Here is a 55,363-nt window from a genome sequence, read left to right on the forward strand (position 1 = left end):
ATCTGCGCGCTCGCAGGCGCGCTCCTGCCCTTGTTGCCGGTCACGTCTTCCCGAGCCCAGGAAAAAAGCCCGGAGGCGGAAACGGAACTGGTGGTTGTCACCGAACCTGCCGTCATCGACATCACGACACGCGAAAAGACACTCTTTGGCATCATCGACGCCGGGCCGCCCGACCTTGACGACACGACCGAGGTCACGGCTGACATGGCCTATTCCGCCTTTCAACGTGGCTGGTTCCTGACCGCGCTCGGGCTGGCAACACCGCTTGCCGAGCAGGGCGACAAGGCGGCCCAGGCGCTTCTCGGCGTGCTGCACGAAAAGGGGCTGGGCATCCGGCTGGACAAGTCCAAGGCAGCCGACTGGTATGCGCTGGCCGCCGCTGCCGGGGACAATGGCTCGGCCTTGCAGCTGGCGCAGTTCTACCTCCTCGGAACAGGCGTGGAGGCAGACAAGGCAAAGGCGGCGGATCTGTTCGAACAGGCGGCCGATGCCGGAAACGCCTCGGCGCTCTACAACCTGGCCGTCCTCTACCAGGAAGGTGAAGGACGGCCGTTCAACGAGGAAAAGGCCCGTGAACTTCTGGAAGAGGCAGCCCGCAAGAACGATCCGGAAGCTCAATATTCGCTTGGCCTGTCCTACCTGGAATCGCAGACCGGCCTGAATGACCCGGGCCAGGGCGCATTCTGGCTGGGACGTGCCGCCCGCCGCGGGCACACGTCCGCGCAGGTCTACTACGGAATCCTGAGGCATCAGGGCAAGGGTGTCGATCCGAACGAAGCCGAGGCTGCCGACTGGTTCGAGAGAGCTGCAATCGCCGGCAATCCGGTCGCCATGAACCGTCTGGCAAGGATCTACGCTTACGGCCGCGGGCGGGAACAGGATTTCACGGCAGCCGCAGGCTGGCATCTGGCGGCGCGCTCGAACGGCGTGCCCGACTTCAATCTGGACCGGATCGTCGAAACGCTCGATGAAAAGACGATGGCGGATGCGCGCACACTGGCCGAACAGCACACAACGACGCTGCTCGCGCCGAGCGAAGATCCGGCAGCGGAATCCCCGTAAATCGTCCCAGAGTGGGTCAAACCTAGGAGAAATTGCCTTTTTCCCTTGAATCCCGCCCGCTTTTGTGGTGGACAGTCGCGAGCAATTTCTGGCCCTTCGGCGATCCGCCGGAGACCGCACTGCTCCAGATCCTAACAATTCATAAAATCGGTCGTTCCATGAAAATCAACGGTAACGAAATCAAGCCCGGCAATGTGCTTCAGCATCAGGACACCCTTTGGGCGGTCGTCAAGGTCCAGCATGTGAAACCCGGCAAGGGCGGAGCCTTCGCACAGGTCGAGATGAAGAACCTGATCGACGGCCGCAAACTCAACGAGCGCTTCCGCTCGGAAGACAAGGTCGAACGCGTCCGCCTGGAACAAAAGGACTTTCAGTACCTTTACACCCAGGACGACATGCTGATCTTCATGGACACCGAAACCTACGAACAGCTCGAGCTGCAAGCGGAGTTTGTCGGCGATCGCGCCGCCTTTCTTCAGGACGGCATGATGGTCACCGTGGAACTGCATGAGGAACGCCCCATCGGCATCACGCTGCCGCAGCACGTGACGCTCGAAATCAGCGAAGCGGACGCGGTCGTCAAAGGTCAGACCCAGTCTTCTTCCTACAAGCCGGCCCTGATGGAAAACGGCGTCCGTGTCATGGTTCCCCCCTTCATCACAGCCGGGGAAAAGATCATCGTCGACACGGGAACGCTGGAATACGTTCGCCGCGCTGAATAGGCGCGTGACGAGCACCTTTTTTGTGAACACCAATTCTGGCGCGCCCGGCTTCCTCGGGCGCGGCCCAACAACAAGTGACAATCCATGGCCCGCACAGCAATCCTCAACGTGATGGTACAAGCCGCAATCAAGGCCGGACGCAGTCTGGTTCGCGACTTCGGCGAAGTTGAAAACCTGCAGGTGTCCCGCAAGGGACCCGGGGATTTCGTTTCCGCCGCCGACCGCCGCGCCGAGGAAATCCTGAGTGGCGAACTGACCAAGGCACGCCCGACTTACGGTCTCGTCATGGAGGAGAGCGGCGTCGTGGAAGGCACCGACGGCCAGCATCGCTGGCACATCGACCCTCTCGACGGCACCACGAATTTTCTCCACGGCATTCCGATCTTTTCGGTTTCCATTGCGCTCGAACGGGCGGGGGAAATCGTCGCGGGCGTCATCTTCAATCCGGTCATGGACGAACTCTACACCGCCGAGCGCGGACGCGGTGCCTTTCTCAATGACCGGCGCCTGAGGGTCGCCGGACGCACCGAACTTCCGGAAATGCTGATCGGCATGGGTCTTCCCTTCATCGGCAAGGGCGATCATGGCCGCGCCCTGCGCGAACTGCGCCATGTCATGCCGGAAGTGTCCGGTGTCCGCCGCGCCGGTGCCGCATCGCTCGATCTCGCCTGGACCGCATCCGGACGGCTCGATGCCTACTGGGAACACAATCTGAATTCGTGGGATATTGCCGCTGGTATCCTGATGGTGCGCGAAGCCGGGGGGTTCGTGAGCGACCTGCAGGGCAAGAACAAGATGCTGGAAACCGGCGACGTTCTCGTCGGCAACGAATATGCCCACCGGCTTCTTCTGCGTTTGCTGAAGCAGGCAGAAACCGCAGCCTGACTTTCGTTCGCGAATTGGACAGCTAAGCTTGAACCGCTCTAAATCGCACGCGCTTTCATGAGCGCGGCAAGACCCGGTTAGCGGAAATTTGGGATTGAAGACGAGGCGCCGCCTGAATGGTCGGCGCCTTTCGATCCTCAGCCCCCTGGCTATTTGGTCTGCATACCTGCGACCATTTTCAGGACCTGCCTTCGCGGCATGAGCGGCGTCATCCAGTTCAGCATGAAGGACAGGCGCTGTTCGTTTATGGCGATCAACTCACCCTTCATCATTGCATCATAGCCGCACTTGGCAACGGAAGCCGGCGTCGCGCCCTTCTGCCTTGCCAGCCCAGTGCCGCCCAGATCCGCCGTTGCCACGAACTCCGTTTCGACGAGACCCGGACACAGGGCCGTGGACGTGATCCCGTCCTTGCGCATTTCCTGGTCAATCGCCTGGCTGAACGACGTCACGAATGCTTTCGTTGCGAAATAGACCGCCTGATAGGGTCCCGGAATAAAGCTGGCCGTTGAAGAAACATGCAGCATCCGGCCGCCGTTCCGGCGCTTCATGTCATTGCCGAAGTGATGGCTGAGTGTCACCAGCGCCGATATGTTCAGATCGATCATGGCCTGGTCCTTGGCAAGGTCACGATCGAGAAAGGCACCGTGCCCCCCGAACCCGGCATTGTTGATCAGGATGTCAACGTCGATGCCCTGCGCCTTGACCGTTTCGTAGAGCGCTGTCGCCTGCGCCGGTGATCCGACATCCTGTGCGACAACCGTGACTGTCACGCCGTGGGCGCTTTCAAGTTCGCTCTTCAGGGCCTCCAGCGGTTCCTGCCGCCGCGCCACAATGACAAGATCTCCGCCGCGTCTGGCGTGGTAGCGCGCGAATTCCATCCCGATGCCGGAAGACGCTCCGGTAATCAGTGCAGTGTGCGACATGACGTGCTCCTTTGAAAGTCAACAACTGTTGACGAAGCAGATAGGGTGAGGAAAACGAAAAGTCAACGCTTGTTGACAAAAATGTTCCCGGCGTCTAGTTGGGACCCATGAGCAAATCCAGTTCCACCAAGGAAAAACTTGTTGCCGCGGCCCGGGAGTTGTTCTGGACACGCGGCTACTCGAACGTCTCGGTCCGTGACATCACGGGTAAAGCGGGCGTGGATGCCGCGCTCGTGTCCCGCTATTTCGGCGGCAAGCAGGGGCTCTTCGAGGCAACCCTGGCCGAGATTCCGCCGTGGGAGGCGCTGACTGCCGAACCGGACGCGGTTCTGAAGAAGGCAGCCGAAAGCTTCGCGCACCCGTTTGATCCCGTGACGGATGCCACGAATGTGTTCACGATGCTCCTGGCCAATGTCATCGATCCGGAAATGGGCGGCATGATCCGCGGGCTGGTGCAGACGAAACTGGCCGACCCGCTGACAGAGAGGATCAACGGGCCGGAAGCGCGAGAGCGCGCGGCCCTGCTGCTCGCCGTCCTGTTCGGCATTGCGCTGATGCGCAAGAACTTCCAGCTTGAGGGTCTGGCCGACAAGTCACCCGAACAGCTTCAGGCGGAGATCATCCGGCTCGGCCGTGTCGCACTGGAGGTTACTGGGCAGGCGTGAACCCGGCGACAGGTTTGTCGGTTTCACGCCGCCTCTTTGGCAAGCGCCAGCAGCTTCCTGGAGAACTTCGCAGTCTTGCCGCCGCCCGGCAAGGACGCTAGACAGGTGAGCGTTTCCGGCCGCTCCGGGACGGTGCCCGCATCCACGTGAAGCTCGTAGTAGAGTTCCAGCATGCCTCCGATGTCCCGCGGACATTGTTCGGGTGGAAAATCAAGGATCAGACCTATCGCCTCGCGCACGTGTCCCGCAGCACCCCTCCCGGCCATCACGGCAAGTCCCTTTGTCCAGCGCGCCGTCGGCAAGGCACCTGACACGAGGAAAGCCCTGACAGCCGCGGCAAAGTCACGGGTCGCAAGACGCCCGCCCAACAGGGTCTCCACCGCAGCTTCAGCCGCGAGCGAGGTGACCGACTTGTCCTCCACCGCCATGTAGTAGGCCAAGATACCTGCGCCCAGCGGACGGATGTCCGGACCCGGACGGAAAAAGGGTTCGAGATAGGCGCGCGTATGATTGTCGCTCAGCTTCTGCCAGACATCCTGGTCGAGGAGCCCTTGCCGGAAAAACAGATCGGGCGCATTCGGCCGGACGAGCGACGCCCAGGCGACGTCGGCAAAGGATCTGCCGCTATGGCGAAGCATGTAAGGCGTCTGTGCTTCCCGTCGGGGCATGATCGACCGCCAGCCTCCGCCCTCTCCTTCGATCGCCGGCATGATCGGAACCGCCACGTCCACCCAGAAATAGGCGCCGCACTTGCTGTCCTTGCGAACAACATCAAGCGCCACCTCCGCCGGGACACCGCATTCCGGAAAGGATTTTCCGAACAGCCCGGCAACGCGTTTGTCTTCCCGGACCGGCCGGCGCGCGCACCACGCAGCGGCCCACAGGTCCGGCGTCGGTCCGACCTCGACATCCTGGCCCAGGGCATAGGCGAATGCGCGCCCCGGCTCGGAGTTCAGGTCGTGATTTTTGATCGGAACCGGCGTTTGCGTCTCAAGGCGCAGGAGCGCAAGCGTCAGGTCGGCAGGCCCCGGCGAGACACCCGCGGCTGAATAGTGCTGCAGTCTCTGTGACAGGTCTGCTGCTGAAATCATGCCGCTGCTGCCGCCCGGCAGCGAAAGCAGCGGGACGGACACACCGCTCAGAACCCGGTCGAGCATTTCGCCGTTCCGGTCAAGGTGGAGGGACTGCAACCCGGTATCCTCGACAAGAGACGCGCTTTCACGCCCGCCCTCGTCGCCTGTCAGGGAACCAATCGGCCGGCCTTCGCAAAGTCCGCGCCCGGTCAGCGCAAGCACCACCCGCACGCCAACACCGCCCGGCTTCGCCCAGATCTGTTTTGCCCGTTTCTTCAGCGGCGACAGGAGCGTCTCGCTCCCGCGCAATTCGGCACCGAACCGTGAGATCCCGTCAATGGCGCGCTCGACATCAAGAGGGTCGCGCGGCGTTTCAAGCACCGAAAGGTAAAGCGACAGCGCTTCAGCGGGGGTTCCGACCGGAGTAATTGCGACGGCCTGCGCTGGCGCGCAATGGACTGGCGCCGCGCCGTCACCCGGCCGAGCCGTACTCCCGGCCATGTCGGCAATCCGGCTCCGAAGGGACGGCACCATCAGATCCACATAGTCAGCGAGAAGTGCCTGCAGGTGTGCTTCATCGCCCTTACCCAGTTTCCCGACAAGATCAAGAGCAGCGGTCTGAACCCCGGCGTCTTCCGACACCAGCGCCAGCGCCGCTGCCTCCAGAGCCGCGGAGCGGACACCTTCGTCACGCGCGGCCGCCCGTTCAACAAGCTTCAGGGCGGCCAGAACAGACCCCTTGGAGCGCGCCTGCAGCGCAGGTGCCAGGCCTGCGAGCAGTGTCCCGGCGTCCAGAGGTGACGACGTGTCCGCCACCTTGACGAATTTCAGCGCGAAAGACACCGTCGGCGGAACGGAAGAGGACAGAAGCCCGAGATAGCGCCCGGACCGCGCGGCGATCTCCTCCTTCGTTGGTGCCAGCGCCGTATGGAAGCGCGAGTACCAGCCCGCGCGATATTGGCCGAAGTCCCGCTCAAGGGCGTCAAGCGAGGCATCAAGCAGCCTCTGGCGGTCAAGCCGGCCGGCTTCCGCGTAACCGATCAGCCGGTCGGACCATGTCGGCGTGCCCTGTTTTGCGAACTTGTCATGATTGGCAAGACTGAACTCGCCCCCACCCTCGACTTCGAAGAAGCGCCAGACGTCCCTGGAAAGCAGAACCTCTTCATCGGCTCCCCAACGCTCGTGCCATATGCCGTAATAGCCGAGGATGATGCCGTCGCTTTCCGGTCTGTTTGCAAGGCCCGCCTGCCAGAGCGGGGCCGCATTGCCGATGGCATGCGGATTTTGTTCGACGAGATGGTCGACGAGGCCCTGCGCGAAATCCAGTTCCAGAACCCTGAAAACATCCTGGATCGGCACCGATGCCGGAACGGGAACGAAGCCCAGTTTCTTCAGTTCCGAAAGGGTCGCCGTCGCGAAGAGGCCAATGATGACCGCATCACGGTCACGCGGTTTTGTGCCCTTGTCCCCGCGCTGCTCGAACCCGAACAGCACATGGTCCGAATAGAGCTTCGCGACCGCCTTTGCATGCGGTCGCCTGTCGGCCTGCGGGATCGCGGCCAGGCTCTCAAGCGCGGTACGCGCCTTTTTCGTCGTAAGGATCGAAATCAGTTCGTCTTCACGCATGCCGACCTCTCAAGCTGCATTTCAACCGCCAGCACATGCTTGCAGGGCCCTCTTTGACGGCCATGTTTGGCAAACCAGGCACAGGTGCAGCGCCAGCCATCTCCGTCCCGCTCGACTGTGTGGACAACGTCACGGCTCATGACGCTCGCCGCAGATTGACCCAGTGTGACCGCACCGGTGTCACAAAGCGCTTGCGCTGCCTTAAGCCGCGGATTGAGCTCGTCCAGCGGCGCGAGATCAAACGGCAGAACCCGGTGGAAATAGCCGCCCTGGCCGAGATCGAAACCGACGAGGCCTCTGGCTGCGAGCTCGGCAAGCGCGCTCTCGACGGTGTCCGCGTCAAGTCCGGTCGCGGATGCCAGTGTTGCGATATCGATCCTGTCCTGCCAGTTGAGCTGGGCACGGACCGCTGCAACCGCGTTGACCGAGGACGCTGCCAGGCCCGACAGGGTGCCGCCGTCACCGGAAAATCCGCGCCAGGGTTCCGCGTTCAGGACCAGCCAGAAGCGCTGGCTTCCGAAATCGAGCGACCATGCGCTTGCCCCTGTCGCCGGCGCGCTGAAAACCTCCAGGCCATTGGAGCGGCTGATCATTGTTTCCAGGATCCGCAGCCGGTGACCGCCACGCAGCATGACCGCACCTTCGACCAGGCGGGACGACAGTCTGGCGACACCTCCGCTCGCGCTCACCCACTGGACGCTGTCGTCCTTGCCGCGCGGCAAGGCACGAAGGAAACGCTGTGCGGCAACGCGCGGCAGATGAAAGAAAGGCCGCATCTGCGCCTGGACAACCTGGACTTCGGAAAATCCCCTGATCCAGCGCAACGGCAGCGGCACTTTGCGCTCGACAATGGTCTTGGCGTCACGCGTGATACCGACGCCGTCCACCTCGATGTCGAGGTGGAATTCTGCCTCCCGGCCGACATTCGCCAGCGCGCCCCGCAAATCGGCCCCGAAATCGACATTCGTTGTCCCGTTGCTGGCGTGGCTGACATCCAGTGCACCCGGCATCAGATCCATCCTGGCATAGACGCTGCAGCAAGCCGAAAAACCTTCGAAGCGCACCGCTCCAGGACTGACGGTTGCCACGGGATCGGCCTCACGCAGGATCCTTGTGAGCATGGCGGGCGGAACATAATAGCGTGCGGCCACCGTTTCGGAGACGGCGCGCAGCCCCTTGGCGGTGACATCGGGGTAAAGCACGCGAGCACTCAGGAACCGTCCGGAGGTCGACGGCGAAACACCGCAATCGGATGCCAGGGACAACCGGGCTTCTTCCGCATTCGCCAGGAACCCGGAAGCTGCCGAATATCGGTAGGTTTTGTCGGTCGCGGGCAATGGAGGGGACCCCGTCAAACAAAAATGCAAGTCGCAGTCTTGTGACGCATTTCAATTAAAACGGGATAAAAATAAATCCTAACAATTGTCATAAGTTCCAAGGGGTCGCGCGCCGGCGAACCTGTTCGAACGGCAGCCGTTGCCGTTCATGAGCCCATGTTTCAACGAAGACGCGGACCACACCCCGGACGGACCGCCGTGCGTACAGCGACGCTGGCCGAGATTTCTCTTAACTTTCAGATGGCTTACGCTAAGCTTGTCCAAACAGCGTCTTTGCTGCAGCGCGCGAAAAGGCCGTCACGGCGGTTATCGTCGAACCGCCGGGTCTTCAGACACGGCAGGCCCGGCCGCGCACGCGGCAACATTTGCGGGGATGAGTGCAATGGGTTGGCTTCGCTCTCTGGTGACGGGTCTGTCTGTTCCCTGTCTCATGCTCGGGCTCCTGTTCTTCGCCGCTTCACTGACCCCTTCCCTTATTCCGCGTGGCCCGCTGGTCCAGGGCATCCTTGGCGGCATCGTCATCGCGCTCGGCTACCTGTTGGGCAAGATCGTCGACCTGGTCTGGCGGGCTGCGGACCTGCCGCGTCTGCGCGGCAAGGCCGCCTTGAGCGCCAATCTCGTGCTCGCCGCGGCCACGCTCCTGTTCATTCTCTGGACCGCAACATCCAGTCTGAAATGGCAGAACGAACTGCGGGTCAAGATGGGTCTCGAACCCGCGGAAGCTCAACATCTCGTGACGATACTGGTCAGTGCAACGCTCACCTTTGTCGTCGCCTACCTGATCGGTGCGCTCGTTGTTGCCCTGTTCCGCTGGATCCGGTCGCGCTTCTACCGCTTCATGCCGGCGCGCCGGGCCAATGTTCTCGGTGTTGTCGCGGTGATCCTGATCCTGTTCGTGGTGACGCGCGACGGCATTCTCGATCGTGTCGTGACCGGTCTTGACGAAAGCTACGAGACGGCGCAACAGCTCTTTGACGCGGCCCCGCCGCCACCGGATGATCCGCGCCAGACGGGATCCTCCGCCTCGCGGGTCGATTGGGCCGCCATGGGCAAGCCCGGGCGTGATTTCGTGCTGTCCGGACCGGACAGGGAAGCGATCTCCGCCTTCACCGGCAAACCGGCCATGGATCCGATCCGGGTCTATGTCGGCCGCGCGAACGCAGAGACGCCGGAAGACCGGGCAAAGCTCGCGCTTGAGGAACTCAAGCGGCTCAACGCCTTCGAGCGTGAGGTCCTGATCGTCACCAGTCCGACCGGGACCGGATGGATGGATCCGGGGTCCCATGATCCGCTCGAATACATGCACAACGGCAACATCGCGACGGTCAGCGCCCAGTACTCCTACCTGCAGTCGCCCCTTGCGCTGATCCTGGAAACGCGGACAGGTCTGGACCAGGCGACCGCCCTTCTGGAAGTCGTGCACGACCATTGGAAGACCTTGCCGAAGGACAGCCGCCCGAGGCTCTACGCCCATGGCCTCAGTCTGGGAGCCTGGTCCTCCATGTACGGCACCAACCTGTTCCGCATGGTCGGTGATCCGATTGACGGCGCGTTCTGGGCCGGCCCGCCATTTCCCTCCGATCTCTGGAATTACGTGCAGAACGCGCGCAATCCGGGCACGCCATGGGTGTTGCCGGAGATCGGAGACGGCTCGCTCGTGCGCTACGCTTCCCATTACGCCGACGCGTCGGAAGCGCCCGCCGGCTGGGGCGGCATGCGCATCGTTTTCCTGCAGTATTCAAGCGATCCGATCGTCTTCTACGATCCTTTCTCGCTCTGGCGCGCACCGCCCTGGATGAACGATCCGCCGGCCCCGGACGCATCAGAGCATCTCACCTTCATTCCGGTCGTCACCCAGTTCCAGCTCGCGCTCGACATGGCGCTGGCTTTCGGAGCGCCGCCCGGACACGGCCATGCCTACTATGCACAGGACTATATCGAGCCCTGGGTCCAGGTGACCGCGCCCGAAGGCTGGACGGATGCGGACACGCAACGCCTGAAGGCCCATTGCGACCTCGGGTTCCAGAACGGCTGTTCCAACTGATCTTAGGTCGATGCCCATCCACGGGCACCGAATCGGGTGTCCGCCGCGCGCGGAGGCACGCAGCGGGGCTTCGCGCCGAATGCGAGGGAATCCAAGCTTTCCAGACATTATTGAGCCCCGACGGCGATAAGAGGTTTCCAAGGTGTTAAAAATCACGCTATCAAGGGGTTACCTCTGAAACAGGCGATTGATTGCGCAATATGGCCCGTGAATTTGACCCTTACAGTCTGTCCAGCCCGAGGGCGTATCTGACCTTCATGATCATCTTCCTGGTGATCGTCGCCTTCATCGCCTTCATCCTGTTTCCGCAGATTTCCGTCGCCTTCATGAGCAATCCCGGCCTGAACGGGCTCATCGTGCTGGTGGGCGTGTTCGGCGTGCTTTTGCTGTTCGGCAGGGTCATCCGGCTGTTTCCGGAAATTTCCTGGGTGAACAGTTTCCGGATGGGCGATCCGGCGCTCGACACCCGTTCGCCCGTTCTGCTTGCACCGATGGCGGCCCTGCTCGGCAACAAGGCCGGAGACATGGCGCTGACGCCGACGACGGCGCGCTCCATTCTCGATTCCATCGGCATGCGCCTGGAGGAATCCCGCGAGATGTCGCGCTACCTCACCGGCCTGCTCGTCTTCCTCGGTCTGCTCGGCACCTTCTGGGGCCTGCTCCAGACCGTGAGTTCGGTCGGCGCGACCATCCAGTCGCTCGACGTCGGTTCGGGTGATGCCAACGTGATCTTCGAGGATCTCAAGGCCGGTCTGGAAGCCCCCCTTTCCGGCATGGGCACCGCGTTTTCATCCTCACTCTTCGGCCTCACCGGATCCCTTGTCCTGGGCTTTCTCGACCTGCAGGCGGGCCAGGCCCAGAACCGGTTCTACAACGAACTTGAGGACTGGCTTTCGACCGTCACCGACATCGATCCCGAAGACGGTCTCTTCAATGCACCCGATGCGCCGGGTGTCGAACAGATACAGGCCTCGATCCAGACACTTCAGAAAAGCGTCGAGGACGGCGGCGGCAAGAACGCGGCGCAGGCCATGGCCAATCTCGCCGAAGGCATCCAAGGGCTGGTCAAGCATGTCCGCTCCGAACAGCAGATGATGCGGGACTGGGCGGAAGCACAGGGCGAACAGCAGAAACGCATCGAAGGGCTGCTGACGTCGATCTCAGCCGCGTTCGATCGCGCGAAGGAGTAAGATCCGATGGCCGCAGGATTGCGCGCCCGGCGCCGCGCCCAGACAACGGATTACTGGCCCGGCTTCGTCGATGCGATGGCAACCCTCCTGCTTGTCATCATCTTCCTCCTGTCGATTTTCATGATCGCGCAGTTCTTCCTGTCGCAGCAGCTGTCCGGGCGCGATACGGTGCTCAACAGGCTGAATGCCCAGATCAGCGAACTGACGGAACTTCTTGCGCTGGAACGCGCAGCCTCCGGCGAACTGGAAGACACGATCCTCGGCCTGCAGGCGAGCCTTTCCGATGCCGAAACGGAACAGAGCCGATTGCTGGGGCTTCTGGAAAGCAGTTCGGGCGCCGCCGACGCCGCCGGCGGGAGGGCCGCACAGCTGGAAAACCTTCTGGACGACGAGCGCCAGGTCAGCCAGGAGGCCCTTGCCCAGGTCGAACTGCTGAACCAGCAGATCGCCGCGCTCCGGCGGCAGATCGCGGCGGCCAACGCCGCTCTCGAAGCCTCCGAGGCCAAGGAAGCGGACAGCCAGGCCAAGATTGCAAGTCTCGGCCGCCGGCTGAACGCGGCCCTCGTCCAGCGCGTTCAGGAACTGTCGCGCTACCGGTCCGACTTCTTCGGACGTCTGCGGGAAATCCTGTCGCAACGGTCCGACATCTCCGTGGTCGGTGACCGCTTCGTGTTCCAGTCCGAGGTCCTGTTTGATTCCGGCTCCGAGGACATCAACCCGGCCGGTGAACAGGAACTCGAAAAGCTGGCGGAAGCCATTCAGGAACTCAGCGCACAGATCCCCGACGAGATCAACTGGGTCCTCCGGGTCGACGGGCACACGGACGCCCGCCCCCTGTCCGGCACCGGACGCCTACGCAACAACTGGGAGCTGTCGGCGGCCCGTGCGATTTCCGTCGTGCGCTATCTGATCGAAAAAGGCGTTGACCCAAAACGTCTGGTCGCCGCCGGTTTCGGTGAATTCCAGCCTCTGGAAGAGGGAGAGGAGCCCGAGGTCCTCGCAAGGAACCGCCGCATCGAACTGAAGCTCACGGAGCGCTGACCGCCGCCCTCACCGATGCGTCGGCATCCATTTGTCCAGTGCTTCGAGCATCTTTTCCTGTTCGCCCTCACGCATGCCGATATTGGTCTGGCTGTAGGGAAAGTTCTGGCCCCTGACCTCGGCGTGGAATTTTCCGAGCGCGGCCACGCGCTCTTCGTGGATCTGCCTGTGCAGGCGCCCGACATTGCCAAAGGCGTAGGCGTGTTTCGGCGGTGTTTCTTCCTCGCTTGCCTCGCCGCAAATATCCGCAACGAAGGAGAAGATGGCATCGCCCGCTTTTCCCGACCCCAGCGAAAAGGTCACGATGGAGGTCTTGTCGTTGATCGCGGCCAGAACCTCCTCCGCAATGCATTCCGCTTCCACGGCAAACACCCCGGCATCTTCCATGCGCTTGAGCGTCTCGAAGATCTTCATGGCCTCATCGGCAGTCCGGCCCCAGGCGCGCAGGCCGCCGCAGTGATGGCTGAAGGTCGGGATCAGGCCGATATGGCTTTGAACCGGGATGCCGTCGCGCGCCATCCGCTCCATCACGTCGAAGGACCGCAGCGTGTAATACATGTCCGCGCCGTTGCGCATGGTCTCGTAGGCATGGGCGATGATCTCGTCATCCGAGCCGAACTGCGCCCAGGTCGATCCCGCGCCGGTGAAGTGATGCGGCGCGATCCGCCGGACATCCTCCATCTGGTCGGCGCCGACAACAAACAGATCGATGCCCGCCTCGACGCAGGCTTTCAATTCATCATTGTCGGCCGGATTGGCCATCGACAGCGTGCGTCCCGATCCCTTCAGCGCGCGCAGGTCGGCCACGGTGTAGTTGCGCTTCGCCGGGTTCCGGCTGAAGTCGTAGATCCGCTTCATGGGGTCGGTTCCTTTTCCGGGCCGGTCAGGCTTGTGCGAGCAGTTCCGGAAGTCCGGTGATTTCATTCTCGCGGATCACGGCCGGATCATAGGCCTTGCGGGCAAACACTTCACGCACCATGGGCTCGAAAGTTTCCAGCGGTTCGCTCACATAGTCCGGATCGAAGCTGGACTGGTCCCAGTGCTCGCAGAATGCGGCGCATGTGTCGAACAGCGGGTGGTCCCGATATCGGTCACGCGCGTTGCGGTCCCAGCCATAGTGATGACCGAAATAGAGCGTCTGGAAGATGCCGTGATGCTCGACCGTCCAGGCGACTTCCCACCTCACGAAGGGACGGATCACTTCCGCCGACATCTTGTCGTGGTTCTGCGGCGCAAGCCCGTCGCCGACATCGTGCAGCAGGGCCCCGACGACCCAGTCGATGTCCGCGCCGTCCCGGAGCGCCCGGGTTCCGGACTGAAGGCCATGTTCGAGACGGGTGATCTTGTAGCCCTCGAGCGTTGCTTCTCCCGCCCGGCGCAGCTCGTCGAGCACACGGTCCGCGGTCAGGGCCAGGAACGGTTTTTCCAGCTTTTCCAGAAGGTCGTAGTCTTCCTTCGTGCCGTCCTTCATTGCGGTGAAACTGACGGTCTGGCTCATGAGGCATCTCCCTGCGCATACATTCCTACGGTCTGTTCGGCGCCAGCGGAAAGTGTTTCGGCCTGGCCGGCCAGTATCCGATCATAGAGCGCAAGATCGGCCGGATGAAAGAGCCCGCGTGGTCCGGCGATGCAGTCCCAGCCGCCACGGGGGGTTTCTCCCCGGACCGGCATGGCCCAGTCACGCCCGGGCGCATGATCGCGCACGGCGGGGGTGACGTAGCGAATGGCGAGCCCGATCCGGCGGTCCTGGCTGTTGTTGGCGCCGGACGCGTGAAAGCAGCGTCCGTGATGCAGCGACATCTCGCCGGGCTTCAAAGGTCCGTGCACGGCAGCGGTCTCATCGACGCCCGCAATCGATTGCCCGCGCGACAGGAGATTGTCCGCGTCAAACGTGTCTTCATGTTCGGCGATCCGGCCCTTGTGGCTGCCCGGGATGAAACGCATGCAGCCCGCCTCGACGGAGACGTCCGACAAGGCCACCCAGGCCGTCACCTCGTCATCGGTCTCCCCCATCCCCCAAAAGGTGATGTCCTGGTGCCAGGAAACGGTCTTCCTGCTGCCCGGTTCCTTGATGAAGAGCTCCACCGACCAGGCAAGCAGATCCGGTCCGAGCACGCTCTCGACCGCGTCGAGAATGGCGGGTGTCCGGGCGGCCTCGGCGAGCATCGGAATGACCACGTGTCCGTTGACCCGGAAGAACTGGGCAAGGTCGTATCCGCCGGCGCCGTCACCATGTTCGGCCTCAAGCGCTTCGATCTCCCGGCGCAGCTGCGCGGCTTCGCTTGCGGAAAAAACCGGAAGGCCGGCAAAAAACCCGTTCTGGCGATAGTCGTTGAGATGGCTTGGTGTGAAATCAAGCATCAGGGTCTCCTCCATTTCGCCTGAAGCTACAGGGTGAAACCACGATGAGAAGACAGATCTCTTGCCCATCAGGATAAGCTGAGCTTATGCTGAATTCATGAGCAAACGCATTCCCTCTTTGAACTGGCTGCGGGTGTTCGAGGCCGCCGCGCGCTCCGGCAGTTTCGCGCGGGCTGCCGAGAACCTTGCCATGTCGCCTCCGGCCGTGAGCCAGCAGATCCGTGCCCTGGAGGCGCATCTGGGCCGCCCCCTTTTTGAGCGGGCGGCAGCGGGCGTTTCGCTGACCGAAGCCGGCCGCGGCCTGTTGGGTGTTGTCGGCGATGCGCTCGGGCGGATGGAAATGGCTGCCGCCTCTCTGGCCGCTCCCGGTGGACCGCCGCTGGTGATCGGCGTTTCAATGGCGTTTTCCGTCGGCTGGCTGATCCCGCGGCTTCCCGGCTTCACATCGGCACACCCGAACGTGACGCTCGAACTCCATTCCCTGCTCGGCCGGCCGGAAACGCCGCCCAGAACCGCGACGCTCTGGATCGCATTCGGGCCGCCCCCGCCGGGGACAGAGGGAGAAGCCCTCTTTGGCGAACGGCTCGAACCGGTCGCCCATCCAGAGATTGCCGCGCAGGTCCGCACGCTCGACGATGCCCTCGCGCATCCCCTGATCGAAGTTGCCGATCACCGGCGCAACTGGGTCCAGATCTTTGGCGGCGAGGTGCTCCCCGGCGGCGCGCGCGTGACCTATGTCGACACGACGCTCAGTGCACTTTCACTTGCCGGCGCCCATGGCGGCATTGCACTCGCCCGCCCGCCGGCAAGCAACGATCTGGTCGCAAGATATGGGCTTGTGCCGTGCCTTCCGGGCTTCGGCATGCGCGGGGTCGAGGAGTATCACGTCCTTCATGCGGCGGGTGCCCTGCTCGATCCCCACGCGAAGGCGTTCCTTTCGTGGATTTGCAGCGAAGCCGAGAAAACGCGCCGGACACTGGATCCATAGAAACCCTCCCCCACATCCCATGTGGCTGTGCGGCTGATGGCGAAAAAAGCTAAGATCACGGCCAGAAAAGTTTGTTGCCCTGACACCTCAGCAGGCAAGCTAAAAGGAGCCTTTGGGAGGGAAACGGCGTGTCCGAGACAACAGAAATCGCATCCGGTTACGACCCCGATCCGTCGCGTTCCAGTTCACTTCAGGCGGCGGCCTATGTGGAACCGGACTGGTTCAGATCCGACGTGAACGCGATCCTCGCACGGACGTGGCAATGGGTGTGCCATGCCGAAAAGACACGCGAACCGGGATCCTACGTGACCGTCGAGATCGCAGGCCATCCGATTGCGGTGGTGCGTGCGAAGGACGGCGTTCTGCGCGCCTTCTACAATGTCTGCAAGCACCGGGCGCATGAACTCCTGTCCGGCGAAGGCTCGACCACGCGAATCATGTGTCCCTACCATGCCTGGGTTTACCGCCTGGACGGACAGCTCGTCCGGGCACCGCACACGGAATCGCTCCAGGATTTCGACACCGCGGACATCTGTCTCGACGAAGTCCGGGTCGAGGAGTTTTGCGGCTTCGTCTTCGTCAACCTGGACCGTCACGCACGACCCCTGTCGGAACAGTCGGGAGACCTGGAAACCGAGATCAGGCACTGGGCCCCGGACATCGATCAGCTGACTTTCGGCCATCGCCTGACCTACGACATCAAGTCCAACTGGAAGAACGTCGTCGACAATTTCCTCGAGTGCTACCATTGCCCGACGGCACACAAGGATTTCTGCGATCTGGTCGACATGGAGACCTACAAGGTGACGACACACGGCATCTATTCCAGCCACATGGCGGATGCGGGCAACGCTGCCAACAGCGCGTATGATGTCTCCAATGCCAGTGTCCGGACCCATGCGGTCTGGTGGCTGTGGCCGACCACCTGCCTGATGCGCTACCCGGGCCGCTCCAGCATGATCGTGCTCAACATCATCCCGGTCGGACCGGACCGTACGCTGGAGACCTATGACTTCTTCCTGGAAACGCCGGAACCGAACGACATGGAACGCGATGCGATCCGCTATCTCGACGAGGTGCTGCAGGTCGAGGATATCGGTCTTGTCGAAAGCGTCCAGCGCGGCATGAAAACCCCGGCCTTCACGCAGGGACGCATCGTTCACGACCCGGACGGCTCGGGAAAATCGGAACATGCGGTCCACCATTTTCACGGCCTGGTGCTGGATGCCTATGCAAGGGGCGCCGCGTGACGGCGCCCAACATCGTCGTGGTGATGGCCGACCAGCTGGCACCGCACTTTACCGGCGCTTACGGGCATCCCCTGGTCAAGACACCGCATCTCGATGCGCTGGCCGCGCGCGGCATGCGTTTCGATGCCGCTTATTGCAATTCACCGCTCTGCGCGCCCTCGCGCTTTGCCTTCATGTCCGGGCAGTTGATCAGCCGAATTGCCGCTTATGACAACGCATCGGAATTCAGGGCCTCCATCCCGACCTTCGCCCATTACCTGAAGGCGCTCGGCTACCGGACCTGCCTTTCCGGCAAGATGCACTTTGTCGGACCAGACCAGATGCACGGTTTCCAGGACCGGGTGACGACGGACATCTATCCGTCCGATTTTGCCTGGACGCCGGACTGGGAAGCCGCGGATGAGCGGATCGACAAGTGGTATCACAACATGCAGACCGTGAAGGAAAGCGGTATTGCCCATGCCACCTTCCAGATCGACTACGACGACGAGGTCGGTTTCGCGGCCCGCCGCTGGCTGTTCGACCGGGCGCGCGACAGGACGGTGGGGGAAAGGGCGCCCTTCGCGCTGGTGGCAAGCTTCATTCATCCCCACGATCCCTATGTTGCGCGGCCGGAATGGTGGAACCTCTACGAGGATGTGGACATTCCGCTTCCCGCCGATGTTCCGCGCCTTGAAGACCAGGACCCGTTTTCACGCCGGCTCATGGACGGGATCGAAGCGTCCTACGTCCCGCTGAGCGAGGAGGAAGTCCGCCGGGCGCGCCAGGCCTATTTTGCCAACGTCAGCTATTTCGACAGCAAGATCGGGGAGATCGTCGACACCCTCGATGAGATCAACGAGCTGGACAACACGATCGTGATCGTGACGGCGGATCACGGCGACATGCTCGGTGAGCGCGGCCTCTGGTACAAGATGAATTTCTTTGAGTACTCCGCGCGCGTGCCGCTTGTCATGGCAGGCCCCGGCATCGCAAACGGCGATACGCCGAACGCATGCTCCCTGGTCGATTTGCTGCCGACCTTCCTGGAGATTGCGGGCGGCACGCCGGACATGCTCGGAGAGCCGATCGATGGCCGCAGCCTGCTTCCGCTCGCGCGCGGTGAACAGGACCCCGTCGACGAGGCCATCGGCGAATACTGCGCGGAAATGACGGCCCACCCGGTGATCATGATCCGCCGCGGTTCGATGAAATACATTCATTGCGACAGCGACCCGCCGCAGCTTTACGATCTGAAACGCGATCCCCAAGAAAGAACCAACCTCGCCGCGGACCCGCAATATGCTGACATTACCGCCCGCTTTGCCGATGAAGTCGCCCGGCGCTGGAACGGGGCGGAACTGCGCCGCAAGGTCATGGCCACTCAAAAGTCACGCCGTGCGCTGCACGCGGCCATGGAAGCGGGCGCCGGCGAAGCCTGGGACTACAATCCGCCGTCCGATGCCAGCCAGCAATATGTCCGCAACCACATGGACTGGACGGTTGCCGCCAATCGCTACCGTTACCCTCCGCTGAAGGAGAAAAAGAATGATGCTTGATGGCAAGGTCGCGCTCGTTACGGGCGCAAGGGGAGGGATTGGCCGCGCGATCGTCGCGCGTTTTGTGAAGGAAGGCGCGAAGGTCCATGCCGCCGACCTCAGCCCCGAGGGTTCTCTTGACATTGCTGAAGATGATGGCAGCCGGTTCCTCAAACTGGACGTGACCAGCGAGGCCGATGCGATCAATGCGATGGAACAGATCCGGGAGGAAGACGGCAAGCTCGATATACTCGTCAACGCCGCCGGAATCGAGATCGAGAAGACCATCGAGGACACGTCCCTTGAAGAGTGGAACCGCTCGTTCGCGGTCAACGTGACCGGGACCTTCCTGACATCGAAATATGCGCTCCCGCTTTTGCGCCGGGCAGCCCAATCGGGGCCAAGCGCCAGCCTGATCAATTTCGGCTCCTATGACGGTTTCATCGCCGATCCGGGGCTTGCCGCCTATTGCGCCACCAAGGGTGCCGTGCATGCGCTCACCCGGGCCATGGCCTGTGATCACGGTCCGGACGGTATACGAGTAAATGCGATCTGCCCCGGCTATATAGACACGCCCATGCTGCAGAGCTTCTTCGACGGAGATGGCTCGGGCGGCGGTGGCGGCAACATCGAAACCCTGCAGCAGGCCGTCCGGGACGTGCACCCGATGCGCACCTATGGAACGCCGGAAGACATTGCCAATCTGGTCAACTGGCTGGCCTCGGACGAAGCGCGCTATGCCTCCGGACAGCTTTGGGTCCTCGATGGCGGCCTGTCGGCCCAAGTTCAGCAGATGAGGCTGTGATGCCCAGATCCGTTATCATCACCTGTGCCCCGACCGGCGGCATTCATACACCGTCCATGTCGCCCCACCTGCCGGTCACCCCGGCGGAGATCGCAACGGCCAGCATCGAGGCGGCCGAGGCCGGAGCCTCCATCATCCACCTGCACGCGCGTGACCCGGAAACCGGCAAGCCCGATCCGAGGCCGGAAACATTCAACCAGTTCCTGCCGGTGATCAAGCAGTCCACCGATGCGGTCATCAACGTCTCGACCGGCGGCGGTCTCGGAATGACGATGGATGAGCGGCTTCTGGCCGCGACCACCGCCAGCCCGGAAATGGCGTCCCTCAACATGGGCTCGATGAATTTCGGCATCTTTCCGATGCTGCAGAAATACACCGAGTTCGAGCATGACTGGGAGCGGCCGTTCCTGGAGATGACCGAGGACTTCATTTTCCCCAACACTTTCCGCACGATCCGCTACGCGATCGAGAAACTGGGCGGCGACCACGGAACAAAATTCGAGTTCGAGTGCTACGACCTCGGCCATCTCTACAACGTCAAATGGTTTGTCGATCAGGGTCTGATCAGGCCGCCGTTCTTCATCCAGCTGGTGTTCGGCATCCTCGGCGGAATGGGTGCGGACGCGGACAACCTCCTGCATCTGCACAAGAAGGCGGACGAGCTCTTCGGTCCGGAGAACTATGAGTGGTCGGTGCTTGCCGCCGGGCGCCACCAGATGCCGTTTGCAACCCAAAGCGCGATGCTGGGCGGCAACCTGCGTGTCGGTCTGGAGGACAGCCTCTTCATCGGCAAAGGTGAGCTTGCGACCTCCAACGCACAGCAGGTCAGGCGCATTCGCGGCATTCTGGAAAGTCTTGGCCTTTCCATCGCCACACCGGCGGAGGCGCGCGAACGGCTGGCGCTCAAGGGTGGTGACAAGGTCGGCTTCTAGGGAGGATTGGATATGCAGACACGCATGTTGATAGACGGGGAGCTGGTAGAGGGAACCGGTGAGGGCCTGGCGGTCCTGAACCCTGCCAGCGAAGCGGCGGTGGAAACCGTGAAGGAAGCCGGCGAAGACCAAATCGATGCGGCGGTGAACGCCGCTGCCGAGGCCTTCGAAACGTTCTCCGCAACAACACCTGCGGAACGCTCGGCGCTGCTTCTGCAGATCGCGGACGTGATTGAACGAAACAGCCTGGAACTGGCGGAGCTGGAAAGCCTTGATGTCGGCAAGCCCTGGCCGTCCGCCCACGACGACGAGATGCCGCTGACGATCGACGTATTCCGCTTTTTTGCTGGCGCGGCCCGCACGATGACCGGCTCGGCAGCAGGCGAATACATCGCCGGGCACACCTCCATGATCCGGCGTGATCCGGTCGGCCCGGTCGCCGCGATTGCCCCGTGGAACTATCCTTTGATGATGGCGAGCTGGAAACTGGCGGCCCCGATCGCGGCCGGGTGTTCCGTTGTTCTGAAGCCGTCCGAACTCACGCCCCTGTCAACCCTGAAGCTTGGCGAACTGCTGCAGGACGTGGTGCCCAGGGGCGTTGTCAACATCATCCACGGGCGCGGCCCGACAGTTGGCAGCGCGCTGATGAACAGCCCGAAGATGGAAGCGATCAGCGTCACGGGGTCACCTGCAACGGGCATGGCCGCCATGCGGGCAGCATCCAGCCAGATTCGGCACGTCCATCTGGAACTCGGCGGCAAGGCCCCGGTCATCGTCTTTGACGATGCTGATCTGGATGCGGTCGCGGAAACCATCCGCTATGGCAGTTATTTCAATGCCGGTCAGGATTGCGCCCAGCCCTGCCGCGTGCTGGTCGCCGACAGTGCCTATGACCGCCTTGTCACCGCCATTGCCGACCAGGTCGGCCAGATCAGGACCGGAGCGCCGAAGGAAGAGGGAACCGAGATGGGACCCCTCGTCTCGGCGGCACAAAGGGACAGGGTGGCGGGCTTCGTCGAGCGTGCCGGGGCAAGCGCAGAGATCGTGCTGGGAGGGAGCTCTGGCAGCGGGCCAGGGTTTTTCTTTGATCCCACCGTGATTGCCGATGTCGACAATGCGTCGGAAATCGCCTGCGACGAGGTCTTCGGGCCGGTCATCACGGTTTCGCGCTTTTCCGATGCCGATGAGGCCCTGAAGATCGCCAATGCCGGATCCTATGGTCTTGCGTCCTCGGTCTGGACCCGCGATATCGGCCTCGCCATGCGCATGACGTCCAGACTGCGCTACGGCTTCACCTGGGTGAACACCCACGGCATGGCGACGCCGGAAATGCCTTGGGCCGCGATGAAGGGGTCCGGCACCGGGTGCGACATGTCCGTCTATGCGCTCGACGCCTATACATCGATCCGCCACGTCATGGTTGCCCACTGATGCGTCTGGCCCGAAAGAAAGCCTTTGTGACTGGTGGCAGGCAGGGGATCGGCAAAGGCATAGTCGATGCCTTTCTGGCCGAGGGCGCGCATGTCACCGCCTGCGGCCGCGGCGAGAAACCTGCCGGGTATCCGGCGGACTGGCTGACCCTGGATGTCGCTGATCCCGGGGCTGTCACGGCTGCGGCGGCGTCCTTCGAAGCGCTCGACATCCTGGTCAACAATGCCGGCGTCCAGGTGGAAAAGACCGTTGTCGACAGCACGGACGCGGACTGGGACCACGTGATGAACACGAATGCACGTGGCGTGTTCAACACCTGCCGCGCCTTCATTCCATTGATGCGCGCGGGTGGATCGATCATCAATATCGGCTCGATATCGGGCAATGTCGCCGACCCGTCCATGGCGCTCTACAATGCATCGAAGGCCTTCGTCCACGGATTGACACGATCCATCGCGGTCGATCACGGTCCAACGGTCCGCTGCAACGCGATTTGTCCTGGCTGGATCGAGACCGGCATGCTCGACGCCGGGTTCGACCTTGCAAACGATCCGGAAAGAGCCAGGTCTGATGCACTTCAGCGTCACGCGGTGCGGCGCTTCGGCCAGCCCCGCGACATTGCCGCCATGGCGGTCTGGCTTGCCTCGGACGAGGCCGGCTTCGCCACCGGTCAACTCTTCACGGTCGACGGCGGCATGACCGCTGCCTCTCCGCTCAATCCGGGACTGTTCTGATGAACCAGATTTCAAATGTTGCGGTTCTGGGTGCCGGTGTCATCGGCGCAAGCTGGACCGCCTTGTTTCTCGCCTCCGGTCGTGACGTCACCGTCTATGATCCGGCCCCGGATGCCGAGACGAAAGTGAAGACCTACATCGAAACCGCCTGGCCGTCCCTGGAGGCCCTCGGTCTTGCATCCGGAGCAACAGCCGGACGGGTCTCGTTCTCGAAAACCGCCGCCGATGCGTCCGCGGGCGCGGGTTTCATCCAGGAAAACGTTCCGGAGCGGCTGCCGCTCAAACACGCGATCTACGCTGAAATCGAGCCGGTTCTTTCAAGGACCGCGATCGTGTCCAGTTCCACGTCGGGCCTGACGCTGGAAGCCCTGCAGGAGGGATGGAAAGATCCGGCGAACTTCGTTCTGGGCCATCCTTTCAACCCGCCGCATCTCATTCCTCTCGTTGAGTTGACGGCCAACGAAAGGACCGATCCGGCGGCGCTCGATACGACGGAAGCCTTCTACGAGGCGATCGGCAAGGTCACGATCCGCATCAGGAAAGGCATGCCCGGTCATGTGGCCAACCGCCTGCAGGCGGCTGTCTGGCGCGAGGCCGTTTACATGGCCGTCGAAGGTGTTGCCAGCGTGGAAGACATCGACAAGGCGATGTGGGCCGGACCCGGCCTCAGGTGGGCCGCGATGGGACCGACGATGCTGTTTCACCTGGGCGCAGGCGACGGCGGCCTTGAGGCCTTCTGCGATCATTTCAGGGAGACGTTCAACGGCTGGTGGGAGGGTCTCGGAGACCCGCGCCTGGACGAGGACGTGATCGAGAAACTGGTTGCCGGGATGAACGAGCAGTCACGGGGACGCAGTCCCCGGGAGCTTTCCGAAGAGCGGGACAGGATGCTGGTCGCGCTCCAGGCCGCAACCCGGTCGCTCAGGGACCGGGCTTCGGATTGATGTACGCCAGGTGGTTTGCCGCATGTTCGCGATCTGCAACCGGCGCTGCCTGGTTAAAAAACCTGCGGATAGGCAGCCGCCACAATCATTCCCGCGATCATGGCCCAGATGACATTCCGGGAAAACGCAGAGACGATGATCGCACTGACAGTCGCCGCAAGTGCCTTCAGGTCCATCCCGGCAAGAGATGAGGCCACGAGAGCCGCGATGACCGAAACCGACACTCCCCCGAGGAACTTCTCGATGCGAGGCGTCATTGTTATCCGGGCCATGAGTACGGCGCCGGACAGCCGTGTCCCGAGCGCGACCAGCGCAAGAACCGCGACGGCAACGAAATAGGAACCGTCACTCAGCATGACGCATCGCGGCGACACCGCCGCCAAGAAGTGCGGCCAGAATGATGTTCCAGCCATTGGGAAGATAGGGCAGCGTCGTCACCGATGCACCGGTTGCGACGAAAACCGGCAACAGGAGGGATGGCGTCGAGCGCACCATTCCGAATGCCGTTGCAGCGAAGAAACACAGCATCACGACGCCAAAGCCGAAAGCGTCCGTGTCGCCGAGCAGGTTTCCCCCGAAAGCCCCGGCGGCGGTGCTGCCGGCCCAGGTGATCCAGAGCATCAGTCCGCCTCCGAGAAGCGGCCCGAGGTCTGTTTCCCCGCGCTGCAGGAGCGATTGCGTATCGGCAAAGTTTGCATCGCTCAAAAACATCAGTGTCAGGAAACGCTTGCCTGCCGGCAGCCGGTTGACCCATTGGGCCAGAGCGGCACCCATGATCAGGTGCCGGCCGCTCAGCGCCAGCGCAACCAGCCCGAGGGAAAAGAACGCCACAGGCTCCTGAAGGAAGTCGAGTGCAGCGAATTGCGCCGTTGCCGTGAACACGAAGATGCTCATCAGCGTGGCCTTGACCGGACCGATTCCGCTGTCTGTCGCAGCAATGCCAAACGCGATGCCGAAGGGAATGACAAACAGGCAAATCGGCAACAGCCGCATCATGCCGCGCAAGACGCCGGACATCGACAGCGTTACGTTTCGAGAATTTCTAACCATAATAAAGGTTAGACATCCTTGCAGCTTGCCTGTCAACCTGTATAGGGGTTAGAAAATGCCATGAGCTATTCCGAAGGACATCCCGTTCGCCCCGTCGGCGGACGTCTTGCGCTTGATTTTGTCAACACCGCCGATTGGACGGCGAACGCCGATGTGGCACACGAGAAACTGAACAGCCTGGCTGATCTGGACGTTTGGTTGCGAGCGCTGCAGATTGAGGCGCGCTGTGGCTGCACACTGGATCAGCTGAAATCGCTCAGATCCGATCTTCGGGCGATGTTTCTGGAAGCGAAGAGCTCCGAAACCTTGAACGCTGTCAGGGAGTTGGACTTTGGCACCCCGGCGGAGACGCCACTTCTGCTGGAAGGCCTCCTGGCGGCATCTGCGATCTCCATACTAACCGATCCCAGGGAGCACGGCCGCCTCAAGATGTGTCCGGGTGACAACTGCGGCTGGCTGTTCATCGATGAGACCAGGAACAGCAGGCGGACCTGGTGCAGCATGGAGAGTTGCGGCAACAGGGCAAAGGCCGCAAGGCATTATCAGCGCACCAGGAAAAGCACCGTTTCCCGTTAGTCACGCACCGGACGTAAAGTCCGGCAGCGCTGTGCATCGCCCACCGCCTCACACCTGACCGGTGACCGGCTGATGACCGCCTAATCCGGTCCCTGCGTATCCGGCACGGGACTGTGCATCGGCCAGGCGCGGAACTCGAAGGGAACGCGGCCTTCGATCCGGTCGCTCCCCGGCGACAATCCGAAGCGCTGCTTGTAAGACCGGCTGAAATGCACCTGGCTGTTGAAACCGGACGCAGCAGCGATTTCGCTAAGCTTCATCTCTGTTTGCGTCACCAGCCCGCGCGCCCGGTCAAGCCGGATGTCGCGGTAGTATTCGACCGGTGACCGGCGCACATACTGTCTGAACAGGCGGCTGAGCTGTCGCTGGGACACATGAAGACGTGCACAGATGTCCGGGATGGAAAGCGGGTCTTCGAGGTTCTGCTCCATCAGATCGATCGCACGTCTCACGGCGCCCGGCGTTGCGTGACCCGTCGGTTCGGTTCCCTTCGGATTCTGCGAATGTCCCTCACACCGGATGTGATGATGAAACAGGTACCGGGACGCAGCGTTCGCAATGCTGACGCCGGCATGACGTCGCAGGAAATGAAGCGCCAGGTCGGTTGACGCCGAACCGCCGCAGCAGGTGAAGACCCGCTCGTCGATGACGAAGAGGTCCTCGCTGACGGCCGTATCCGGAGCGACTTCGATCAAGGCGTCGATATGTTCGTAGTGCACTGTGGCCGTTCTGCCGGCCAGAAGTCCGGCCTTCGCGAGCACGAATGCCCCGGTATCGAGCCCGCCGACGACCACGCCTTCGCGCGCCCATTTCTTCAGCGGCCCGAGCACCCGATCCGTGTAATGACGTTCCGGGGTCCAGCTCGTGCTGACGAGAACCAGGTCGGGTTTTGCCGCGTTCAGATCGGCAATCGCCCTGGTGGCGACACTAAGCCCGCTGCTCGACGGTACAAGCCCGCCCCGGTCGGACACGACCGTCCAGGAAAACCGGGCCGTTCCATTCAGATAGTTGGCGACCCGAAACGGATCGATAAACGAGGTTGTCGCCGACACGTTGAAATGCGGCGTGACGAGAATGACGATCCTGACGGGGTCGGCCTGATCAACGGACATGGCCAATTTTGTATATAGACGGCCGGAAAAATCAAATCGGCCTGCCGCAAGCCTGCGCGCGTGACATCAATCGGTTCGACCCTGCTAAGATACGGAAACTCAAAAAACCGGAAAGTTCGACAGCCGGACCCGCTTCCCATCGCCAGAACAGGAGAAATCATGCCAGGTTCCGATGCTGAAATCCCCGGTCCGAAAGTCTCGACCGAACAATGGGAACGGACCATCGAGCGCGATACCGTCCTGTTGCGCCGGGGGCTGGATCTTCACGAAAAATTCTGCGAGGCAGCGGACGCGCAGGAGGCCGAGCGCGAGCAGGCCGAAAAGGAAGCCGCCGCCCGCGGCGAAAAACATCCCTTTGTCGAAACGCAAGAGGAAAAGGCCTGGGACGCCTATCACGATCGCGCCCTCACCGGCATTGCGATCGACAACCGGCATGTGCTGGAACAGCTTGGCCTCGATCCCCGCAAGTCCGCTCTTTACGATACCTTTCCCGAGCTCCTGACGCAGGCCTGCAACCCGCAGACCCCGATCCTCTACGATCCGTCGATCCGGCGCTTCGGCCTCAAGGAGACCTGGGGTCCCGCGCTGCGCACCATCAGCCATTGCCCGTGGAGCGGCCGGAAACTGCCGGAGGATCTCGCGGACCGGTGGTTTGACCTGATCGAGGATCTGATGGGCACCGACGACTGGTCGACAGATGAGGCACGCGAAAAGCTGAGCGGCGACTATTTCAACGAGACCTGGTGGATCGAACGCGGGCTCTAACCGCCCTTCGGGTGCTCAGAAGAAGCTGTTGGATCTCGCGAAACCGGTACTCTTGACTTCCACCCTGCCCCCGGTCCAATCAGACCCATGCAGCTTCTCAAGGGCCACTGGCAACTCATCGCGATCACGCTTGTCCTGTTCCTCTTGTGGAACACGCCGGCAGTCATCCCGCTGAAGATCCTGATCGTGTTCCTGCACGAACTCGCTCATGCCATTGCCACCGTGCTGACCGGGGGGTCGGTGGTCGATCTTTCGGTGTCTCCCAACCAGGGGGGACACGTGATTTCAAGAGGCGGCAACCGCTTCATCACCCTGTCGGCAGGCTATCTCGGATCGCTCGTGATCGGAATCGTGCTGCTGGTCATCGCCCTACGAACACATGCCGACCGCGCCGTTCTGGCAATCTTCGGCTGCCTGACCCTTCTCGTTACCGTTCTTTACGTCCGGGACTGGTTTGCGCTTCTGTTCTGCGGGGTCACCGGCCTTGGCATGCTGGCGATCGCGCGCTACCTGAGCCGGCCCGTCAATGACATGGTGCTGCGCGTGATCGGTCTGTCGAGCATCATCTACGTGCCCTATGACATTTTCGACGACACGATCCGCCGGTCCGGTGCCCGCTCCGACGCCTACATGCTGGCCGACGAATTCGGCGGAACGACCCTGTTCTGGGGTGGTCTCTGGCTCCTCTTGAGCCTCGCCGCGATTTTCTGCTGCATCCGGTACGGGCTCGGCGCCGACAGTAACCTCTCGTTCCGCGAAAAGACCCGGGAGTAAGCCCGGCTTTTCCGAACGGTGGCCGGTCCCGGAGATTGCCCGCTGAAGGGCCTGCTAGGTGATGGACTCAAAAATGAGGCCGAAATGGTTTGAGGCGGATTGCTTCTCCTCAAGGAGCGGAAGCGCAGGAAATGTGGTTCATTTTCAAGCCTTTCGCGACGCCGGGGAGGCGCAATCCGGTCAAATCCGAAGGACATGGAAATGGCTTCACCCCGTGTCGTCAGCGTGCTTGACCGGGCAGGAAGCCCGCTCCGCACACCCTTCCTGACGGGATCTCGCCATTTCCCATGCCATTTCAGTCTCATTTATGGGTCCATCACCTAGGCTTCTGCCGCCGTCCGGTCCATAGTCTCGGCGAGACTGGCGTGGAACCACCGGATCGGATCCTCCGCCCCCGGACCGCGCGAGAGTGGTCCGAACTCGAAACCGGGCATCTCCAGACCGCGCTGTGTCTTTTCGCAGATCCAGATATCCTCTGTCTGAAAGTCACCGGTTTCCAGAGCGGGCCTGGTCCAGTTGTCCGAGGAAATCACCCCTGTCTTCTTGTCGTAACCCGGAATGGAGCCGCGCTCGTCCGTCCATTGCCACGGGCCGACCCACTGGCGGACCTCCAGCCGCGTCTTCGCCGGGGCGTAAGGCTTGAGCGAGGTGATCGAGAACCCGTAGGGCGTCGGAACGATCAAGGTGAGCGGGAAGAGAAAAAAGACACCGCCATACCCCGGCTCAGACGCGCTTTCGATGCGACCCGACGAACCCGCCTCCTCGCGGATCTTCAGTGGCAGGCGGTGCCGCACCCCTTCTTCGTTGGCATACCAGATCATGTGATCCCCGGCCTGCTCCCAGACATTCTTGTCCGGCGCGGGTCCGCCGAGCGTGTTTTCGTGAAGATAGGCAAGGTGATACCCGTCCAGGGCGTTCTCGGCAAAGACCTTCCAGTTGCACTTGAGGTCGTAGACGAGCGGAACGGCCTCCTTGACATCACTGGAAAACAGGTCATGCGGCCACGCCTTGTCCGCGATCGGCTTCACCCAGGCTTCAAAGGATGCCCCGGCATTCGGATTGACGAAGACGAGGTCCTTGAAGACACCGACCGCCGCCGGTTTCAGACCGAGTTTTGTCCGATCGAGATCGGCGAAACAGCTGCGCATGTCCGGGACGCCCCGCAAGGCACCGTCAAGACCGAAGGTCCAGCGGTGATACGGGCACACGATCGCCCCACCGGTATTCCCTGTCGCATTGTCCAGCAAGGTCGAACCGCGGTGGCGGCAGAAATTGTGAAATGCGTTGAGATCCCCGGTCTTGTCCAGAACCACCAGAACCACCGACGCTCCGACCTCCACAAGCCGGTAGTCTCCGGGTTCGGTAAAGTCCCGGACCGTGCCGGCAAATGCCCAGGCATCGCGAAACAGCGTCGCGCGTTCGAGCATGAACCGGTCCTGGCTGAAATAGGCGTCGGGGCGCAGACGCTCGGCGTCAGTCATTGTGAGCCTCCAGTGCAGTCAACAGAAGCTTTGCAGCAGATTTGGAAGAGGTGACGAACCGCGCACTGATCCCGATCGGATAGAGCGCCTCGACGTTGAAGTAGATGCCGGACAGTCCCGCGGCGACTGTTTGCAGAAGCTCGGCAGGCGCACGCGGACAACTGCGCGCAAGCACGTCTTCAAGGCGTTTGACGAAATCGTCCAGCCAATGTTGCAGCTGCCTTGCGAGCACCGGATCCCCTGGGGCTGCCGCACTCAACGCGTTGAAAACCAGGACAAGCTGAGGATTGGCGCCACGCGGGTCGAACAGGACATCCAGAAGCGTCTCGAGGCGGTTCTCGTCCGGCAGTGATGACACCAGGTCTTCCATCGCCGTTCTGCTGCGCGCGAGAAATCGTTTCACCAGGGCCTCCTGAAGGGCCTCCTTGTTGCCGACATTATGCCGGATGAGCGGCCTTGCCAGACCGGCGATCTCGGCCGTCTTGCCCAGCGTCGCCCCCTCCAGCCCGTAGCGCGCGACACAGTGTTCGAATGCATCCAGGATCTGTTCCCGGCGGTCCTCCTTGATCTCCGGCCGTGCCAATCCACATCTCCAAGTAAATTTTCAATCCTGACAATCAATTTAGGCAAACGCATTTAATTGTCAAGCTTGATAATTTTGATGCAGTCTCCTGGAACGTCCGGATGGACTACCGGCGCAGAACCCGGTTCAAGCCGCGAAGTCCTCTCAGCGTTTGGCAAACACCACCGCGACCGCGTGCGGGAGCACACTGAAAAACAAAACCGCCGGCTGTCACCAGCCGGCGGTTTTTCATTCATCGGTGATGAGGGTTGCCTTACTTGGCTTCCTCTTCGTCAGAAACCTCCTCATCGGAAGCCTCCGCGTCATCGTCGCCCTTCAGCGAATTCAGCTTCGCAAACACGGCGTCCGCGTCGATTTCCTCTTCCTCTTCGCGCCTGACCGGCTGGCTTGGATCGAGCGAGAAGGCGGCCGCGATCGCGTCTTCGCTGGTGCTGTCTTCGACCGGCATCAGCGTTTCGACGGGCTCGCCGGCAACAGGTTGCGGTGCATTCTTGGCGGCCTTTTCGACTTCCATGTCCAGTTCGAGCTGGCTGCACAGGCCCAGCGTCACGGGATCCGACGGCGTCAGGTTGGCCGAGTTCCAGTGGGTCCGGTCACGGATCGCCGCGATGGTCGGCTTGGTGGTGCCGACAAGACGCATGATCTGCGCGTCCTTCATTTCCGGATGGTTGCGCACGAGCCACAGGATCGCATTCGGACGGTCCTGGCGGCGCGACACCGGTGTATAGCGCGGTCCCTTGCGCTTGGTTTCAGGTACGACAACTTTCGACCCCTGAAGCTTGAGCTGGTACTTGGGATCGTTCTGCGCCTTTTCGACTTCTTCACGCGTCAGCTGGCCGGTCAGGATCGGGTCCAGACCCTTGATGCCCTGGGCCGCCTCACCGTCGGCAATCGCCTTGACTTCAAGCGGGTGCAGTTTGCAGAACGTCGCGATCTGCGTGAAGCTCAGGGCCGTGTTGTCCACGAGCCAGACGGCGGTGGCCTTCGGCATAAGCGGCGTGTTCGCCATCGGATAAATTCCTCTCGTGTGCTCCCTCGCCCGGCAGGGCGAAAAAGCGGTGTTCTAGTTCTGTTTCATGGAAAGTGGCGCGAATATATGCCGAACGCCGCGGAAACGCAAATGGAGTCCGCAACCGGCTATTTCGGCGCGTGGCCGTCTCTGTTCACACGTCGACGGTCAGAACGATTTTACCAATATGTCCAGAGCTTTCCATCCGCCGGTGCGCGTCCGCTGCCTGTTCGAGCGGGAAGGTGGAATCCATGACCGGCTTCACTTTTCCGGCTTCGATCAGGGGCCAGACCCGCGATTCCAGGCTTGCCGCTATGGCGGCCTTGAATTCATCGCTGCGCGGGCGCAGCGTGGAACCCGTATGGGTCAGCCGCTTCACCATGAGGCGTGAGAAATTGACGTTTTCGGCAACACCGTTGAGCGTCGCGATCTGGCAGATGCGGCCTTCGACAGCGGCCGCCTTCCAGTTCCGCTCGACATAGTCACCGCCGACCATGTCGAGAATCACGTGGACACCTTCGCCGCCGGTGATGTCCAGGATGACCTTCTCGAATGCGGCGTCGCGATAGTTGATGACATGATCCGCCCCGAGTTTGCGCACGGCCTCCGCCTTCGCCTCGGACCCGACCGTCGTGAACACCTCCGCTCCGAAGGCCTTTGCCAGCTGGATCGCGGTCGTGCCGATGCCGGACGTGCCGCCATGAACCAGGAACCGTTCCCCGGCAACAAGACCGCTGCGATCGAACACGTTGGTCCAGACGGTAAAAAAGGTCTCGGGAAGCGCCGCCGCTTCGACCATATCCATGCCGTTCGGGATCGGCAGCGCATGACCGGCGTTCACCTTGCAATAGGTCGCATACCCGCCTCCCGGCGCCAGCGCCGTGACCTTGTCCCCGATACCGAAGCGTTTGACCTGCGCGCCGCAGGCCACGATCTCACCGGCGACTTCAAGACCCGGCAGGTCGGACGCTCCTTTCGGCGGCGGATAGGCCCCTTTGCGTTGAAGAACATCCGGACGATTGACGCCGGCGGCGTGCACCTTGATCAGGATGTCATCCGGACCGGGCTCAGGCAGCGGGCGCTTTTCCAAAATCAGAACATCCGCGTCTCCGGGTTCCGAAATTGCAATGGCAGTCATTTCGTCCGGCAAATTCTGCATCAAAACGGTTCCTGTTGGTTCATTTTGGGACTGGCGGGCGGTTGCATGTGTAGCCTATGGTAAATAACCGTCGGCCCGGTGGAAGGAAAGACGGACTGGAAAATCCGGGTGCGGATTTTTTTCAACGGCACGGTTCGGAGAGCGAAGCGATGGGTGTTTTTGACGAAGATATCCCCAAAAAGCCGGAGGCCGGCAAAATCACGGTTGGCGAAGATCTGGCGCGTTTGTCGGAGGATGAGCTTTCCGAACGCATTACGGCCCTTCAGGAAGAAATTAACCGTACCCGGCAGGAACTGGAACAACGCAGCACTATTCGCGATGCCGCGAACTCTGTATTTCGCTGATTGCCTTGGTATTATTCGCGATAAATTCGAATTAATTCAGGTCTTTACCGGCATTCTGGTAAATAAGCTAGGTAAATTTTTACGCGTTTACCACTCATTAATCTTTCCAAAGTATAAATATGGCTATCCAGTCATCTGGATATGAGTGGCTCCTGTCCACTCTGTTTGACGCCTCCCTGTTAAAGACTCAGAGCCGCAACCGTGCGGCTCTTTTTTTTGCTTCGCACGCATAGTATCCTCGAATGGTTCTGGTTAACTGTCGATCCTGCGGCCGTCTGGCATGACGCTTGCTCGGTAGATGGCATGACAGCGCGTTCCGTTCCGATACGGGACATCTTTGGCAAGATGTTTCGACACGGGACACACAAGGCGGACGCGCTTGGAACCGGAAGAGTAGATGAGGCGTAGTTATCCCATGACGGAAGACAAGAAAAAAGCCGAAGGTCCTGCAAGTGCGGTGCACATTGCTCACCATCTTGCAAACTCGGACAACTTCCAGAACCTGTTTCAGGAAGGCATGTCTCTCGTCGAGGAGACCGCCATGTATCTCGACGGCGAAGGCCGGGAAGAAGCCAAGCAACTGCCGCGCCCTGCATCGCTTGCCTATGCGACCGAGTCCATGCGTCTGACCACCCGCCTGATGCAGCTGGCATCCTGGCTCCTGCTCCAGCGCGCCGTCAATGAAGGCGAAATGTCCCGCGAACAGGCGGGAAGCGAAAAGAACAAGGTACGGCTCGACAAACTCAGCAGCGCGACCGGTGGCCCTTCCTGGGACGAACTCCCGCACACGCTGCGTGACCTGATCGAACGCTCCACCCGCTTGCAGGAGCGCGTCGTGCATCTCGACAAGATGCTTTACCGCAAGGGCGAGGAAGAAACGGTCGAAGAAGCGGCCATCAACGACAATCCGGTCGCCTCGCAGCTCAACCAGCTCCACGCGGCATTCGCCAAACTGGGTTGATCGGGCTCAGCCTGAATTGAATTGAGAAGGCCGCCGCGAGGCGGCTTTTTTGTCTGAATGAGTGCGTCTGCCAGCTCCGCATGCCACACGTCATAAAACAAAAAACCCGGCCACTGGCCGGGTTTTCATGTTCTGCGCGGTTGCTGCGGCACTTAGGAGCCGAGGAAACCTGCAAACTTGTTCTTGAAGCGGGACACGCGGCCGCCGCGGTCCATCAACTGACGGTCGCCGCCGGTCCACGCCGGATGGGACGTCGGGTCGATGTCCAGCTGCAGTGTGTCGCCTTCCGCACCGTAGGTGGAACGGGTGGTAAATTCGGTACCATCGGTCATGACGACCTTGATGGTGTGATAGTCGGGATGAATATCCGCTTTCATGACCGGTCCTTTCAGGCGCCAAGTCCGGCTTTCACGGAAAGCCGAAGCGTCGGGCGCAAAACGAGATAAAGGGCCGCCGATCCGGATGCGGACGCCGCCCTCAGAAACTGAGGCGGGGATATACCTCAAGGCGGCAGGCAAGACAAGGGGCAAATTCCTGCAATCGGGCTTTGGCTTTGATCAAGGACGCGGCCCCCGCTTTACGGCAAATTGCGTCGCGCGCAGCAATACCACAGGCATTGTACACGCGATAGAACATGATAAAGACGGATGGGACCGCGCCGGACGGCGCGGACAAGGAGGAGAGGCCGGTTGGCGGACGCGATTGCATCAGAGCTTGACGAAAACGAGAAACGAACCCGGCGCTCGCTGCGGCCGCTGACGCGCCTGTTGCCTTATCTCACCAAACACCGGGGCATGGTGGCGGCAGCCATCGCGGCGCTTTTCTCCGCAGCCGTGATCACGCTTGTGCTGCCGGCAGCCGTTCGCCGGATGATCGACTATGGCTTCGGAGCGGACGATCCTGCCCTGGTCAATTCCTACTTTGCCGTTCTGATCGGGGTCGTCTGTGCCCTGGCGATGGCCAGCTCCATCCGCTATTTCCTGGTCATGTGGCTCGGAGAGCGCGTCGTTGCCGAAGTCCGGTCGGACGTCTTCGACCACATGACCCGACTCAGCCCGTCTTTCTACGACAGCGCAAAATCCGGCGAAATCCTGTCGCGCCTGACAGCCGACACCACCCAGATCAAGGCAGCGTTCGGCGCGAGCGCGTCGCTCGCCATGCGCAACCTGATCATGTTTGCAGGCGCGTCCGTCATGATGGTGGTCACCAGCCCGCGTCTTTCGGTTTTTGTACTCGCTGCCATCCCCGTCATTCTTGTCCCGGTGCTTGGGTTCGGCAGAAAGGTGCGCAAAAGATCCCGCTTTGCCCAGGACACGCTCGCCGATGCATCCGCCTATGCAAGTGAAATGCTGGGCTCCGTCCGCACGATACAGGCCTTCACGCACGAACAGCGCAGCGCCAACCGCTACACATCCGCCATCGAAACAGCCTTCACTGCCGCACGCCAGGCGATCGTGGCACGGGCCGCCCTCACCGGTTTTGCCATTTTCGTCATCGGCTCCAGCATCGTCGCCGTTTTGTGGATCGGTGCCAGCGACGTGTTCGCAGGCCGGATCACCGGTGGTGAACTCAGCCAGTTCCTGCTCTATTCCATCCTGGCCGCAGGATCTCTGGCCGCGCTTTCCGAGGTCTGGGGGGAATTGTCCCAGGCAGCCGGCGCAGCGGAACGGCTGTCCGAACTTCTTGAAATCGAGCCTGAAATCAAGGCGCCTGCGGTTCCCGCGAAGCTGCCGGAAACCACGCAGGGCGCCATTTCCTTCCAGGACGTCTCTTTCGCCTACCGCAACAGCGAGACCATGCCCGTGGTGCGGGATCTGACCCTTGAGGTGACGCCGGGAGAAACCGTCGCCGTCGTCGGTCCTTCCGGCGCCGGAAAGTCGACGCTCTTCAGCCTGCTGATGCGGTATTACGACCCGACATCAGGCGTCATTCGCCTGAATGGCGTCGCGCTTCAGGACCTCGACCCGGTGGATCTGCGCAGTCATATCGCGCTCGTTCCGCAGGACACCGCAATCTTCGGCGCATCCGTTGCCGAGAACATCGCCTACGGCCGGCCCGACGCCTCGCGCGACGAAATTGTCGCTGCCGCCAATGCCGCGCTGGCCGCCCCGTTCATCGAGAACATGACCGACGGCTATGACACCCTTGTCGGCGAACGCGGGATCACGCTGTCCGGCGGTCAGCGCCAGCGGATCGCCATTGCCCGAGCCGTTCTCAGAAATGCTCCGGTGCTGCTGCTGGACGAGGCGACCAGTGCGCTCGATGCCGAGAGCGAAAATCTCGTCCAGAAAGCCCTCGAACGGTTGATGGAAGGCCGCACGACGCTTGTCATCGCTCACCGCCTTGCCACCGTCTTGAAGGCCGACAGGATCGTGGTCATGGAAGACGGCCGGATCGTCGAAACGGGCACGCACGCGGAACTGAGTGCCGCCGACGGTCTCTACGCCAAGCTCGCACGCCTGCAGTTCGGTGCGGAATCGCAAAAGCAACTGGCCTGAACATCGCGGCCTTTGCGGGCCGGTTTCAGGCTTCCCAGACCGGAGGCTTGCCGATCTTCTCGATCAGGAAATCGATAAAGACGCGGACCTTCGCGGTGAGCACGTTCGAACGCGGATAAACAAGCCATACGGCCGATCCGTCCCGGACTTCGTAGTCCGGCAGAACCCGAACCAGCGTTCCTTTCCTGAGATCGTCGTGGACGCTCCAAACCGAATTCATGGAGATGCCCGCCCCGTTCACGGTGGCAACCCGCATGCAGGTACCGTCGTCGAAAACCAGGCGGTTTTCGGAACCCGCCGGAGGGAACATGGCAGCGGCCCCGGTCTCCTGTGCCTCCAGCTTCCGCGGCGGGCCATCCCGGAAAACCAGTAGCCGATGCCTGCGCAGGTCTTCAGGTGTCGCCGGAAACTCATGTTGGGACAGATAACCGGGCGATGCACACAGAATACGTCTGTCGTCGGACAGCTTGCGCGCTCTCAGGCTGCTGTCTTCGATCGCGTAGTTGCGCAACGCCAGATCGAACGCCCCCTCGATCAGGTCCATCTGCGTGTCGGACAGCCGCAGCTGAAGATCGATTTTCGGATACCGGTCGAGAAACTCGCCGAGGACCGGAGCAATGAACAGCTGCGTGAACGAACTCGGTGCCGCAAAGCGCAACGTCCCCTTGACCTCTCTGCCGTGATGCCCCTGCGCCGCGAGAAAGGCGTCCTCCTGGGCCAGTATTTCCCGGGCATAGGGAAGAAACTCCGCTCCTTCCAGCGACAGGGACACCTTGCGTGTCGACCGGTGCAACAGGTCGGAACCGACCTGCTTTTCCAGCTTGGACAAGCGCGCGCTCGCCACCGCCTGCGCCAGCCCGAGCTCACGCCCTGCCGCGCTGATGTTCAGCATGTCGGCCGCAAGGACGAAGAGCCTTATGCAATCCGTATCCATCAGCTCGGTCCTTTTCGCCTTGTTGAACGGCCCCTTACAGCGTCGGCCCGACACCGGGTGAATGCGGCACCTGGCTAGGATCCGATGCCGGGACTGAAGCCGGCTGCTGCAGCTGGCGTCTGCCAATCCGGGACTTGAGTCTCTATTCATAACAAAATCCGAATTCTGAAACCAATTTTTGCCGGATTAAGTCCAATGCCCGATTGAATTAGATGTTCTGTCGTGAGGCGCTGAACTCTTCCCCGAGCGCCGAACCGTCCTGGATATGTCTGCCGGGAACGCACCCAAGCATCGCTTTTGGACAAGGATCGTCTCGATGAAATACGACAATTTCACAACCTTCGACGTGAAGGTGGAAAACGCTATCGCAACGGTGACCTTCGATTTCGGCACCGTGAACGTGCAGGGTCAGGAAATGCTGGCCGACCTGAACAGCCTGGCCATGCGGCTCGAGAGAGACCGGGAAACCAAGGTGGTCGTCTTCCAGTCCGCGAACCCCGAGATCTGGGTCTGCCACTACGACACGGAACTTCTGAAGGACATGTCCACCGAGGCGGTTTCCCGCGACGAGGCCGAGCTTCTCGACCTTCAGGCGGTGTGCGAACGCATCAGCAAGGTACCGCAGGCGACCATCGCCAAGCTGGAAGGGTTCGCGCGCGGCGGCGGCCACGAACTGGCGCTGGCGCTCGACATGCGCTTTGCCGCCCGCGGCAAATTCAAGTTCATGCAGATGGAAGTCGGCATGGGCATCCTGCCCTGTGGCGGCGGCGCTTCGCGAATGGCGCGTCAGACAGGTCTGGGCCGGGCTCTTGAAATCATCCTCAGCGCCCGTGACTTCGACGCCGACGAGGCGGAAGCAATGGGCACGATCAACAAGGCGCTGGAGCCGGACGAGATCGGCGCTTACGTGGACAATCTGGCAAAACGCATCGCCAGCTTCCCCGCCGAGTCCATCAATGCCTGCAAGCAGATGGTCTATGAATCCATCGACCGTCCGATCCAGGACGCGCTCAAGGCCGAGGCCTACTGGCTCTACCAGGCGACCAGCAAGACACCTGCCGTCAAACGCTTCACCATCGCCGACGAGCAAGGGCTGGAACATGACATCGAGAACCAGAGAAACTGGCCCGATCTCGTCATGAAGGTTCAGGAGATCAACTGACCGGCCGGCCCCGGAGACGAAGACGGCCACGAAGACGACCCCGAAAGAAAAATGGCCGCCGGCGGACACCGGCGGCCATCCCATGAAGGGATCGTCGTTGCCTGCGACGGCAGGCATCACGCGTCAGTCGTCGTCGGGAACCGCAACGGTGTAGTTGAGCGGCATTCTTCCGCCGTCGGCCATGATCGTCTGGCCGGTAACGTAGCTGGCGTCACGCGACGCGAGAAACGCGGCAACTCCGGCAATTTCGGAAGGTTCGCCGATGCGCTGAAGCGGTGTCCGTGACATCACGCGTTTTTTCGCCGCCGGATCGCTGTTCACCGCCGCCAGCATGTCCGTCATGATTGATCCCGGTCCGATTGCGTTGACCCGGATGCCATGGGGCGCCAGCGCCAGCGCGGTGACCTTGGTCAGTTGCGACACGCCACCCTTGGACACGCAGTAGGGAATCTGGTTCGGGATCGCGAGAACCGAGTTGATCGACGACATGTTGATGATGCAGCCGGGTTCGCCGCCGTTTTCGACTTTCTCGACCATGTGCCGGGCAACCGCCTGGGAGCACAGGAAGGCCCCCTTCAGGTTGACCGCGAGAATCCGGTCGAAATCTTCTTCTTCCAATTCGAGAAAGTCGGCGCCGCCGACGATGCCCGCATTGTTGACCAGGATGTCGATGTCGCCATAGCCGTTGAGTGTTTCGGCCACCATGTTGCGAACATCCAGACGTTCACCGACATTGCAGTGGATATATGTCACATCCCCGAGGCTGCCGAGATCTTCGACCGTTTCCTCGCCCGCCGCGTCGTCGATGTCGGCGACGACCACCTTGGCTCCGTCGCTCACAAAGCGTTTGGCGATGGCGAAACCGATCCCTCTGGCTCCACCGGTAACGATCGCAACCTTATTTTCCAAAGACACGAAAAACCTCACGGTTTACTGACCAAAAGCGGCGCAGGAACGCGCCCGCGACGGCCCGACCATAAGTCTCAAAACCGGCGCTGTCGATGGCCGATGAGGTCCTCCAGTAGCGGAACTTTCGCTTGTCAGGCGGAAATCCCGTGTGATTTCAACGCGTCAGTGATTTCATCCAGAATCGCCGGATCGTCGATCGTCGCCGGCATCTTGTAGCTTTCACCATCGGCAATCTGACGCATCGTCCCCCGCAGGATCTTGCCCGACCGCGTCTTCGGCAGCCGCTCCACCGTGATGGCGATCTTGAAGGCCGCGACCGGCCCGATCTTTTCGCGTACCAGTTTGACGAGTTCACGCTCGATATCGGCATGATCACGGTCGACGCCCGATTTCAGCACCACGAACCCGCAGGGCAGCTGCCCTTTCAGCTTGTCCGCAATCCCGATGACGGCGCATTCGGCAACATCGGGATGCGTTGCCAGAACCTCTTCCATGCCGCCGGTGGACAGGCGGTGTCCGGCGACGTTGATGATGTCGTCGGTCCGCGCCATGATCGAGAGGTATCCGTCCTCGTCGATGATGCCGGCATCCGACGTCTTGTAGTAGCCGGGGAACTCGGCAAGGTAGGCATCGAAGAATCGTTGATCCGCGTTCCACAGGGTCGGCAGAACACTCGGTGGCAGCGGCAGTTTCACCACGATGTTGCCCAGCGTGTTCGCCCCCAGCGGATGTCCGGCATCGTCAAGCACCTGGACGTCGTAGCCCGGCATCGGCACCGTCGGAGACCCAGGTTTGACCGGCAACTGGCCGAGGCCGAGCGGATTGCCGACGATGCACCACCCGGTTTCGGTCTGCCACCAGTGGTCGATCACCGGCACCTGCAGCTGATCGATCGCCCAGTTGACCGTTTCAGGGTCGGCACGCTCGCCCGCGAGGAACAGCGACCGGTATTGAGACAGATCATACTTCTTGATCAGCTCGCCTTCGGGGTCCTCCTTGCGGATCGCCCGGAAGGCCGTTGGTGCCGTGAACAGCGACACGACATTGTGTTCCGATATGACGCGCCAGAAGACACCGGCGTCCGGCGTGCCGACCGGCTTGCCTTCGAACAGCACCGTCGTGCAGCCGTGCAGCAGCGGTGCGTAGCAGATATACGAATGGCCGACGACCCAGCCCACATCCGATGCCGCCCAGAACACCTCACCCGGCTGGATGTCGTAGAGATTGCTCATCGACCATTTCAGGGCGACCATGTGCCCGCCATTGTCCCGGACAACCCCTTTCGGCTGCCCGGTCGTGCCGGACGTGTAGAGAATGTAAAGCGGGTCCGTCGCCTTGACGGGCACCGGAGCGACCGTCCGTCCCGCCGCCCTGGCCTCGTCCATGAGGCGTCCGAGATCGTGATCCCGGCCTTCCGTCATCTCCGCGGCCAGTTCCTCGCGCTGGAACACGAAACAGGAGTCCGGCTTGTGCGCGGACAATTCGATCGCCTGGTCGACAAGCGGTTTGTAGGCAATCACGCGCCCGGGCTCAATGCCGCAGGAGGCCGCGATGATCGCCTTGGGAGAAGCGTCATCGATCCGGGTCGCCAGTTCGTTGGCCGCAAATCCTCCGAAGACGACGGAGTGAATGACGCCAAGACGCGCGCAGGCGAGCATCGCCATCACCGCCTGCGGGATCATGGGCATGTAGATGATCGCCCGGTCGCCCTTTGTCAGTCCCTTGTCGGCGAGAACGGCCGCAAAGGCCTCGACCTCGTCGAGCAGTTCCTCAAACGTGTAGGTCGCCTTTTTGCCGGTAATCGGGCTGTCGTAGATCAGCGCGGGCTGGCCGGGGCGGCCGCGCTCCACGTGCCGGTCGAGGCAGTTGTAACAGGTGTTGCACTCCCAGTCCGGGTACCATCGGCCGTATTGTCCCTGGTCCGGATCGAAGACCGTGTCCGTCGTGGAAATCCAGTCGATTTCGGCGGCCGCAGACTTCCAGAAACCCTCCGGATCGTCTTTCCAGCCCTGGTAGACCTCGTGATACCGGCTTGCCATGTCAAATCCTCCCGAACAGCCGCCTCGGCAATTTGTGACTACACTGCTGTAAGACAATGCGGAAATGCAAGTGGCCTGGCGTAAGCAATTAGGTGGTCGGGTCTTTACGTAATCTCTCTGGCGTGCTTGTTTCCGCCCTCCTGCCCAGCACCCGAGACAGCTTTCCGTCCCATGTCACCGATTACCGATCCCTGGTTCTATTTCGCCGCTTTTCCGGCCGTCATTCTCGTCGGTCTTTCCAAGGGCGGCTTCGGCGGCACGCTGGCCATGCTGGCGGTTCCGATCCTGACCCTGGCGATTTCCCCCATTCAGGCGGCCGGGATCATGTTGCCGATCCTCCTCCTGATGGATGTCGTTGCGCTGCTCGCCTATCGCGGACGTGCGGACTGGACCTGCCTTGCCATCATGCTGCCTGCCGCCGTCGTCGGCATCGTCATCGGCTGGGCGGCGGCGGCCTGGGTCAACGACAATTTCATCACCCTTCTGGTGGGCGTGACCTCACTCGCCTTCGTTGCGGATTATGTTTTCAAACGGCGCAAGCAGGAAACCGCAAGCGGACACAAACCTGCATGGGGTTTCTTCTGGGGCGGTGTTGCCGGGTTCACCAGCTTCATCAGTCATACAGGCGGGCCGCCCTATCAGATGTACACCGTACCGCTCAGAATGCCGAAGCTGCTGTTCGCCGGCACGGCCGTCATCTTCTTTGCCGCGGTCAACGCCATCAAGGTCGTCCCGTATTTCCTGCTCGGTCAGTTCGACACCACGAACCTTGCCACGTCGGCGGTGCTCATGCCGCTTGCCCTTGTCGCAACCCTTGCCGGCGTGCGGCTGATCAGGATCATCAATGCGGAAACCTTCTACAAGCTCATCTACGTCTTCATGGGCCTGATCGGCACCAAGCTGACCTATGACGGTCTCACCAACCTGCTTTCCTAGCCCGCACCAAATTCACACGGGAGATTGCGCAGACCGGCATTTCCGGATTTGATAGTCAAAACAGGGCAATAGCTGGGAGGATAGTTATGGATGCCGGCCTCAGCCCCTTCGAACAGGGGCTCGACAAGAACACTGCAAACTTCGCTGCGCTGTCTCCGCTCAGCTTTCTGGCGCGTGCGGCCGACGTCTTTCCGGAAAAGATCGCCATCGTTCACGGCGCCCAGCGCACCGATTACCGGACCTTCTACCGCCGCTCCCGTCAGCTTGCCTCGGCCTTGTCGGGACTTGGCATCGGCAAGAACGACACGGTCAGCGTGATGCTTTCCAACGTGCCGCCGATGCTCGAAGCCCACTATGGCGTGCCGATGACCGGGGCGGTGCTGCACTCCATGAACACCCGTCTGGATGCCGCCATCATTGCCTTTCAGCTCGACCATGCCGACTGCAAGGTCCTGATCACGGACCGCGAATATGCCCCTGTCGTGAAGGAGGCCCTGTCGATTGCCGCGGTCGAACCGGTGGTCATCGACTATTCCGATCCGGAATTCCCGCAGGACGGCGAGCGCCTGGGCACGACCGACTATGAAGAGTTCGTGCAGTCTGGAGATCCCGCGTTCGACTGGTCGTTGCCGGACGACGAATGGGATGCGATCACGCTCAACTACACGTCGGGGACGACCGGAAACCCCAAGGGCGTCGTCTACCACCACCGCGGCGCCTACCTGCTCGCGCAGGCCAACGTGATCACCGCATCCATGGCAAAGCACCCGGTCTATCTGTGGACCCTGCCGATGTTTCACTGCAACGGCTGGTGTTTTCCCTGGTCGATCTCCATCGTCGCCGGAACGCATGTCTGCCTCCGCTGGGTGCGCCCGCAGTCCATGTGGGACCTGATCGCCGATGAGAATGTCACCCACCTGTGCGGCGCGCCGATCATCATGTCCACGCTCCTGAATGCAACACCGGACCAGAAACGCGAGTTGGAGCGTGAGGTCGAGTTCTTCACCGCGGCTGCCCCGCCGCCCGAAAGCGTGCTTGCGGCCATGAAAACGGCCGGCTTTAACGTCACCCACCTTTACGGTCTGACCGAGGTCTACGGTCCCGCCGTCGTCAATGACTGGAAATCGGACTGGGACGTCCTGCCGCTGGAACAGCAGGCCCAGAAAAAGGCACGCCAGGGGGTCCGCTATGTCGCGCTGGAGGACCTGAAGGTGCTCGACCCTGAGACGCTTGCCCCGGTCCCGGCTGACGGCGCCACCCTCGGCGAGGTCATGTTCCGCGGCAATGTCGTCATGAAAGGCTACCTGAAGAACCCGGACGCAACCGCGAGCGCCTTTGAAGGCGGCTGGTTTCATTCCGGCGATCTCGGCGTCATGCACCCGGACGGCTATATCCAGCTCAAGGACCGGTCCAAGGACATCATCATTTCGGGCGGTGAGAACATCTCCTCGATCGAGGTGGAAGATGTGCTTTACAAGCACCCGGATGTCCAGGCGGCGGCGGTGGTCGCCCGGCCCGACGAGAAATGGGGGGAAACACCATGCGCCTTCGTCGAGCTCGCCGGCGGCTCGACGGTCACGGAAGCGGACTTGATCGCCTTTTGCCGGGAACACATGGCCAGTTTCAAGGCGCCCAAAACGGTGGTCTTTTGCGAGTTGCCGAAGACTTCGACCGGCAAGATCCAGAAGTTTGCCCTGCGCGAGCAGGCGAAACAGCTGTGAGATAAAACAAAATCGCCGCACATTGTGCGGCGATCCAAACCTTCCTCAAACAGTTATAAACTGTCTAGTGAAGCGTCTTGTCATGCCTTATTCGCTCAATCTCGTCCTTGATCTTGAGCTTTTGTCGTTTCATGTCGGCCAATTCCAGTGAGTCTGTACTCGGGTGCATCAGAGCGTCTTCGATTTTGCGCTTCATTTCCGCGTGACGGCGCTCAAGTTCTTCGAGATGCGACTGCATTGACATGGATAAACCTCCTGTCTGTTGGCTCAACATTACCATCGTGCCACATGAAATCTCGCCTTGTCGATTGCAGAATCCGCATATCTGATCCATTTCGCCGACAAAATATGCATTCGTGCATCTATCCTTAGAAAACCCTAAAGAACGCCCGTCGATTAACTGTCTAAAATCGCACGATAATCGCGCCTGTTTACTTCGCCGGCTGAGGAAATCACGCTGTGAACAATTATTGGACAATTGTGGAGCCATCCCGCCTCGCATCGTGGCCATCGGCAGGTTGGCGGGCGCGAAAGATGCTATCTTGCCCGCGACGGGCAAAATGGACTAGGACTTGATTCCTGGGCGTTGGGGAACAGAGGGCCAAATGGACACGGATGCATTGCGAATGGAGCTTGCGCAGCTTCGTCAGGAACACAGGGACCTTGACGTCGCCGTGGAGGCGCTTGCGGCAACATCAAACCATGACGTCCTGCAGCTGCAGCGCCTCAAGAAGAAGAAACTGCTGATCAAGGATCGTATCTCCGCACTCGAGGATCAGCTTTTCCCGGACATCATTGCATAAGCCTTGCGAGGGGTGGATCAGCCCGGTTGAACCGGTCGCCGGCGTTTTTGTTGGCATCCGCGCCTTTCCGGGGTTGCGATGCTGGCCGCTCTGCCTATACTCCGCGCCTTTCTGAGCCCCGGGCATGTGGAGCAAGCAATGGCAAATGCGGATGTCGCGATCATTATGGGAAGCCAGTCGGACTGGCCGACGATGAAACACGCGGCCGAAACGCTCGACCAGCTCGGCGTCAGCTACGAAGCCCGGATCGTCTCGGCGCACCGCACGCCTCAGCGCATGTATGATTTCGCCACGGGCGCAAAGGCGGAAGGCTTCAAGGTGATCATTGCCGGGGCCGGCGGCGCAGCGCATCTTCCCGGTATGACGGCCGCGCTGACCCCGCTGCCCGTGTTCGGCGTTCCCGTCGAGAGCCGCACCCTGTCCGGTGAGGACAGCCTGCTGTCGATCGTGCAGATGCCCGGCGGCATTCCGGTCGGTACCCTCGCCATCGGCAAGGCCGGGGCTACGAATGCCGGGCTGCTTGCCGCCGCCGTGCTCGCCCTCGGCGACCCTGCAATCGAGGCGGCACTTGACGCCTATCGCACCGAACGCACGGCGGACGTCGCCGAGTTTCCGGCAGACGACATCTGAAACCAGAAAACGCGAGACTTCGAAGATGAGCGACAAACGGCTAGGCCCGGGCGACACCGTCGGCATACTTGGCGGAGGCCAGCTCGGCCGCATGCTTGCTCAGTCTGCGGCCAGTCTCGGACTGAAGACCCACATTTACTGCCCTGACCCGCACAGCCCCGCCTTCGACGTGAGCGCCACCTTCACCATTGCGCCCTACGAGGACATCGATGCGCTCAACCGGTTTGCGGATGCCGTTTCGGTCGTCACCTACGAATTCGAGAACGTGCCCGGACCGACCGCCGCGCATCTGGATGCGAGGGTTCCGGTGCGCCCCGGTGCGCGCGCGCTGGAAGTGTCCCAGGACCGTCTCTTTGAAAAACGGTTCCTGTCGGAGACCGGCATCGCGATCGCCGGTTTCGCGGATATCGGTTCACAATCGGACCTGGACAGCGCCCTGAAGGAGTTCGGCGGCAAGGGCGTTCTGAAAACCCGGCGCTTCGGCTATGACGGCAAGGGCCAGCTGATGATCCGGGAACCGGGCGATGCGGAGGGTGCATTTGACAGGATCGGTGCCGTACCCGCTGTCCTTGAGGCGCTGATCCCTTTCGAATGCGAGGTCTCCGTCATTGTCGCCCGTGATCTTGACGGCGCATCCCGCAGCTTCGACATTGCACGCAATCACCATGAAAACCATATTCTCAAGACCTCCACGGTGCCCGCCGGCGTGTCGGCCCGGACCGCGGAGACAGCCCGTCAGATGGCCGAAAAGATTGTCCACGGGCTGGATTATGTCGGTGTCATGGGCGTCGAGATGTTTCTTGTCCGGGACGAGACCGGCGAAAAGCTTCTCGTCAACGAAGTCGCGCCGCGGGTTCACAATTCCGGCCACTGGACGCAGGACGCCTGCCTGACATCGCAGTTCGACCAGCATATCCGTGCCGTCGCGGGCTGGCCGCTCGGCTCTGCGGAACGGCATTCGGACGCCGTCATGGAAAACCTGATCGGCTTCGAAGCCGACACCTGGACGGACGTCCTGAAGGACCCCGGTGCCCGGCTTCATCTTTACGGCAAGTCCGAAACCCGTGCAGGCCGCAAGATGGGGCACGTCAACCGGATCACACCGAAATCGGACTGATCCTAGGGTCAGGACCCATTAATTTGGATGAATTGGTAGGGATGAATTTGTTCGGATACGAGGCGCAAAGCTGCAGGAAACCGTCCGGTTTTCAAGGGTTTGCAACGACGTTGCCGGGCAAATTCACCCTATCCCTACGGGACGCAAAACCGGCTTCGATCTGCTTCGTCAAACCGCTCAACCGGGCAGGAAGCCCGCTTGTCGCGCTTTTCCTTGCTGCTCATTGCCGTTTGCTGCGCCAATTCAACCAAATTAATGAGTCCTGACCCTAGATCCTGACCAGACCCAGCTCTTCCCGGCGCGCAAAGCGGTAGTTTGCCAGCAGCGCAACACTTGCCAGGCCTCCGGCAAGTCCGAGCCAGACGCCGACGCCGCCCCAGCCGGCCAGGAAGCCGAGCCCGAGGGACAGGCTGATGCCGACGACCCAGTAGCCGAACAGCGCATAAAGCAAGGGTATTGCCGTGTCCCCCAGACCGCGCAGATTGTTCACGCCGATGATCTGCCCGCCGTCGGCAAGCTGGAACAGCGCCGCGACCAGCAGGAAGGAAACGCCGTAGGCAAGAACCTCCAGCGCTTCCGGATCTGAAAAATCGAGATAGAGCCCGATCAATGTCTCGGGGATCGTCCAGAAGACAATCGCAAAGCACACCATGAAGAACGTGGTGACCCAGAGCGATGTCCACCCGGCCCGTCCTATACCCGCCCGGTCACCGCGGCCGGCCGCTAGGCTGACACGCGTCATCGCTGCCATGGAGAGCCCGACGGGCACCATGAACGTGATCGATGCGATCTGAAGCGCGATGCCGTGCGCGGCCAGCGGCACGGTGCCCAGCCAGCCGATCATGATGGCCGAGGCCGTGAACAGCGACCCTTCCGCCACGATCGTCAGCCCGATCGGCGTACCAAGCCGGAGGATCTGGAAAAAGACCGGCCAGTCGGAGCGCCAGATGCGGCCGAGAAGATTGTACCGGCGCAGTTTCGGATGCAGCAGTGCATAGCCGAGCAGGAACAGGAACGTGGTCGTTGCACTGAGAACGGACGCGAAACCCGCGCCGACAAGTTCCAGCCTCGGAAATCCGAGATGTCCGAAGATGAGCAGGTAATCCAGGATGGCGTTGGCAACCGCGCCGGCTATCGTTGCCCAAAGCACGACCTGGGTGCGCTCCATGACGGTCAGGAACCCCCGGATGGCCATGATCAGCAGCGCCGGCAGCATGGTCCATTGCAGAACCTGCATGTAGATGCCCGCAAGCCGTGCCAGTTCCGGCTCCTGGCCGAGCAACAAAAGGATCGATTCGGTGAAGAACAGGATGATCCAGACCGGCATACAGAAAATCACGGAGATCCAGAACCCCATGCGGACCGCGCGCCGCAAGTCACGGGGCCGCCGCTGACCGCGCGCTCGCGCCGCAAGCGGAATGACCGCCTGGAGGATACCCATGCCGAAGAACCACAGGAGCATGTAGAAATTGAACGCCAGCACGGAGGCGGCAAGCTCCACGGCTCCGAGGCGGCTGATCATCAGGACGTCGGTGGTGTTGATGGCGATCTGCGCCAATTGCGCACCGGCAAGCGGCATGCCGAGCGAAAGCGTCGGCAGGATATCGCTCTGCCACAACGACTTCGACTGCGCTGGAACAGGTTCCCGTGACGCGGGATGCGCCATTGTTTCCTCCAACAAACGGGGCGTTGAACCGCCTTCTTGAACGAGGCATTTGGGTTCTGGTGAGAAAATCACCTCTAGGGTCAGGACTCATTAATTTGGTTGAATTGGCGCAGCAAACGGCAATGAGCTGCAAGGAAAAGCGCGACAAGCGGGCTTCCTGCCCGGTTGAGCGGTTTGACGGTGCAGATCGAAGCCGTTTTTGCGTCCCGTAGGGATAGGGTGAATTTGCCCGGCAACGTCTTTGCAAATCTTTGGAAACCGGACGGTTTCCTGCAGCTTTGCGCCTCGTATCCGAACAAATTCATCCTTACCAATTCATCCAAATAAATGGGGCCTGACCCTAGTCTTCAATCGCTCTTGTGTCCATCTTTCTTCTGGTCCGGCACATGGTGCAGGGTCTGATTTCGCCCGGATTATTTGCGAATGGCTGTGGACAGGTGGTGCCTCCTCTGGTATGTACCGCCCTCATGTGAGCGACGCGTCAGCGGCGATTAAGTCTCTGTACACAAGTGAATGCATGGCAGCCTGGTGCTGCATCGGCACGTCACGCTGTGAGTTCGGGACGATCGATTGAAGGGCTGGCAAGGCGTCTTTAATCAAGGTTTTAATTTGCCTGCGGGTCTGTCGCAGGGCATCGAGAACAGGAAAAAACGCGTGCAGGTTTTGGTTCGCGACAACAATGTCGATCAGGCGCTCAAGGCGCTGAAGAAAAAGATGCAGCGCGAAGGCATCTTCCGTGAAATGAAACTTCGCGGCCACTTCGAAAAGCCGTCCGAGAAAAAAGCCCGTGAGAAGGCCGAAGCCGTGCGCCGCGCGCGCAAGCTGGCCCGCAAGCGTGCACAGCGTGAAGGTCTGCTTCCGGGCAAGTCCGCTCGCCGCTAGTCGCGGCTCGAGTGCACCCGGCTGAAAGGCCTCTTCTCTTTTGCAGATTTGCCGTAAGGCCGACCGGGTTCACGGTCGGCCTTACGGCGTTTTACAAAGAATTTGCCGGACGGAAACACCGTAGGGCAACGGCAGCCACATTCCCGCCCTATTGGAGGTCGATGAACGGCATGTCCGAACGCTTGAATGTCAGAGAGCATATGTGCCGCATGCGCAACTTCCTGCCACACGCGACCCTGTTCGCCTTTGCAACGCTCCTGGCCGCGTGTAACACCGCCGGCGTTTATGATGACGTGCCAGTCAACAAGTCGGCCGGATCTTCGACCAACATTGCCTCGCTGACGGCCGTGATCGAATCGAACCCCTCGGACGCAACGGCCTACAGCACACGTGGCATCGCCTACGGCCAGGCCGGCAAACTCGACCAGGCGATCGAGGATTTCAACCGCGCCCTGCAGCTCAATCCCCAGTCCTACCAGACCTATGCCAACAGGGCGCTCGTCTATCGCCGCCAGGGCAAGAACGACCTGGCCGTTTCGGACTATACGCGCGCCATCAATATCAAGCCCGACTATGACGTCGCCTATGTCGGCCGCGGCAACATCTATCGCCAGCAGGGCAACTACAACGCTGCGCTCGCCGACTTCAATTCCGTGATCGCCCGCGACAGCAGTGACGCCCGCGCCTTCTACAACCGGGGCCTGATCTACCAGGCTCAGAAGCAGGACAGTCTTGCCATCGAGGACTTCGCCACGGCCATCGGCCTGAACCCGAAGGCAAGCGCACCCTATATCGCCCGGGGCATTTCCTATCTCGCGGTGAACGACCCGAATGCAGCGTTCGAAGACCTGTCCATGGCCGTAAATCTCGACCGGGAATCAGCGATTGCCTGGGCAAATCGCGGTCTCGCGCTGGAACTTCTCGGCAAGCCCAAGGACGCCCGCCGCAACTATTCGCGCGCCATGTCGCTGGACAACTCCAACAAGATCGCCCGCGAGGGCCTTGGCCGCGTCGGCCAGGGCTGAAGCTACCCGTCCCCTCCGGACAACCCGCCTGATCCAGATCAACGCGACGACGTGACTTCACGCTATCATTGAGACCTGCCTGCAGCCGTTCTGAAACCGACAGGAGGTCTCATGAAAACCATCCTGATACTCGACGGTCACCCTGATCCCGACGACGGCCATCTGTGTCACGCGCTCGCGCACGCTTATGCCGCCGGTGCGGAACGCGCGGGGCACCGCTTGAAACTCGTCCGCATCGCGGATCTCGACTTTCCCCTTCTGCGCAAACCGTCGGATTTTACCGATGAACCGAGCCCCGAGGCCGTCAGGCCAGCGCGCGACGCTCTTCTGGACGCAGATCATCTCGTGCTGATCTATCCGCTCTGGCTCGGAACGCTGCCGGCTTACACCAAGGGATTTCTGGAACAGCTTCTTCACTACGACACCGCGTTCGAACGCTCTGCGGACGACCGCTGGCCAAAGGGCAAGATGCGCGGAAAATCAGCACGGATCATCCTGACCGCAGGCATGCCGGCCCTCGCCTACAGGCTCTGGTACGGCGCGCACAGCCTGAAGAGCCTGAAGCGGAACATCCTCGGTTTCGTCGGGTTCAAGCCGGTCAGATCAACGGTGTTCGGCATGGTCGAACACGCCGAACCGGCACAGGTCGGCCGCTGGCTGCGGACGATGGAAACGCTGGGGGAAAAAGCGATCTAGAACGGACACCGTGAGCGGAACGTGACCCGTTCGCCGCCGCTTGGATGATGAAGCTCAAGGCTCTCCGCATGAAGCGACAGGCGGCCCGATGCCGCCAGCGCATCACCTTCGGCATAAAACCGGTCGCCGAGGATCGGATGTCCCAGCGCCAGCATATGCACCCGCAATTGATGCGAACGGCCGGTATGGGGAAAGAGCCTGACGCGTGTCGTCTCTTCGGTCCGGCCGATGACCTCCCACCTCGTCAATGCCGCCTTGCCGTTGTCGAAGCACACCATCTGTTTCGGGCGGTTGGGCCAGTCACAAATCAGCGGCAGGTCAACCTCGCCGGTGTCTGCGTCCAGGCGGCCCCAGACGTCGGCAATGTAGGTCTTGCGGGTCTTGCGGCGCTCGAACTGCAGGCCGAGGTGGCGCTGCGCGGCAGGGTTCATCGCAAGCACCATGACGCCGGACGTATCCATGTCGAGGCGGTGCACGATGCGGGAGTTGGCGTGAACCCCGCGGGACCGGCTCTCCACGCAGTCTCCGTGTTCGGGTGCCTTGCCCGGCACGCTCAAGAGGCCGCTCGGCTTGTCGATGACCAGAAGGTCTGCATCCGAATGGATCACCGGCAGGAAGGGCTCCATCGGTGGATCGTAATCGAAAGACTGAGGCACCGCGGTCGTCATCGCCAGTTTTCCGCGCCATTCCGGACAAACGAAAGGCGCAGTTCCGGACCGCGCCTTTGCACATAGACGGGCGCTGGAACGCCCTGATTTCGGAGCCGGATCAGACCGTCAGGATCGCCAGGATGATCGTGAGCACGGTCACCGCGGTCGGCGGGATCCAGCCGGAATCGCCAAGGGCAAGACCGATGGCGGAAGCGACCATGGTGGCAATCAGCATCAGCCATCCGAACACGACGGCAGTGGTACCGCCAAAGCCGAACAGGATAAGGCAGATGACGATGTTGATGACGGCGATGGTGCCGACTTTGGAAAAGTTGATGAAGCCTTCGTAAGTCCGCTCGTGAGCGTCATAGTCCATCGCGGGCGCTTTTTCGTCAGACATTCAGATCCCCAGGAAAAACAACAGTTGGATGACTTCATACAATAAAGACTTCGGGGTCCGCAATGTCGGCAAACACATAATCCGACAGGTTTGACGCGACTTTTTGGCCTAGGCAGGACAAACAGGGTTGCCGGGAGCCGATTTTACCCTGGCGCCCCGGTCAGGCCGCGTTCGAAGTCCCCGCAAGGCCGGCACCGCGGAGCACATCATCCTGGCGCTGCCGGACCTTGGCCGCCTCGAAGCCCTCGATCTGCTCGTTGAACAGCTGGAAGAAATTCAGCTGGGCGCGCAGATGCAGGAAAACACCGCCAAGCCCGATGGCTGCGCGATCCATGAAGACAAATTCCTGCGGCACGGTGACCGGACCAAGCTGCTTCAACGCGGAATGCACCTTGAAGGCTTCTTTCCGGCCGTATTCGGCGGCGGAAACACCGTCCGCGATCGAACGCACGCGGTCGCTAAGCAGCGGGCCGTAGATGAACCGCGCCCAGATATTGAGAACCTCGACGACTTCCTTCTTGAGGTTCTTGAACCCCCAGCGCTCATAGGCCGAAACGACCCGGTCATTGTCTTCCTCCAGCAGCCCGAGATAAAGATTGACCACGCCTTCGACGAAGGATTCCGGGAACACCCGGATACAGCCATAGTCGAGCAGGTTGATCCCGGCCGGACGGCCCTCCTGTTCGAACACGGTGTAGTTTCCAAGGTGCGGGTCGCCATGAATGACGCCATAGTGGCTGAAAGGGTGCCACCAGGCATGGAACATGGTTTTTGCCAGGTGATTGCGGTCTTCCTGGTCATGTTCCTTGTAGTCCAGGAGCGGTTTGCCGGTGAGCCAGCCCATGGTCAGGAGCCGGCGCGTTGACAATTCGTCGACGACCGAGGGAACGCGGATCTGTTCGGTGTCGGACAGGATCTCCTGATACATCGCGATATGCGCTGCTTCGCGCGCATAGTCGAGTTCCTCGCGCACCCTGGCGCTGATTTCCTTCGCGATTTCGCGCGTATCGATCGCCGGGCTCATGCGCCTGTGCAGCGAGAACAGCATCTGCAGCTGCGAAAGATCGGCTTCGACGGCCGACGCCATGTCCGGGTACTGGAGCTTGCAGGCCAGGACGCGCCCGTCGTGAGCGGTGGCCCTGTGCACCTGTCCGAGCGAGGCCGCCGCCGCCGGCTCACGGCCGAATTCGGCAAACCGGCCCTGCCAGTCCGCACCGAGTTCCGCGCGCATCCGGCGCTTGACGAACGCCCATCCCATCGGCGGAGCACTCGCCTGCAGCTTTGCGAGTTCGGTGGTGTATTCGGGCGGCAGGGCATCGGGAATGGTGGAGAGAAGCTGTGCCACCTTCATCAGCGGCCCCTTGAGCCCGCCCAGCGCTTCGGCAAGCTCCGCCGCGTTCTTGGCGTTGTCGAGATTCATCCCGAAGAACCGGGCCCCGGCGAACTTGGCGGCAATGCCGCTCATGTTCGTGCCGACCTTGGCATAACGCCCCATGCGGGCGGTGAACCGGTTGCTCTCGCGATCTTTTGACTGTGCCATTCGGCAAGCTACTCCCTGCGCTGATCCTGTTTGCGCCATCCGGCCGGAAATCAATAGTCCAACACATATGATCTACGGCATGGAAATCCAGCTGGACCAGTCGACAAAACGCCGCTTTCGAAACTTACATCCGCTCAAGCGCTGCGGCAATTTCATCCCGGGCGCGGGTCATTCCCTTGTAGTCGAGCTGGTCTTCCGACAGATCCATCAGTTGCGCGCGCAGGTCGGACGCGATGTGTTTCCGGTCGTCCTGCTCTGCCAGCTTCGCCAGCGGATCGTGATGGATCCGGATCGTGAAGAGGATATCTCCGCTGCCGGCAAGCCTGCGCAGTGTCTGCCGTTCCACTCTCAGAAACAGCCTGGCGAACGTTTCTTGCGTGACAACGGAGGGAATGCGCTCCGGCATCGGGTGATGCAGGTTGCTGTCGGGATAGATCGACCAGTTGAACCGGCACACCAGCTGATCCGTCGTCAGGTTCTGAAACAGCCGCTCCACGACCTGCCCCATGCGCGCACCGTTGAAGTCCGGCACCCCCTCGTGGATCCCGGACATGGACCGGCCGATTTTTTCCGAAAGCCGCCACGATGACGGGAAACACACCGACGCTGCGACAAGCCGGTAGCCGTCCGGTCCCTTGCGCATGACCACAAGGTCTTCCTGCACCAGCCTGGACGCGGTCAGCAGGGCATCATCACCATCCAGCGCGATCCTCCGACCGGTGCCGGTGATCGCCGCCGTGCCCGTCTTGAAAGAATGCGTTTGACCGTGAAACCGTTTCAGGTTGTCCGTGACGAGGTCCAGCACTTCACGCTGAACGTCGAGCGTGTTCGCCTCGGCACGGAAAACGGCGGCAAGGTCCTTCGAAAAAAGGCGTTCCTTTTCCGCCAGATGCGCGGCAAGGAACGGGTCCGGCTCCAGCCAGGTCTCTTCGCCGATCGGTTTCAGTCCGACGGTGAAGGGCCGCGTCGATCCGTCATAGGGACGATGCCGGAACGGTGGCTCGTTGGGAACTGGCATCGGCGCGCGATCCGTTTACCTCATGCCGTGTCCAGCTCTTCGAGCTCATCGATGATCCGTTCGATGACGGAAAGGCCCTTCTTCCAGAAATCTGGGTCCGTGGCGCTCAGGCCGAACGGCGCCAGCAGCTCCGAATGATGCTTCGTGCCGCCGGCCTTCAAAAGTTCGAAATACTTCTCCTGGAATCCGGTTTCGGCATCTTCATAGACCGCAAAGAGCGAGTTCACGAGGCAGTCGCCGAACGCGTAGGCATAGACATAGAACGGCGAGTGGATGAAATGCGGAATGTAGGTCCAGAACGTTTCGTATCCCTCGTTCAGCTTGATCGCGGGTCCGAGGCTTTCACCCTGAACCGACATCCAAAGCTCGCCAATCTTCTCGGCGGTCAGTTCTCCGTTGCGCCGCTCCGTGTGGACCTTGCGCTCGAAGCTGTAGAATGCGATCTGCCTGACCACCGTGTTGATCATGTCTTCGGCCTTGGACGCCAGCATGATCTTGCGGGTCTGCGGATTGTCCGCCTTCGCCAGAAGCGACTTGAATGTCAGCATTTCGCCGAAAACGCTGGCGGTCTCCGCAAGCGTCAGGGGGGTGGGTGCCATCAGCGGACCGTTGTGACCGGCCAGAACCTGGTGGACGCCGTGCCCGAGTTCGTGGGCGAGCGTCATCACGTCACGGATCTTGCCCTGGTAGTTGACCAGCACATAGGGATGCGCACTCGGCACCGTGGGATGGGCAAAGGCGCCCGGTGCCTTTCCTGACCGGGCCGGCGCGTCGATCCAGCCCTTGTCGAAGAAGCGGCCCGCAATTTCGGACATCTGGGGCGAAAAGGCGTCATAGGCGGACAGCACCGTCTGCCGCGCTTCGTCCCAGGGGATCACCCGCGTGTCCGCGTCCGGAAGCGGTGCGTTCCGGTCCCAGCTGTTCAGCTGGTCCGTTCCGAGCCAGCCCGCCTTTAGCTTGTAATACCGGTGAGAAAGCCGCGGATAGGCATCGCGGACGGCGGCCACGAGCGCGTCGACAACGTCGCGCTCGACCCGGTTGGCCAGGTGTCTGCTGTCGGCAATGTCCTTGAAGTTCCGCCAGCGGTCGGAAATTTCCTTGTCCTTCGCCAGCGTGTTGGTGATCAGTGCGAAGGTTCTCAGGTTCTCCGAAAAGGTCTCGTTGAGCGCCTGAAAGGCGTCGCGGCGCTTGTCCGCCGACGGGTCGACCAGAAGATTGAGCGTCGGTTCGATCGCAAGCTTGTCGCCGTCGACGTTGAAGGTGAGCGCAGCCATCGTCTCGTCGAACAGCCGGTTCCAGGCATTGCTTCCCGTGACCGACTTTTCGTGAAACAGCTGTTCGACACGATCTTCCAGCTGATACGGCTTGCCCTTGCGCAGATCCTCGACCC

At 61.4% G+C, this 55,363-nt stretch carries 55 protein-coding genes (2 of these 55 cut by a window edge); 31 read left to right on the forward strand and 24 right to left on the reverse strand.

All coding sequences use genetic code 11. The features are described 5' to 3' along the window. From ACO07N_RS03985 to ACO07N_RS03995, 3 genes are all read left to right on the forward strand, one after another. A protein-coding gene (locus ACO07N_RS03985) for a tetratricopeptide repeat protein (RefSeq protein WP_421979786.1) crosses the window boundary here: on the forward strand, nt 1–1,062 show its 3' portion. 42 nt of this gene lie to the left of the window's left edge; 1,062 of the gene's 1,104 nt are visible here — the last part of the coding sequence; its start codon lies beyond the left edge, outside the window; the stop codon is at nt 1,060–1,062. A 158-nt stretch (nt 1,063–1,220) separates the two neighbouring features. Continuing rightward, nucleotides 1,221–1,784 carry an elongation factor P gene (efp, locus tag ACO07N_RS03990; RefSeq protein ID WP_421979787.1) on the forward strand — a complete coding sequence of 188 codons (564 nt, stop codon included), beginning with the start codon at nt 1,221–1,223 and terminating at the stop codon, nt 1,782–1,784. A gap of 84 nt (nt 1,785–1,868) precedes the next feature. Then, on the forward strand, nt 1,869–2,669 hold the full coding sequence (locus tag ACO07N_RS03995; RefSeq protein ID WP_306144252.1) for an inositol monophosphatase family protein: 801 nt from the start codon (nt 1,869–1,871) through the stop codon (nt 2,667–2,669). 149 nt (nt 2,670–2,818) lie between these two features. On the opposite strand, the gene ACO07N_RS04000 is transcribed toward ACO07N_RS03995, so the two are convergent. Then, entirely contained in the window at nt 2,819–3,595 is a 777-nt protein-coding gene (locus tag ACO07N_RS04000; protein WP_421979788.1) for an SDR family NAD(P)-dependent oxidoreductase, read from the reverse strand. Nucleotides 3,596–3,702: 107 nt separating this feature from the next. On the opposite strand from ACO07N_RS04000, the gene ACO07N_RS04005 reads away from it, so the two are divergent. Next, on the forward strand, nt 3,703–4,260 hold the full coding sequence (locus tag ACO07N_RS04005; protein ID WP_421979789.1) for a TetR family transcriptional regulator: 558 nt from the start codon (nt 3,703–3,705) through the stop codon (nt 4,258–4,260). A 23-nt stretch (nt 4,261–4,283) separates the two neighbouring features. On the opposite strand, the gene ACO07N_RS04010 is transcribed toward ACO07N_RS04005, so the two are convergent. Next, complete coding sequence (locus ACO07N_RS04010; RefSeq protein ID WP_421979790.1) at nt 4,284–6,959, reverse strand: DUF6493 family protein; 2,676 nt, start codon at nt 6,957–6,959, stop codon at nt 4,284–4,286. Beyond that, nucleotides 6,941–8,296 carry an SWIM zinc finger family protein gene (locus ACO07N_RS04015; RefSeq protein WP_421979791.1) on the reverse strand — a complete coding sequence of 452 codons (1,356 nt, stop codon included), beginning with the start codon at nt 8,294–8,296 and terminating at the stop codon, nt 6,941–6,943. The genes ACO07N_RS04010 and ACO07N_RS04015 overlap by 19 nt, the downstream gene beginning before the upstream one ends. A 382-nt stretch (nt 8,297–8,678) precedes the next feature. Here ACO07N_RS04015 and ACO07N_RS04020 point away from each other — a divergent pair, with 382 nt between their 5' ends. The 3 genes from ACO07N_RS04020 (at nt 8,679) to ACO07N_RS04030 (ending at nt 12,571) form a co-directional block, all read left to right on the forward strand. Beyond that, on the forward strand, nt 8,679–10,340 hold the full coding sequence (locus ACO07N_RS04020) for an alpha/beta hydrolase (protein ID WP_421979792.1): 1,662 nt from the start codon (nt 8,679–8,681) through the stop codon (nt 10,338–10,340). A 200-nt stretch (nt 10,341–10,540) separates the two neighbouring features. Next, complete coding sequence (locus tag ACO07N_RS04025) at nt 10,541–11,530, forward strand: flagellar motor protein MotA (protein ID WP_421979793.1); 990 nt, start codon at nt 10,541–10,543, stop codon at nt 11,528–11,530. Nucleotides 11,531–11,536: 6 nt separating this feature from the next. Then, nucleotides 11,537–12,571, forward strand: a complete 1,035-nt coding sequence (locus ACO07N_RS04030) for a peptidoglycan -binding protein (RefSeq protein WP_319384130.1) — start codon at nt 11,537–11,539, stop codon at nt 12,569–12,571. Nucleotides 12,572–12,580: 9 nt separating this feature from the next. Here the strand turns inward: ACO07N_RS04030 and ACO07N_RS04035 are convergent, their stop codons facing one another. From ACO07N_RS04035 to ACO07N_RS04045, 3 genes are read right to left on the reverse strand one after another with little or no spacing between them, the layout of a single operon-like run. Further along, nucleotides 12,581–13,429 (reverse strand): 3-methyl-2-oxobutanoate hydroxymethyltransferase, encoded by an 849-nt coding sequence (locus tag ACO07N_RS04035; protein WP_421979794.1) that lies wholly within the window; start codon nt 13,427–13,429, stop codon nt 12,581–12,583. A 25-nt stretch (nt 13,430–13,454) separates the two neighbouring features. Further along, nucleotides 13,455–14,069, reverse strand: coding sequence for an HD domain-containing protein (locus ACO07N_RS04040; protein WP_421979795.1), 615 nt, complete (start codon nt 14,067–14,069; stop codon nt 13,455–13,457). Further along, on the reverse strand, nt 14,066–14,932 hold the full coding sequence (locus ACO07N_RS04045) for a phytanoyl-CoA dioxygenase family protein (RefSeq protein WP_421979796.1): 867 nt from the start codon (nt 14,930–14,932) through the stop codon (nt 14,066–14,068). The genes ACO07N_RS04040 and ACO07N_RS04045 overlap by 4 nt, the downstream gene beginning before the upstream one ends. Before the next feature lie 97 nt (nt 14,933–15,029). On the opposite strand from ACO07N_RS04045, the gene ACO07N_RS04050 reads away from it, so the two are divergent. The 8 genes from ACO07N_RS04050 (at nt 15,030) to ACO07N_RS04085 (ending at nt 23,533) form a co-directional block, all read left to right on the forward strand. Next, a complete protein-coding gene (locus ACO07N_RS04050) occupies nt 15,030–15,920 on the forward strand; it encodes a LysR family transcriptional regulator (RefSeq protein ID WP_421979797.1) in 891 nt (296 codons plus the stop codon). Nucleotides 15,921–16,048: 128 nt separating this feature from the next. After that, nucleotides 16,049–17,170, forward strand: a complete 1,122-nt coding sequence (locus ACO07N_RS04055; protein WP_421979798.1) for an aromatic ring-hydroxylating oxygenase subunit alpha — start codon at nt 16,049–16,051, stop codon at nt 17,168–17,170. Next, nucleotides 17,167–18,708 carry a choline-sulfatase gene (gene betC, locus ACO07N_RS04060; protein ID WP_421979799.1) on the forward strand — a complete coding sequence of 514 codons (1,542 nt, stop codon included), beginning with the start codon at nt 17,167–17,169 and terminating at the stop codon, nt 18,706–18,708. The genes ACO07N_RS04055 and betC overlap by 4 nt, the downstream gene beginning before the upstream one ends. Continuing rightward, on the forward strand, nt 18,698–19,492 hold the full coding sequence (locus tag ACO07N_RS04065; RefSeq protein WP_421979800.1) for an SDR family NAD(P)-dependent oxidoreductase: 795 nt from the start codon (nt 18,698–18,700) through the stop codon (nt 19,490–19,492). Before betC ends, ACO07N_RS04065 begins: the two co-directional genes overlap by 11 nt. Then, complete coding sequence (locus tag ACO07N_RS04070) at nt 19,489–20,424, forward strand: 3-keto-5-aminohexanoate cleavage protein (RefSeq protein WP_421979801.1); 936 nt, start codon at nt 19,489–19,491, stop codon at nt 20,422–20,424. Before ACO07N_RS04065 ends, ACO07N_RS04070 begins: the two co-directional genes overlap by 4 nt. Nucleotides 20,425–20,436: 12 nt before the next feature. Further along, complete coding sequence (locus ACO07N_RS04075) at nt 20,437–21,855, forward strand: aminobutyraldehyde dehydrogenase (protein ID WP_421979802.1); 1,419 nt, start codon at nt 20,437–20,439, stop codon at nt 21,853–21,855. After that, the gene (locus ACO07N_RS04080) at nt 21,855–22,589 is read left to right on the forward strand and encodes an SDR family NAD(P)-dependent oxidoreductase (RefSeq protein WP_421979803.1); all 735 of its coding nucleotides are present in this window, start codon (nt 21,855–21,857) and stop codon (nt 22,587–22,589) included. Before ACO07N_RS04075 ends, ACO07N_RS04080 begins: the two co-directional genes overlap by 1 nt. Continuing rightward, a complete protein-coding gene (locus tag ACO07N_RS04085) occupies nt 22,589–23,533 on the forward strand; it encodes a 3-hydroxyacyl-CoA dehydrogenase NAD-binding domain-containing protein (RefSeq protein WP_421979804.1) in 945 nt (314 codons plus the stop codon). The genes ACO07N_RS04080 and ACO07N_RS04085 overlap by 1 nt, the downstream gene beginning before the upstream one ends. A gap of 53 nt (nt 23,534–23,586) precedes the next feature. Here the strand turns inward: ACO07N_RS04085 and ACO07N_RS04090 are convergent, their stop codons facing one another. Continuing rightward, the gene (locus tag ACO07N_RS04090; protein WP_421979805.1) at nt 23,587–23,889 is read right to left on the reverse strand and encodes an AzlD domain-containing protein; all 303 of its coding nucleotides are present in this window, start codon (nt 23,887–23,889) and stop codon (nt 23,587–23,589) included. After that, nucleotides 23,879–24,550, reverse strand: coding sequence for an AzlC family ABC transporter permease (locus ACO07N_RS04095; RefSeq protein ID WP_421979806.1), 672 nt, complete (start codon nt 24,548–24,550; stop codon nt 23,879–23,881). Before ACO07N_RS04095 ends, ACO07N_RS04090 begins: the two co-directional genes overlap by 11 nt. Nucleotides 24,551–24,643: 93 nt before the next feature. Between ACO07N_RS04095 and ACO07N_RS04100 the strand changes: the two genes are divergently transcribed. Continuing rightward, nucleotides 24,644–25,159, forward strand: a complete 516-nt coding sequence (locus ACO07N_RS04100) for a CGNR zinc finger domain-containing protein (protein WP_421979807.1) — start codon at nt 24,644–24,646, stop codon at nt 25,157–25,159. Nucleotides 25,160–25,239: 80 nt separating this feature from the next. Here ACO07N_RS04100 and ACO07N_RS04105 read toward each other — a convergent pair whose 3' ends face one another. Continuing rightward, on the reverse strand, nt 25,240–26,271 hold the full coding sequence (locus ACO07N_RS04105; protein ID WP_421979808.1) for a GlxA family transcriptional regulator: 1,032 nt from the start codon (nt 26,269–26,271) through the stop codon (nt 25,240–25,242). Nucleotides 26,272–26,430: 159 nt separating this feature from the next. Here ACO07N_RS04105 and ACO07N_RS04110 point away from each other — a divergent pair, with 159 nt between their 5' ends. Together ACO07N_RS04110 and ACO07N_RS04115 are read left to right on the forward strand one after the other, a co-directional pair. Beyond that, entirely contained in the window at nt 26,431–27,036 is a 606-nt protein-coding gene (locus ACO07N_RS04110; protein WP_421979809.1) for a DUF6980 family protein, read from the forward strand. A gap of 87 nt (nt 27,037–27,123) precedes the next feature. Next, nucleotides 27,124–27,810: a M50 family metallopeptidase gene (locus ACO07N_RS04115; RefSeq protein WP_319384147.1), complete on the forward strand. Its 687-nt coding sequence runs from the start codon at nt 27,124–27,126 to the stop codon at nt 27,808–27,810. A gap of 320 nt (nt 27,811–28,130) precedes the next feature. On the opposite strand, the gene ACO07N_RS04120 is transcribed toward ACO07N_RS04115, so the two are convergent. The 4 genes from ACO07N_RS04120 to ACO07N_RS04135 all read right to left on the reverse strand — a co-directional run bounded on the left by ACO07N_RS04120 (nt 28,131) and on the right by ACO07N_RS04135 (nt 32,042). Next, nucleotides 28,131–29,291: an aromatic ring-hydroxylating oxygenase subunit alpha gene (locus ACO07N_RS04120; protein WP_421979810.1), complete on the reverse strand. Its 1,161-nt coding sequence runs from the start codon at nt 29,289–29,291 to the stop codon at nt 28,131–28,133. Continuing rightward, on the reverse strand, nt 29,284–29,874 hold the full coding sequence (locus ACO07N_RS04125; RefSeq protein ID WP_421979811.1) for a TetR/AcrR family transcriptional regulator: 591 nt from the start codon (nt 29,872–29,874) through the stop codon (nt 29,284–29,286). Before ACO07N_RS04125 ends, ACO07N_RS04120 begins: the two co-directional genes overlap by 8 nt. Before the next feature lie 253 nt (nt 29,875–30,127). After that, entirely contained in the window at nt 30,128–30,883 is a 756-nt protein-coding gene (locus tag ACO07N_RS04130; RefSeq protein ID WP_421979812.1) for a DUF1013 domain-containing protein, read from the reverse strand. Nucleotides 30,884–31,037: 154 nt separating this feature from the next. Further along, nucleotides 31,038–32,042, reverse strand: a complete 1,005-nt coding sequence (locus tag ACO07N_RS04135) for an NAD(P)H-quinone oxidoreductase (RefSeq protein WP_421979813.1) — start codon at nt 32,040–32,042, stop codon at nt 31,038–31,040. Between the two features lie 149 nt (nt 32,043–32,191). On the opposite strand from ACO07N_RS04135, the gene ACO07N_RS04140 reads away from it, so the two are divergent. Next, nucleotides 32,192–32,386: a DUF1192 domain-containing protein gene (locus ACO07N_RS04140; RefSeq protein ID WP_421979814.1), complete on the forward strand. Its 195-nt coding sequence runs from the start codon at nt 32,192–32,194 to the stop codon at nt 32,384–32,386. A 415-nt stretch (nt 32,387–32,801) separates the two neighbouring features. Then, complete coding sequence (locus tag ACO07N_RS04145) at nt 32,802–33,347, forward strand: DUF1465 family protein (protein ID WP_421984375.1); 546 nt, start codon at nt 32,802–32,804, stop codon at nt 33,345–33,347. Between the two features lie 152 nt (nt 33,348–33,499). Here the strand turns inward: ACO07N_RS04145 and rpmE are convergent, their stop codons facing one another. Next, nucleotides 33,500–33,724 (reverse strand): 50S ribosomal protein L31, encoded by a 225-nt coding sequence (gene rpmE, locus ACO07N_RS04150; RefSeq protein ID WP_008196026.1) that lies wholly within the window; start codon nt 33,722–33,724, stop codon nt 33,500–33,502. Between the two features lie 312 nt (nt 33,725–34,036). Between rpmE and ACO07N_RS04155 the strand changes: the two genes are divergently transcribed. Then, nucleotides 34,037–35,845 carry an ABC transporter transmembrane domain-containing protein gene (locus ACO07N_RS04155; RefSeq protein WP_421979815.1) on the forward strand — a complete coding sequence of 603 codons (1,809 nt, stop codon included), beginning with the start codon at nt 34,037–34,039 and terminating at the stop codon, nt 35,843–35,845. Nucleotides 35,846–35,870: 25 nt separating this feature from the next. Here ACO07N_RS04155 and ACO07N_RS04160 read toward each other — a convergent pair whose 3' ends face one another. Continuing rightward, nucleotides 35,871–36,779 carry a LysR family transcriptional regulator gene (locus ACO07N_RS04160; RefSeq protein ID WP_421979816.1) on the reverse strand — a complete coding sequence of 303 codons (909 nt, stop codon included), beginning with the start codon at nt 36,777–36,779 and terminating at the stop codon, nt 35,871–35,873. 316 nt (nt 36,780–37,095) lie between these two features. Here ACO07N_RS04160 and ACO07N_RS04165 point away from each other — a divergent pair, with 316 nt between their 5' ends. Further along, complete coding sequence (locus tag ACO07N_RS04165) at nt 37,096–37,941, forward strand: enoyl-CoA hydratase/isomerase family protein (RefSeq protein ID WP_421979817.1); 846 nt, start codon at nt 37,096–37,098, stop codon at nt 37,939–37,941. 123 nt (nt 37,942–38,064) lie between these two features. Here ACO07N_RS04165 and ACO07N_RS04170 read toward each other — a convergent pair whose 3' ends face one another. Both ACO07N_RS04170 and ACO07N_RS04175 read right to left on the reverse strand, forming a co-directional pair. Then, on the reverse strand, nt 38,065–38,856 hold the full coding sequence (locus tag ACO07N_RS04170; protein ID WP_319384156.1) for a 3-oxoacyl-ACP reductase family protein: 792 nt from the start codon (nt 38,854–38,856) through the stop codon (nt 38,065–38,067). Nucleotides 38,857–38,981: 125 nt separating this feature from the next. Further along, nucleotides 38,982–40,889 carry a propionyl-CoA synthetase gene (locus ACO07N_RS04175; protein ID WP_421979818.1) on the reverse strand — a complete coding sequence of 636 codons (1,908 nt, stop codon included), beginning with the start codon at nt 40,887–40,889 and terminating at the stop codon, nt 38,982–38,984. 171 nt (nt 40,890–41,060) lie between these two features. On the opposite strand from ACO07N_RS04175, the gene ACO07N_RS04180 reads away from it, so the two are divergent. Together ACO07N_RS04180 and ACO07N_RS04185 are read left to right on the forward strand one after the other, a co-directional pair. Further along, nucleotides 41,061–41,825, forward strand: a complete 765-nt coding sequence (locus ACO07N_RS04180) for a sulfite exporter TauE/SafE family protein (protein ID WP_421979819.1) — start codon at nt 41,061–41,063, stop codon at nt 41,823–41,825. 86 nt (nt 41,826–41,911) lie between these two features. Beyond that, nucleotides 41,912–43,546 (forward strand): acyl-CoA synthetase, encoded by a 1,635-nt coding sequence (locus tag ACO07N_RS04185; RefSeq protein WP_421979820.1) that lies wholly within the window; start codon nt 41,912–41,914, stop codon nt 43,544–43,546. Between the two features lie 64 nt (nt 43,547–43,610). Here ACO07N_RS04185 and ACO07N_RS04190 read toward each other — a convergent pair whose 3' ends face one another. Then, on the reverse strand, nt 43,611–43,790 hold the full coding sequence (locus ACO07N_RS04190; RefSeq protein WP_306144297.1) for a YdcH family protein: 180 nt from the start codon (nt 43,788–43,790) through the stop codon (nt 43,611–43,613). 361 nt (nt 43,791–44,151) lie between these two features. Between ACO07N_RS04190 and ACO07N_RS04195 the strand changes: the two genes are divergently transcribed. From ACO07N_RS04195 to ACO07N_RS04210, 4 genes are all read left to right on the forward strand, one after another. Further along, on the forward strand, nt 44,152–44,349 hold the full coding sequence (locus ACO07N_RS04195; RefSeq protein ID WP_306144298.1) for a YdcH family protein: 198 nt from the start codon (nt 44,152–44,154) through the stop codon (nt 44,347–44,349). 138 nt (nt 44,350–44,487) lie between these two features. Beyond that, the gene (gene purE / locus ACO07N_RS04200) at nt 44,488–44,979 is read left to right on the forward strand and encodes a 5-(carboxyamino)imidazole ribonucleotide mutase (RefSeq protein WP_421979821.1); all 492 of its coding nucleotides are present in this window, start codon (nt 44,488–44,490) and stop codon (nt 44,977–44,979) included. Nucleotides 44,980–45,004: 25 nt separating this feature from the next. Then, the gene (locus ACO07N_RS04205) at nt 45,005–46,096 is read left to right on the forward strand and encodes a 5-(carboxyamino)imidazole ribonucleotide synthase (protein ID WP_421979822.1); all 1,092 of its coding nucleotides are present in this window, start codon (nt 45,005–45,007) and stop codon (nt 46,094–46,096) included. Nucleotides 46,097–46,119: 23 nt separating this feature from the next. Beyond that, nucleotides 46,120–46,362: a hypothetical protein gene (locus tag ACO07N_RS04210; RefSeq protein ID WP_421979823.1), complete on the forward strand. Its 243-nt coding sequence runs from the start codon at nt 46,120–46,122 to the stop codon at nt 46,360–46,362. Nucleotides 46,363–46,364: 2 nt separating this feature from the next. On the opposite strand, the gene ACO07N_RS04215 is transcribed toward ACO07N_RS04210, so the two are convergent. After that, a complete protein-coding gene (locus ACO07N_RS04215; RefSeq protein WP_421979824.1) occupies nt 46,365–47,762 on the reverse strand; it encodes an MATE family efflux transporter in 1,398 nt (465 codons plus the stop codon). Nucleotides 47,763–48,416: 654 nt separating this feature from the next. Between ACO07N_RS04215 and rpsU the strand changes: the two genes are divergently transcribed. The 3 genes from rpsU (at nt 48,417) to ACO07N_RS04230 (ending at nt 50,365) form a co-directional block, all read left to right on the forward strand. Beyond that, the gene (gene rpsU, locus ACO07N_RS04220) at nt 48,417–48,644 is read left to right on the forward strand and encodes a 30S ribosomal protein S21 (RefSeq protein WP_306144344.1); all 228 of its coding nucleotides are present in this window, start codon (nt 48,417–48,419) and stop codon (nt 48,642–48,644) included. A gap of 170 nt (nt 48,645–48,814) precedes the next feature. Beyond that, nucleotides 48,815–49,669, forward strand: a complete 855-nt coding sequence (locus ACO07N_RS04225) for a tetratricopeptide repeat protein (protein WP_421979825.1) — start codon at nt 48,815–48,817, stop codon at nt 49,667–49,669. Between the two features lie 111 nt (nt 49,670–49,780). Further along, nucleotides 49,781–50,365, forward strand: coding sequence for an NAD(P)H-dependent oxidoreductase (locus ACO07N_RS04230; RefSeq protein ID WP_421979826.1), 585 nt, complete (start codon nt 49,781–49,783; stop codon nt 50,363–50,365). Here ACO07N_RS04230 and ACO07N_RS04235 read toward each other — a convergent pair. The 5 genes from ACO07N_RS04235 to ACO07N_RS04255 form a co-directional block, all read right to left on the reverse strand. Beyond that, a complete protein-coding gene (locus ACO07N_RS04235) occupies nt 50,362–51,033 on the reverse strand; it encodes a pseudouridine synthase (protein ID WP_421979827.1) in 672 nt (223 codons plus the stop codon). The genes ACO07N_RS04230 and ACO07N_RS04235 overlap by 4 nt on opposite strands. A 100-nt stretch (nt 51,034–51,133) precedes the next feature. Continuing rightward, on the reverse strand, nt 51,134–51,415 hold the full coding sequence (locus ACO07N_RS04240; RefSeq protein ID WP_421979828.1) for an aa3-type cytochrome c oxidase subunit IV: 282 nt from the start codon (nt 51,413–51,415) through the stop codon (nt 51,134–51,136). A gap of 160 nt (nt 51,416–51,575) precedes the next feature. After that, the gene (locus ACO07N_RS04245; RefSeq protein WP_421979829.1) at nt 51,576–52,955 is read right to left on the reverse strand and encodes an ABC1 kinase family protein; all 1,380 of its coding nucleotides are present in this window, start codon (nt 52,953–52,955) and stop codon (nt 51,576–51,578) included. Nucleotides 52,956–53,079: 124 nt separating this feature from the next. After that, the gene (locus tag ACO07N_RS04250; protein ID WP_421979830.1) at nt 53,080–53,973 is read right to left on the reverse strand and encodes a heme-dependent oxidative N-demethylase family protein; all 894 of its coding nucleotides are present in this window, start codon (nt 53,971–53,973) and stop codon (nt 53,080–53,082) included. Between the two features lie 20 nt (nt 53,974–53,993). Beyond that, nucleotides 53,994–55,363, reverse strand: partial view of a M3 family oligoendopeptidase gene (locus tag ACO07N_RS04255; RefSeq protein WP_421979831.1) — the 3' portion only. It continues 457 nt past the right edge of the window; only the last 1,370 of its 1,827 coding nucleotides appear in the window; the start codon falls outside the window, past its right edge; the stop codon is at nt 53,994–53,996.

The sequence above is a fragment of the Roseibium sp. genome, from assembly GCF_965229775.1.
Taxonomy (GTDB): Bacteria; Pseudomonadota; Alphaproteobacteria; order Rhizobiales; family Stappiaceae; genus Roseibium.

Excerpts from the sequence above, each read along its gene's own strand:
- efp (WP_421979787.1), top strand. The coding sequence starts at position 1,221 with ATGAAAATCAACGGTAACGAAATCAAGCCCGGCAATGTGCTTCAGCAT.
- ACO07N_RS03995 (WP_306144252.1), top strand. The coding sequence starts at position 1,869 with ATGGCCCGCACAGCAATCCTCAACGTGATGGTACAAGCCGCAATCAAG.
- ACO07N_RS04000 (WP_421979788.1), bottom strand. The coding sequence starts at position 3,595 with ATGTCGCACACTGCACTGATTACCGGAGCGTCTTCCGGCATCGGGATG.
- ACO07N_RS04005 (WP_421979789.1), top strand. The coding sequence starts at position 3,703 with ATGAGCAAATCCAGTTCCACCAAGGAAAAACTTGTTGCCGCGGCCCGG.
- ACO07N_RS04010 (WP_421979790.1), bottom strand. The coding sequence starts at position 6,959 with ATGCGTGAAGACGAACTGATTTCGATCCTTACGACGAAAAAGGCGCGT.
- ACO07N_RS04020 (WP_421979792.1), top strand. The coding sequence starts at position 8,679 with ATGGGTTGGCTTCGCTCTCTGGTGACGGGTCTGTCTGTTCCCTGTCTC.
- ACO07N_RS04025 (WP_421979793.1), top strand. The coding sequence starts at position 10,541 with ATGGCCCGTGAATTTGACCCTTACAGTCTGTCCAGCCCGAGGGCGTAT.
- ACO07N_RS04030 (WP_319384130.1), top strand. The coding sequence starts at position 11,537 with ATGGCCGCAGGATTGCGCGCCCGGCGCCGCGCCCAGACAACGGATTAC.
- ACO07N_RS04035 (WP_421979794.1), bottom strand. The coding sequence starts at position 13,429 with ATGAAGCGGATCTACGACTTCAGCCGGAACCCGGCGAAGCGCAACTAC.
- ACO07N_RS04040 (WP_421979795.1), bottom strand. The coding sequence starts at position 14,069 with ATGAGCCAGACCGTCAGTTTCACCGCAATGAAGGACGGCACGAAGGAA.
- ACO07N_RS04045 (WP_421979796.1), bottom strand. The coding sequence starts at position 14,932 with ATGCTTGATTTCACACCAAGCCATCTCAACGACTATCGCCAGAACGGG.
- ACO07N_RS04050 (WP_421979797.1), top strand. The coding sequence starts at position 15,030 with ATGAGCAAACGCATTCCCTCTTTGAACTGGCTGCGGGTGTTCGAGGCC.
- ACO07N_RS04065 (WP_421979800.1), top strand. The coding sequence starts at position 18,698 with ATGATGCTTGATGGCAAGGTCGCGCTCGTTACGGGCGCAAGGGGAGGG.
- ACO07N_RS04075 (WP_421979802.1), top strand. The coding sequence starts at position 20,437 with ATGCAGACACGCATGTTGATAGACGGGGAGCTGGTAGAGGGAACCGGT.
- ACO07N_RS04080 (WP_421979803.1), top strand. The coding sequence starts at position 21,855 with ATGCGTCTGGCCCGAAAGAAAGCCTTTGTGACTGGTGGCAGGCAGGGG.
- ACO07N_RS04085 (WP_421979804.1), top strand. The coding sequence starts at position 22,589 with ATGAACCAGATTTCAAATGTTGCGGTTCTGGGTGCCGGTGTCATCGGC.
- ACO07N_RS04090 (WP_421979805.1), bottom strand. The coding sequence starts at position 23,889 with ATGCTGAGTGACGGTTCCTATTTCGTTGCCGTCGCGGTTCTTGCGCTG.
- ACO07N_RS04095 (WP_421979806.1), bottom strand. The coding sequence starts at position 24,550 with ATGTCCGGCGTCTTGCGCGGCATGATGCGGCTGTTGCCGATTTGCCTG.
- ACO07N_RS04100 (WP_421979807.1), top strand. The coding sequence starts at position 24,644 with ATGAGCTATTCCGAAGGACATCCCGTTCGCCCCGTCGGCGGACGTCTT.
- ACO07N_RS04105 (WP_421979808.1), bottom strand. The coding sequence starts at position 26,271 with ATGTCCGTTGATCAGGCCGACCCCGTCAGGATCGTCATTCTCGTCACG.
- ACO07N_RS04110 (WP_421979809.1), top strand. The coding sequence starts at position 26,431 with ATGCCAGGTTCCGATGCTGAAATCCCCGGTCCGAAAGTCTCGACCGAA.
- ACO07N_RS04115 (WP_319384147.1), top strand. The coding sequence starts at position 27,124 with ATGCAGCTTCTCAAGGGCCACTGGCAACTCATCGCGATCACGCTTGTC.
- ACO07N_RS04120 (WP_421979810.1), bottom strand. The coding sequence starts at position 29,291 with ATGACTGACGCCGAGCGTCTGCGCCCCGACGCCTATTTCAGCCAGGAC.
- ACO07N_RS04130 (WP_421979812.1), bottom strand. The coding sequence starts at position 30,883 with ATGGCGAACACGCCGCTTATGCCGAAGGCCACCGCCGTCTGGCTCGTG.
- ACO07N_RS04135 (WP_421979813.1), bottom strand. The coding sequence starts at position 32,042 with ATGCAGAATTTGCCGGACGAAATGACTGCCATTGCAATTTCGGAACCC.
- ACO07N_RS04140 (WP_421979814.1), top strand. The coding sequence starts at position 32,192 with ATGGGTGTTTTTGACGAAGATATCCCCAAAAAGCCGGAGGCCGGCAAA.
- ACO07N_RS04145 (WP_421984375.1), top strand. The coding sequence starts at position 32,802 with ATGACGGAAGACAAGAAAAAAGCCGAAGGTCCTGCAAGTGCGGTGCAC.
- rpmE (WP_008196026.1), bottom strand. The coding sequence starts at position 33,724 with ATGAAAGCGGATATTCATCCCGACTATCACACCATCAAGGTCGTCATG.
- ACO07N_RS04160 (WP_421979816.1), bottom strand. The coding sequence starts at position 36,779 with ATGGATACGGATTGCATAAGGCTCTTCGTCCTTGCGGCCGACATGCTG.
- ACO07N_RS04165 (WP_421979817.1), top strand. The coding sequence starts at position 37,096 with ATGAAATACGACAATTTCACAACCTTCGACGTGAAGGTGGAAAACGCT.
- ACO07N_RS04175 (WP_421979818.1), bottom strand. The coding sequence starts at position 40,889 with ATGGCAAGCCGGTATCACGAGGTCTACCAGGGCTGGAAAGACGATCCG.
- ACO07N_RS04180 (WP_421979819.1), top strand. The coding sequence starts at position 41,061 with ATGTCACCGATTACCGATCCCTGGTTCTATTTCGCCGCTTTTCCGGCC.
- ACO07N_RS04185 (WP_421979820.1), top strand. The coding sequence starts at position 41,912 with ATGGATGCCGGCCTCAGCCCCTTCGAACAGGGGCTCGACAAGAACACT.
- ACO07N_RS04190 (WP_306144297.1), bottom strand. The coding sequence starts at position 43,790 with ATGTCAATGCAGTCGCATCTCGAAGAACTTGAGCGCCGTCACGCGGAA.
- ACO07N_RS04195 (WP_306144298.1), top strand. The coding sequence starts at position 44,152 with ATGGACACGGATGCATTGCGAATGGAGCTTGCGCAGCTTCGTCAGGAA.
- purE (WP_421979821.1), top strand. The coding sequence starts at position 44,488 with ATGGCAAATGCGGATGTCGCGATCATTATGGGAAGCCAGTCGGACTGG.
- ACO07N_RS04205 (WP_421979822.1), top strand. The coding sequence starts at position 45,005 with ATGAGCGACAAACGGCTAGGCCCGGGCGACACCGTCGGCATACTTGGC.
- ACO07N_RS04215 (WP_421979824.1), bottom strand. The coding sequence starts at position 47,762 with ATGGCGCATCCCGCGTCACGGGAACCTGTTCCAGCGCAGTCGAAGTCG.
- ACO07N_RS04225 (WP_421979825.1), top strand. The coding sequence starts at position 48,815 with ATGTCCGAACGCTTGAATGTCAGAGAGCATATGTGCCGCATGCGCAAC.
- ACO07N_RS04230 (WP_421979826.1), top strand. The coding sequence starts at position 49,781 with ATGAAAACCATCCTGATACTCGACGGTCACCCTGATCCCGACGACGGC.
- ACO07N_RS04235 (WP_421979827.1), bottom strand. The coding sequence starts at position 51,033 with ATGACGACCGCGGTGCCTCAGTCTTTCGATTACGATCCACCGATGGAG.
- ACO07N_RS04240 (WP_421979828.1), bottom strand. The coding sequence starts at position 51,415 with ATGTCTGACGAAAAAGCGCCCGCGATGGACTATGACGCTCACGAGCGG.
- ACO07N_RS04245 (WP_421979829.1), bottom strand. The coding sequence starts at position 52,955 with ATGGCACAGTCAAAAGATCGCGAGAGCAACCGGTTCACCGCCCGCATG.
- ACO07N_RS04250 (WP_421979830.1), bottom strand. The coding sequence starts at position 53,973 with ATGCCAGTTCCCAACGAGCCACCGTTCCGGCATCGTCCCTATGACGGA.